Source organism: Kineococcus anabasis (assembly GCF_054590795.1).
On record NZ_BAAIHU010000015.1, the window covers coordinates 72702 to 120500 of the forward strand.

51 protein-coding genes, 1 tRNA gene and 3 pseudogenes are annotated in these 47799 nt (G+C 75.5%); 30 read left to right on the plus strand and 25 right to left on the minus strand.

Annotation, left to right across the window (positions count from 1 at the left end):
• Positions 1-126: 126 nt before the first annotated feature.
• Positions 127-324, minus strand: coding sequence for a hypothetical protein (locus tag ACYQBY_RS21550; protein ID WP_459645955.1), 198 nt, complete (start codon positions 322-324; stop codon positions 127-129).
• Positions 325-498: 174 nt separating this feature from the next.
• Here ACYQBY_RS21550 and moaA point away from each other — a divergent pair, with 174 nt between their 5' ends.
• Both moaA and ACYQBY_RS21560 read left to right on the plus strand, forming a co-directional pair.
• A complete protein-coding gene (moaA, locus tag ACYQBY_RS21555; protein WP_459646005.1) occupies positions 499-1581 on the plus strand; it encodes a GTP 3',8-cyclase MoaA in 1083 nt (360 codons plus the stop codon).
• Position 1582: 1 nt separating this feature from the next.
• Entirely contained in the window at positions 1583-1828 is a 246-nt protein-coding gene (locus ACYQBY_RS21560) for a MoaD/ThiS family protein (RefSeq protein WP_459645956.1), read from the plus strand.
• 25 nt (positions 1829-1853) lie between these two features.
• On the opposite strand, the gene ACYQBY_RS21565 is transcribed toward ACYQBY_RS21560, so the two are convergent.
• From ACYQBY_RS21565 to ACYQBY_RS21580, 4 genes are all read right to left on the minus strand, one after another.
• Positions 1854-2360 carry a molybdenum cofactor biosynthesis protein MoaE gene (locus ACYQBY_RS21565; protein WP_459645957.1) on the minus strand — a complete coding sequence of 169 codons (507 nt, stop codon included), beginning with the start codon at positions 2358-2360 and terminating at the stop codon, positions 1854-1856.
• Between the two features lie 142 nt (positions 2361-2502).
• Positions 2503-4131 (minus strand): chaperonin GroEL, encoded by a 1629-nt coding sequence (groL, locus tag ACYQBY_RS21570; RefSeq protein ID WP_459645958.1) that lies wholly within the window; start codon positions 4129-4131, stop codon positions 2503-2505.
• 281 nt (positions 4132-4412) lie between these two features.
• Entirely contained in the window at positions 4413-4616 is a 204-nt protein-coding gene (locus ACYQBY_RS21575) for a cold-shock protein (RefSeq protein WP_459645959.1), read from the minus strand.
• A 417-nt stretch (positions 4617-5033) separates the two neighbouring features.
• Positions 5034-5360, minus strand: coding sequence for a DUF3263 domain-containing protein (locus tag ACYQBY_RS21580; RefSeq protein WP_459645960.1), 327 nt, complete (start codon positions 5358-5360; stop codon positions 5034-5036).
• 243 nt (positions 5361-5603) lie between these two features.
• Between ACYQBY_RS21580 and ACYQBY_RS21585 the strand changes: the two genes are divergently transcribed.
• The 5 genes from ACYQBY_RS21585 to ACYQBY_RS21605 all read left to right on the plus strand — a co-directional run bounded on the left by ACYQBY_RS21585 (position 5604) and on the right by ACYQBY_RS21605 (position 10857).
• Positions 5604-6323 carry a uracil-DNA glycosylase gene (locus ACYQBY_RS21585; RefSeq protein WP_459645961.1) on the plus strand — a complete coding sequence of 240 codons (720 nt, stop codon included), beginning with the start codon at positions 5604-5606 and terminating at the stop codon, positions 6321-6323.
• A 104-nt stretch (positions 6324-6427) separates the two neighbouring features.
• A complete protein-coding gene (efeU, locus tag ACYQBY_RS21590) occupies positions 6428-7270 on the plus strand; it encodes an iron uptake transporter permease EfeU (RefSeq protein ID WP_459645962.1) in 843 nt (280 codons plus the stop codon).
• A gap of 43 nt (positions 7271-7313) precedes the next feature.
• Complete coding sequence (gene efeO / locus ACYQBY_RS21595; RefSeq protein WP_459645963.1) at positions 7314-8468, plus strand: iron uptake system protein EfeO; 1155 nt, start codon at positions 7314-7316, stop codon at positions 8466-8468.
• A 3-nt stretch (positions 8469-8471) separates the two neighbouring features.
• The gene (gene efeB / locus ACYQBY_RS21600; protein WP_459645964.1) at positions 8472-9686 is read left to right on the plus strand and encodes an iron uptake transporter deferrochelatase/peroxidase subunit; all 1215 of its coding nucleotides are present in this window, start codon (positions 8472-8474) and stop codon (positions 9684-9686) included.
• 49 nt (positions 9687-9735) lie between these two features.
• Positions 9736-10857 (plus strand): aldose epimerase family protein, encoded by a 1122-nt coding sequence (locus ACYQBY_RS21605; RefSeq protein ID WP_459645965.1) that lies wholly within the window; start codon positions 9736-9738, stop codon positions 10855-10857.
• 215 nt (positions 10858-11072) lie between these two features.
• Here ACYQBY_RS21605 and ACYQBY_RS21610 read toward each other — a convergent pair whose 3' ends face one another.
• Positions 11073-12044, minus strand: a complete 972-nt coding sequence (locus ACYQBY_RS21610; protein ID WP_459645966.1) for an asparaginase — start codon at positions 12042-12044, stop codon at positions 11073-11075.
• Positions 12045-12178: 134 nt separating this feature from the next.
• Here ACYQBY_RS21610 and ACYQBY_RS21615 point away from each other — a divergent pair, with 134 nt between their 5' ends.
• Positions 12179-12367, plus strand: coding sequence for a DUF1737 domain-containing protein (locus ACYQBY_RS21615; RefSeq protein ID WP_459645967.1), 189 nt, complete (start codon positions 12179-12181; stop codon positions 12365-12367).
• Between the two features lie 43 nt (positions 12368-12410).
• Here ACYQBY_RS21615 and ACYQBY_RS21620 read toward each other — a convergent pair whose 3' ends face one another.
• Positions 12411-13373, minus strand: coding sequence for a quinone oxidoreductase family protein (locus ACYQBY_RS21620; RefSeq protein ID WP_459645968.1), 963 nt, complete (start codon positions 13371-13373; stop codon positions 12411-12413).
• A gap of 46 nt (positions 13374-13419) precedes the next feature.
• Positions 13420-14433, minus strand: a complete 1014-nt coding sequence (locus tag ACYQBY_RS21625) for a LacI family DNA-binding transcriptional regulator (RefSeq protein WP_459645969.1) — start codon at positions 14431-14433, stop codon at positions 13420-13422.
• Positions 14434-14557: 124 nt separating this feature from the next.
• On the opposite strand from ACYQBY_RS21625, the gene ACYQBY_RS21630 reads away from it, so the two are divergent.
• From ACYQBY_RS21630 to ACYQBY_RS21670, 9 genes are all read left to right on the plus strand, one after another.
• Positions 14558-15865: an extracellular solute-binding protein gene (locus ACYQBY_RS21630; protein ID WP_459645970.1), complete on the plus strand. Its 1308-nt coding sequence runs from the start codon at positions 14558-14560 to the stop codon at positions 15863-15865.
• A gap of 11 nt (positions 15866-15876) precedes the next feature.
• Positions 15877-16845 (plus strand): carbohydrate ABC transporter permease, encoded by a 969-nt coding sequence (locus ACYQBY_RS21635; protein ID WP_459645971.1) that lies wholly within the window; start codon positions 15877-15879, stop codon positions 16843-16845.
• Positions 16842-17744 carry a carbohydrate ABC transporter permease gene (locus ACYQBY_RS21640; RefSeq protein WP_459645972.1) on the plus strand — a complete coding sequence of 301 codons (903 nt, stop codon included), beginning with the start codon at positions 16842-16844 and terminating at the stop codon, positions 17742-17744. The genes ACYQBY_RS21635 and ACYQBY_RS21640 overlap by 4 nt, the downstream gene beginning before the upstream one ends.
• A gap of 139 nt (positions 17745-17883) precedes the next feature.
• Entirely contained in the window at positions 17884-19410 is a 1527-nt protein-coding gene (gene arfA / locus ACYQBY_RS21645) for an arabinosylfuranosidase ArfA (protein ID WP_459645973.1), read from the plus strand.
• A gap of 10 nt (positions 19411-19420) precedes the next feature.
• On the plus strand, positions 19421-20365 hold the full coding sequence (locus ACYQBY_RS21650) for a glycosyl hydrolase (protein ID WP_459645974.1): 945 nt from the start codon (positions 19421-19423) through the stop codon (positions 20363-20365).
• Positions 20366-20518: 153 nt separating this feature from the next.
• Positions 20519-21037, plus strand: coding sequence for an HNH endonuclease (locus ACYQBY_RS21655; protein WP_459645975.1), 519 nt, complete (start codon positions 20519-20521; stop codon positions 21035-21037).
• Positions 21038-21184: 147 nt separating this feature from the next.
• A tRNA-OTHER gene (locus ACYQBY_RS21660) sits at positions 21185-21267 on the plus strand.
• Positions 21268-21296: 29 nt separating this feature from the next.
• Positions 21297-21542, plus strand: coding sequence for a hypothetical protein (locus tag ACYQBY_RS21665; RefSeq protein ID WP_459645976.1), 246 nt, complete (start codon positions 21297-21299; stop codon positions 21540-21542).
• Positions 21543-21625: 83 nt separating this feature from the next.
• Positions 21626-21982 (plus strand): YciI family protein, encoded by a 357-nt coding sequence (locus ACYQBY_RS21670; protein ID WP_459645977.1) that lies wholly within the window; start codon positions 21626-21628, stop codon positions 21980-21982.
• An 86-nt stretch (positions 21983-22068) separates the two neighbouring features.
• Here ACYQBY_RS21670 and ACYQBY_RS21675 read toward each other — a convergent pair whose 3' ends face one another.
• Positions 22069-22557: a YfbM family protein gene (locus ACYQBY_RS21675; protein ID WP_459646006.1), complete on the minus strand. Its 489-nt coding sequence runs from the start codon at positions 22555-22557 to the stop codon at positions 22069-22071.
• Positions 22558-22683: 126 nt separating this feature from the next.
• On the opposite strand from ACYQBY_RS21675, the gene ACYQBY_RS21680 reads away from it, so the two are divergent.
• Entirely contained in the window at positions 22684-23346 is a 663-nt protein-coding gene (locus ACYQBY_RS21680; RefSeq protein ID WP_459645978.1) for a pyridoxamine 5'-phosphate oxidase family protein, read from the plus strand.
• Here ACYQBY_RS21680 and pssA read toward each other — a convergent pair.
• From pssA to ACYQBY_RS21695, 3 genes are all read right to left on the minus strand, one after another.
• Positions 23343-23918 carry a CDP-diacylglycerol--serine O-phosphatidyltransferase gene (pssA, locus tag ACYQBY_RS21685; protein ID WP_459645979.1) on the minus strand — a complete coding sequence of 192 codons (576 nt, stop codon included), beginning with the start codon at positions 23916-23918 and terminating at the stop codon, positions 23343-23345. The genes ACYQBY_RS21680 and pssA overlap by 4 nt on opposite strands.
• Positions 23915-25162 (minus strand): phosphatidylserine decarboxylase, encoded by a 1248-nt coding sequence (locus tag ACYQBY_RS21690; RefSeq protein ID WP_459645980.1) that lies wholly within the window; start codon positions 25160-25162, stop codon positions 23915-23917. The genes pssA and ACYQBY_RS21690 overlap by 4 nt, the downstream gene beginning before the upstream one ends.
• 111 nt (positions 25163-25273) lie before the next feature.
• Complete coding sequence (locus ACYQBY_RS21695) at positions 25274-26179, minus strand: DNA/RNA non-specific endonuclease (protein ID WP_459645981.1); 906 nt, start codon at positions 26177-26179, stop codon at positions 25274-25276.
• A gap of 164 nt (positions 26180-26343) precedes the next feature.
• On the opposite strand from ACYQBY_RS21695, the gene ACYQBY_RS21700 reads away from it, so the two are divergent.
• Positions 26344-27165 carry an SGNH/GDSL hydrolase family protein gene (locus ACYQBY_RS21700; RefSeq protein WP_459645982.1) on the plus strand — a complete coding sequence of 274 codons (822 nt, stop codon included), beginning with the start codon at positions 26344-26346 and terminating at the stop codon, positions 27163-27165.
• A 50-nt stretch (positions 27166-27215) separates the two neighbouring features.
• Here the strand turns inward: ACYQBY_RS21700 and ACYQBY_RS21705 are convergent, their stop codons facing one another.
• A complete protein-coding gene (locus ACYQBY_RS21705; RefSeq protein WP_459645983.1) occupies positions 27216-28142 on the minus strand; it encodes a Rieske (2Fe-2S) protein in 927 nt (308 codons plus the stop codon).
• A gap of 269 nt (positions 28143-28411) precedes the next feature.
• On the opposite strand from ACYQBY_RS21705, the gene ACYQBY_RS21710 reads away from it, so the two are divergent.
• Entirely contained in the window at positions 28412-29137 is a 726-nt protein-coding gene (locus ACYQBY_RS21710) for a hypothetical protein (RefSeq protein ID WP_459645984.1), read from the plus strand.
• Positions 29138-29159: 22 nt separating this feature from the next.
• On the opposite strand, the gene ACYQBY_RS21715 is transcribed toward ACYQBY_RS21710, so the two are convergent.
• Entirely contained in the window at positions 29160-29951 is a 792-nt protein-coding gene (locus ACYQBY_RS21715) for a SigB/SigF/SigG family RNA polymerase sigma factor (RefSeq protein ID WP_459645985.1), read from the minus strand.
• A gap of 308 nt (positions 29952-30259) precedes the next feature.
• Between ACYQBY_RS21715 and ACYQBY_RS21720 the strand changes: the two genes are divergently transcribed.
• Positions 30260-31264, plus strand: coding sequence for an NAD-dependent epimerase/dehydratase family protein (locus ACYQBY_RS21720; RefSeq protein ID WP_459645986.1), 1005 nt, complete (start codon positions 30260-30262; stop codon positions 31262-31264).
• A gap of 97 nt (positions 31265-31361) precedes the next feature.
• On the opposite strand, the gene ACYQBY_RS21725 is transcribed toward ACYQBY_RS21720, so the two are convergent.
• From ACYQBY_RS21725 to ACYQBY_RS21765, 9 genes and pseudogenes are all read right to left on the minus strand, one after another.
• Entirely contained in the window at positions 31362-31499 is a 138-nt protein-coding gene (locus tag ACYQBY_RS21725) for a hypothetical protein (protein ID WP_459645987.1), read from the minus strand.
• A gap of 120 nt (positions 31500-31619) precedes the next feature.
• Positions 31620-31688, minus strand: a pseudogene (locus ACYQBY_RS21730) (hypothetical protein); the annotation flags it as partial.
• A 49-nt stretch (positions 31689-31737) separates the two neighbouring features.
• Positions 31738-32355 (minus strand): histidine phosphatase family protein, encoded by a 618-nt coding sequence (locus ACYQBY_RS21735; protein WP_459645988.1) that lies wholly within the window; start codon positions 32353-32355, stop codon positions 31738-31740.
• A gap of 46 nt (positions 32356-32401) precedes the next feature.
• On the minus strand, positions 32402-33475 hold the full coding sequence (locus ACYQBY_RS21740; RefSeq protein WP_459645989.1) for a YihY/virulence factor BrkB family protein: 1074 nt from the start codon (positions 33473-33475) through the stop codon (positions 32402-32404).
• Between the two features lie 189 nt (positions 33476-33664).
• The gene (locus ACYQBY_RS21745) at positions 33665-34609 is read right to left on the minus strand and encodes a DUF3618 domain-containing protein (RefSeq protein WP_459645990.1); all 945 of its coding nucleotides are present in this window, start codon (positions 34607-34609) and stop codon (positions 33665-33667) included.
• On the minus strand, positions 34585-35007 hold the full coding sequence (locus tag ACYQBY_RS21750; RefSeq protein ID WP_459645991.1) for a phage holin family protein: 423 nt from the start codon (positions 35005-35007) through the stop codon (positions 34585-34587). Before ACYQBY_RS21750 ends, ACYQBY_RS21745 begins: the two co-directional genes overlap by 25 nt.
• On the minus strand, positions 35004-36473 hold the full coding sequence (locus ACYQBY_RS21755; RefSeq protein WP_459645992.1) for a hypothetical protein: 1470 nt from the start codon (positions 36471-36473) through the stop codon (positions 35004-35006). Before ACYQBY_RS21755 ends, ACYQBY_RS21750 begins: the two co-directional genes overlap by 4 nt.
• Positions 36474-36554: 81 nt before the next feature.
• Complete coding sequence (locus ACYQBY_RS21760) at positions 36555-37004, minus strand: YsnF/AvaK domain-containing protein (RefSeq protein WP_459645993.1); 450 nt, start codon at positions 37002-37004, stop codon at positions 36555-36557.
• A 67-nt stretch (positions 37005-37071) separates the two neighbouring features.
• Positions 37072-37977, minus strand: a complete 906-nt coding sequence (locus ACYQBY_RS21765; protein ID WP_459645994.1) for a DUF2382 domain-containing protein — start codon at positions 37975-37977, stop codon at positions 37072-37074.
• Between the two features lie 472 nt (positions 37978-38449).
• Between ACYQBY_RS21765 and ACYQBY_RS21770 the strand changes: the two genes are divergently transcribed.
• The 4 genes from ACYQBY_RS21770 to glpK all read left to right on the plus strand — a co-directional run bounded on the left by ACYQBY_RS21770 (position 38450) and on the right by glpK (position 42034).
• Entirely contained in the window at positions 38450-39139 is a 690-nt protein-coding gene (locus ACYQBY_RS21770) for a TetR/AcrR family transcriptional regulator C-terminal domain-containing protein (protein WP_459646007.1), read from the plus strand.
• 75 nt (positions 39140-39214) lie between these two features.
• Entirely contained in the window at positions 39215-39748 is a 534-nt protein-coding gene (locus ACYQBY_RS21775) for a DUF6434 domain-containing protein (protein WP_459645995.1), read from the plus strand.
• Between the two features lie 10 nt (positions 39749-39758).
• Complete coding sequence (locus ACYQBY_RS21780) at positions 39759-40505, plus strand: IclR family transcriptional regulator (RefSeq protein WP_459645996.1); 747 nt, start codon at positions 39759-39761, stop codon at positions 40503-40505.
• A complete protein-coding gene (gene glpK / locus ACYQBY_RS21785; protein WP_459645997.1) occupies positions 40502-42034 on the plus strand; it encodes a glycerol kinase GlpK in 1533 nt (510 codons plus the stop codon). The genes ACYQBY_RS21780 and glpK overlap by 4 nt, the downstream gene beginning before the upstream one ends.
• A gap of 84 nt (positions 42035-42118) precedes the next feature.
• On the opposite strand, the gene ACYQBY_RS21790 is transcribed toward glpK, so the two are convergent.
• On the minus strand, positions 42119-42454 hold the full coding sequence (locus ACYQBY_RS21790; protein ID WP_459645998.1) for a winged helix-turn-helix transcriptional regulator: 336 nt from the start codon (positions 42452-42454) through the stop codon (positions 42119-42121).
• 153 nt (positions 42455-42607) lie between these two features.
• Here ACYQBY_RS21790 and ACYQBY_RS21795 point away from each other — a divergent pair.
• From ACYQBY_RS21795 to ACYQBY_RS21810, 4 genes and pseudogenes are all read left to right on the plus strand, one after another.
• A pseudogene (locus ACYQBY_RS21795) lies at positions 42608-42802 on the plus strand (NAD(P)-binding domain-containing protein); the annotation flags it as partial.
• A 34-nt stretch (positions 42803-42836) separates the two neighbouring features.
• Positions 42837-43580, plus strand: a pseudogene (locus ACYQBY_RS21800) (NAD(P)-dependent oxidoreductase).
• Between the two features lie 122 nt (positions 43581-43702).
• Positions 43703-45286, plus strand: coding sequence for a flavin monoamine oxidase family protein (locus ACYQBY_RS21805; protein WP_459645999.1), 1584 nt, complete (start codon positions 43703-43705; stop codon positions 45284-45286).
• A gap of 77 nt (positions 45287-45363) precedes the next feature.
• Positions 45364-46050, plus strand: a complete 687-nt coding sequence (locus ACYQBY_RS21810; RefSeq protein ID WP_459646000.1) for a Rid family hydrolase — start codon at positions 45364-45366, stop codon at positions 46048-46050.
• Between the two features lie 51 nt (positions 46051-46101).
• Here the strand turns inward: ACYQBY_RS21810 and ACYQBY_RS21815 are convergent, their stop codons facing one another.
• Complete coding sequence (locus tag ACYQBY_RS21815; RefSeq protein ID WP_459646001.1) at positions 46102-46746, minus strand: hypothetical protein; 645 nt, start codon at positions 46744-46746, stop codon at positions 46102-46104.
• 405 nt (positions 46747-47151) lie between these two features.
• Between ACYQBY_RS21815 and ACYQBY_RS21820 the strand changes: the two genes are divergently transcribed.
• The coding region (locus tag ACYQBY_RS21820) for a carbonic anhydrase (RefSeq protein ID WP_459646002.1) at positions 47152-47799 on the plus strand (648 nt) is incomplete at its 3' end.

Sequence of the window (47799 nt, forward strand, 5' to 3'; positions counted from 1 at the left end):
CACCCTCTGCCGCCTTCTCGCGGGAGGCCGCTGCCGGCCTCCCGCACCCGGGAGCATCACCCCCGGGCCGTGCGCTGTCCGGGCCGTCCCCTGCCGGGACGGCGTCTGGCCGGTGTTGCGTCCTGCTCAGGCTGCGTGGTGTGCCACGTGCCGCGCGGGCACGGTGGCCGCCGTGCGGGCGGGGACGGACCACTGCATGCTGAGGCGCCGCCGGCCGTCGGTCCCGACGGTCGGCACCCAGCGGGCGGTCGGCACCTCACGAGCGGAGCGGCGCACCACCGGGCTGGCACCCTCGAGGCCTGTGGTCATCGTGGTGTCGTTCATGATGCACCTCCTGTTCAACTTCTGTTCACCTTCACGGTACGCCGATTTCCCCGGGAGCGCCAGCGAGGTAGGTCACGGTCCGATACCACCGCGACCGGGTGCCGACCGTGGGTGCGATGACCCGGCGCCGCTTACGCTGGTGCGGTGCCACCCGTCGACCTGGGGATCCCCCTGCTGCGCAGCCGGCGTTCCCCCGAGGACGCCGCGCCGGGCGCGCCGGGGCACGGCCCCGCCCCGGCCGGTGGCGGGCTGGTCGACCGCTTCGGCCGCACGGCCGTGGACCTGCGGGTGTCGCTGACGGACCGGTGCAACCTGCGCTGCAGCTACTGCATGCCCCCCGAGGGGCTGCCGTGGGCGCCGCGGGAGACGCTCCTGTCGGACGCCGAGGTCGTGCGGCTCGTGGAGGTCGCCGTCCGCGAGCTCGGCGTGCACGAGGTGCGCTTCACCGGCGGCGAGCCCCTCCTGCGGCCGGGCCTCACCGACATCGTCGCCGCCACCGCCACCCTGCGGACCGCCGCCGGGGAGCCCGTGCGCACCTCGCTCACCACCAACGGCATCGGCCTGCAGCGGCGGGCCGGTGCCCTGGCGGCCGCCGGCCTCACCCGGGTCAACGTCTCCCTCGACACCCTGCGGCGCGACAGGTTCCTCACCATCACCCGGCGCGACCGGCTCGACGACGTCCTCGCCGGCCTGCGCGCGGCCTCGGCGGCGGGCCTGGCCCCCGTCAAGGTCAACACCGTGCTGCTGCGCGGCGTCAACGACGACGAGGCACCCGCGCTGCTGCGCTGGGCCCTGCGGGAGGGCTACGCGCTGCGCTTCATCGAGCAGATGCCCCTCGACCCGCAGGGCGCGTGGCGCCGCGACGAGATGGTCACCGCCGACGAGATCCTCGCCGCGCTCCTCCCCCGCTTCGGCATGGAGCCGGTCCCGGCGTCCGTGCGCGGCTCCGCGCCCGCGCAGACCTGGCTCGTCGACGACGGGGCCGGCCACACCGGCGACGTCGGGATCATCGCCTCGGTCACCCGGCCGTTCTGCGGGGACTGCGACCGCACCCGCCTCACCGCCGACGGTCAGGTCCGCACCTGCCTGTTCTCCACCTCCGAGACGGACCTGCGCCAGATGCTGCGCTCGGGCGCCGGGGACGCCGAGCTCGCCGCGACGTGGCGGCGGGCGATGTGGGACAAGAAGGCCGGGCACGACATCGACGACCCGTCCTTCCTGCACCCGGACCGGCCCATGTCCGCGATCGGCGGCTGACGTGCGGGCGCTCGTGCGGTACTACGCGGGTGCGGCCGAGGCCGCCGGGGTGGAGGAGGAGCACGTCGAGCTGCCCGGGCCGGTTCCGCTGTCCGGGCTGCTGGAGCAGCTCACGGCCCGGCGCGCGGACCTGGGCCGGGTCCTGCCGGCGTGCTCGTTCCTCCTCGACGCCACCCGCGCCGACGCCGGTGCGCTCGTCGGGGACGGGGCGGTCCTGGACGTGCTGCCACCCTTCGCCGGCGGCTGAGGAACCCACCGGCGGCACGCGCCCGTCAGGGGCAGGCGACCCACTCGCTCGTGCCGTCGGCGAAGTGCTGGTGCTTCCACACCGGCAGCCGGTCCTTGACCTCGTCGACGAGCAGGGCGGCGGCCTCGAACGCCTCCCGCCGGTGCGCGGCCGAGACGGCCACGGCCAGGGCGCACTCGCCCACCGCCAGGTGGCCGAGGCGGTGGCTGACGGCCACCGCGTCCACCGCGCAGCGCCCCGCCACGTCCGCCGCGACCTCGGCCAGGACGTCCTGCGCGGAGGGGTGCGCGACGTACTCCAGGCGGTGCACGGCCCGGCCGTGGTCGTGGTCGCGCACGACACCGGCGAACGTCACCACCGCACCGGCCGCCGCGTCCGAGACCAGCGCCGCGTGCTCCGCGACGTCGAAGGGGGCCTCGGTGACCTGGGAGCGCACCACCCGCCGGGCGGGCTCGGTGAGGCGGGAGGTGTCGTGCGGGCTCTCGTGCGGGGTGGCACCCGGGGACGCCCCGGGCGTGGGCGCGGTCGTCACACCCGCGACCCTAGCCCGCCCGCGGGCACGGGGGGGCACGGGAACAGCGGCCCGCACCCCGCCCCCGGCCCAGGCACGCCGCGAGGGCGGCCCCCCTGCCGGGGAACCGCCCTCGCGTCTGGTGCAGGTGGTGGGGCGGGACTCAGAAGTCCATGCCGCCCATGCCGCCGTCGCCACCGGGAGCGGCCGGGGCGGCCTTCTCCGGCTTGTCGGCGATGACGGCCTCGGTGGTGAGGAACAGACCGGCGATGGAGGCGGCGTTCTGCAGCGCGGAGCGCGTCACCTTCACCGGGTCGTTGATGCCCGCGGCGAGCATGTCGACGTACTCACCGGTGGCGGCGTTGAGGCCGTGGCCCACCGCGAGGTTGCGGACCTTCTCCGCCACGACGCCGCCCTCGAGGCCGGCGTTGATCGCGATCTGCTTGAGCGGGGCCTCGATGGCGACCTTGACGATGTTCGCGCCGGTCGCCTCGTCACCCTCGAGCTCGAGCTTCTCGAACGCCAGGGCGCCGGCCTGGATGAGGGCCACGCCACCACCGGCGACGATCCCCTCCTCCACGGCGGCCTTCGCGTTGCGCACCGCGTCCTCGATGCGGTGCTTGCGCTCCTTCAGCTCGACCTCGGTCGCCGCGCCGGCCTTGATGACGGCCACGCCGCCGGCCAGCTTGGCGAGACGCTCCTGGAGCTTCTCGCGGTCGTAGTCGGAGTCGCTGCGGTCGATCTCGGCGCGGATCTGCGCCACGCGGCCGGCGATGGCGTCGGCGTCGCCGGCACCCTCGACGATCGTGGTCTCGTCCTTGGTGACGACGACCTTGCGGGCGCGGCCGAGCAGGTCCAGGCCGACGGTGTCGAGCTTGAGGCCGACCTCCTCGGAGATGACCTGGCCACCGGCGAGGATGGCGATGTCGCCGAGCATGGCCTTGCGGCGGTCGCCGAAGCCCGGGGCCTTGACTGCCACGGAGCGGAAGGTGCCGCGGATCTTGTTGACCACCAGGGTCGCGAGGGCCTCGCCCTCGACGTCCTCGGCGATGATCGCCAGCGGCTTGCCCGACTGCATGACCTTCTCCAGCAGCGGGAGCAGGTCCTTGACGTTGGAGATCTTGGAGTTGAGGACCAGGAGGTAGGGGTCCTCCAGGACGGTCTCCATGCGCTCGGAGTCGGTGACGAAGTAGGGCGAGATGTAGCCCTTGTCGAAGCGCATGCCCTCGGTGAGCTCGAGCTCGAGGCCGAAGGTGTTGCTCTCCTCGACGGTGATGACACCTTCCTTGCCGACCTTGTCCATCGCCTCGGCGATGAGCTCGCCGATGGAGGGGTCCCCGGCGGAGATGCCCGCGGTGGCGGCGATCTGCTCCTTGGTCTCCACCTCCTTGGCGGCGGCGAGGAGCTGCTCGGTCACGGCCTCGACGGCCTTCTCGATGCCGCGCTTGAGCGCCATCGGGTTGGCGCCGGCGGCGACGTTGCGCAGGCCCTCGCGCACGAGCGCCTGGGCCAGGACGGTGGCGGTGGTGGTGCCGTCGCCCGCGACGTCGTCCGTCTTCTTGGCGACCTCCTTGACGAGCTCGGCCCCGATCTTCTCGTACGGGTCCTCGAGCTCGATCTCCTTGGCGATGCTCACACCGTCGTTGGTGATCGTGGGGGCGCCCCACTTCTTCTCCAGGACGACGTTGCGGCCGCGCGGGCCGAGCGTGACCTTGACAGCGTCAGCGAGCTGGTTCATGCCGCGCTCGAGGCCGCGACGGGCCTCCTCGTCGAAGGCGATGATCTTGCTCATGCCTGGTGTTCCTCCCCGGTGACGGGTCTGGGTGGCCGGTCCGGTGCCCGCGACGGACGACCCGCACCCGCGGGGTCACGTCCCCCGCGGTGACGGGCCTCACCGACCGGCCGGGAGCTGTGAGCTCCCGGGTCGAGGTGTGGCTCGTGCTGTCACTCTCGACTCGAGAGTGCCAACCGCAATGTTGGCACTCTCGCGGGTCGAGTGCAAACCCCCTCACGCAGGACGGCGCCGCCCCCGGGAGGGGACGGCGCCGTCGTGGACGCGCTCTCGGTGGGACCTCAGACAGCCTTGACGGCCTCCGCCTGAGGGCCCTTCTGGCCCTGGCCGACCTGGAACTCCACGCGCTGGCCCTCGTCGAGGGAGCGGTAGCCGTCCATGTCGATCGCGCTCCAGTGGACGAAGACGTCACTGCCGCCGTCGTCCTGGGTGATGAAGCCGAAGCCCTTCTCGGCGTTGAACCACTTGACGGTCCCCTGAGCCATTGCTTCTCCATGTGCAGCGGTGCGGGCGGCACCGCCGGACCGGCCGGCGGCGGGTCTGATCCGTCCGCACGGGCGAACGGTGGCGCCCGGCACGCGGCCTCCGCCGGGCGGCGAGGAACACCGCCCCGAGGGGACCGGGCACACCGGGCGGCGCGACCGGTTCCTGATTATGGAGAGCACCCCCGGCCACCACAAGGATGATCGCGACCGAACTTCTCACGATCCGATCACACGTGGTCGCTCAGCGCAGCAGCGCGAGCAGGGCCGCCAGCACGTCCCCGGCGAGCACCACGACCGCCGCCCCGACCCCCGCGAGGACCCCGGCGACGAGCAGCACGAGGAGGGCGACCTGCCCCGGTCCGCGCCGCGTGCGGTGCGCACCGCGCCGCACCCCGGGCGCGCCGCCGCTGTAGCGGGTCAGGACCCCGACCCGAGCCGGCGCGCCGAACGGGCCCGCTGGCGCGCCGAGCGCATCCGGCGCAGCCGCTTGACCAGCATCGGGTCGTGGGCCAGCGCCTCGGGCGTGTCGATGAGGGCGTTGAGCACCTGGTAGTAGCGGGTGGGGGTGAGGTCGAACATCTCCCCCACCGCCTGGTCCTTGGCGCCGGCGTACTTCCACCACTGCCGCTCGAAGGCCAGGATGCGCGCGTCGCGCTCGCTCAGGCCCGCGGCGGGGCCGGGTTCCCGCGCCCCGGGCGCACCGCCGTCCACCACCTGCGCCGCCGCACCGCTGCCGCCGTCCATGACCGTCCTCCCGGGTCCGGGGCGAGTTCCCCCGCCGACCTGCCCCCACTGTAGGCACGCGGTGCGACAGCGCCCGGCAGGCACGCGGTGCCGGGTGTGCGGTGCCGGGTGTGCGGTGCCGGGTGTGCGGTGCCGGGTGTGCGGTGCCGGGTGTGCGGTGCCGGGTGTGCGGTGCCGGGTGTGCGGTGCCGGGTGTGCGGCCTCCCCGCGCCGGGCGGCGCCCGCGCCGGTAGCGTCCGGGACGTGCCCCAGCCCGACGCCGCTCCCGCGCCCGGCCGGGCGGGCGACCCCGCGGGCCTGGGGCTCGACGACCTCGACCCCGGCTGGGCCGCCGCGCTGCGGCCCGTGCGGGCCGACCTGGAGCGGCTCTCCGCCGGCCTCGCCGCCGACACCGCCGCCTCCCGCCCGTGGCTGCCGGCCCCGGAGCGGGTGCTGCGCTCGTTCCGCCGGCCCTTCGGGGACGTGCGGGTGCTCGTCGTGGGCCAGGACCCCTACCCGACCCCGGGGCACGCGATGGGCCTGTCCTTCTCCGTCGAGCCGCACGTGCGCCCCCTGCCGCGCAGCCTGGCCAACGTCTACAGGGAGCTGGTCGCGGACACCGGCGTGCCGATGCCCTCCACCGGCGACCTGGCGCCCTGGACAGAGCGCGGCGTCCTGCTGCTCAACAGGGTCCTCACGGTCGGGGAGGGCGCCGCGGGCTCGCACCGCCGCCGCGGCTGGGAGGCGGTGACCGACGCCGCCGTGCGCGCCCTCGCCGCCCGCGGCACACCGCTCGTGGCGGTGCTGTGGGGCCGTGACGCGCAGGCCCTGAAGCCGCTGCTGGCCGGCGCCGACGTCGTCGAGAGCGCCCACCCCAGCCCGCTGTCGGCCTCGCGCGGCTTCTTCGGCTCCCGCCCCTTCAGCCGCGTCAACGGGCTGCTGCAGGCCCGGGGGCAGGAGCCGGTGGACTGGTCGCTGCCCTGAGCCCGGGCCCGCTCCCGTGCGGGCGCCGCGCACGCCGCAGAGTCGGTTAGCCTTCCCTCACCCGCCAGGCGCTGCGGAACGCCGGCACGTCCGAGGAGCACCCGGTGGTCGCCAACCTGCTGATCGGCCTGCGCGAGGGCCTGGAAGCCACGATCGTCGTCTCCATCCTCATCGCCTTCCTGGTGCGGACGGGGCGCCGCGACCGCCTGCCGGCCCTGTGGCTGGGCGTGGCGGCGGCGGTGGCGGTCTCCGTGGCCGTCGGCGCGGGACTGGCGCTGGCCGCCAAGCAGCTCACCTTCACCGCCCAGGAGCTCCTCGGCGGGATCCTGTCGATCGTCGCGGTGGGCTTCGTCACGTGGATGGTCTTCTGGATGAAGCGGGCGGGCCGCTCGCTGGCCGCCGACCTCACCGACCGGATGCGCTCGGCCGTCGAGCTCGGCGGCCCCGCCGTGGCCGTCACCGCCCTGCTCGCCGTCGGCCGCGAGGGCCTGGAGACCAGCGTGTTCGTCACCGCTGCGGTCCGCGCCACCGGGCGGACCTGGGAGCCGCTGACCGGGGTCGTGCTCGGTCTGGCCCTGGCGGTGGGGATCGGCTGGCTGCTGTACCGCCAGGCGGTCCGCATCGACCTGCGGCGCTTCTTCACCTGGACCGGTGCCGGTCTCGTGGTCGTCGCCGCGGGCGTCCTCGCCTACGGCGTCCACGACCTGCAGGAGGCCCGCGTCCTGCCCGGCCTGACGTCGCTGGCCTTCGACGTCAGCGAGCAGGTCCCGCCGAGCAGCTGGTACGGCACCCTGCTCAAGGGCGTCCTCAACTTCTCCCCCGCCACGACGTGGCTGGAGGCCGGCGCCTGGGTGGCCTACGTCGTGCCCGTCCTCTTCCTGTACCTGCGCCGCGCCCCCCGGCCGGTGCCCGCACCCGCGCGCGCCGCGGTGCACGGCGAGGCCTGAGGCCTCCCCCGTCCTGCCCGTCCCACCACCACCTGGAGAACCCGTGCGCGCCCGCCCGACGCGGTCCACCGCGACCGTCCTGCCCCTGCTCGCCGCCGCCGTCCTGGCCGGCTGCACCGACGCCCCGGGCACCACCGCCGCCCCGGGCGGCCAGGACGGCGCCGCGGACGGCACCGTCGCGGTGCGCGCCGCCGACGACGCCTGCGAGGTCTCCCGCACCGAGCTGACCAGCGGCATCACGACGTTCGCCATCACCAACGAGGGCAGCGACGTCACCGAGGTGTACGTCTACGCCCCCGGGGACCGGATCGTGACGGAGAAGGAGAACATCGGCCCCGGCACGAGCTACGAGCTGACGGTCGACCTCACCGAGGGCGGCTACCAGGTCGCGTGCAAGCCCGGCATGGTCGGCGACGGCATCCGGCAGGACGTCACGGTGGCCGGTGCCGCCGCGGCGGCGGACCCGCGGGCCGAGGCCGCCGTCGCCGCCTACCGCGCGTGGGTGCAGGAGCGGGCCGACGCCTCCGTGCCGCTGGTGGAGCGCTTCCGCGACGCGGTCGCCGCCGGGGACGTGGCGGGTGCCCGGGCGCAGTACGCCCCCTCCCGCGTGCCGTGGGAGTCGATCGAGCCGGTCGCGGAGAGCTTCGGCGACCTGGACCCGCGGATGGACGCCCGGGAGGCGGACCTCGCCGAGGGCGAGACGTTCAGCGGGTGGCACCGCCTGGAGAAGGCGCTGTGGACGGGCGAGGACCTCGCCCCCCTGGTGCCCGTGGCCGACCAGCTCCTCCTCGACGTGCGGGAGCTGGCCCAGCGGGTGCCGAACGCGGCGCTGACACCCACCTCCATCGGCAACGGCGCCAAGGAGCTCCTCGACGAGGTCGCCACCGGCAAGATCACCGGCGAGGAGGAGGCGTTCAGCCACACCGACCTCGTCGACTTCGAGGCCAACGTCACCGGCGCCGAGAAGGCCCTGGAGGCGCTGCGGCCCATCGTGCAGGAGTCCGACCCGGAGCTGGTGGCCACCCTGGACACCGAGTTCGCCGACGTGCGCGGGGCGCTGGCCCCCTACCGGACGCCCGACGGGTTCGTCTCCTACGACACCGTGACCGAGGAGCAGCGCCGCGAGCTGTCCCGCGCGGTGGAGGCCCTCTCGGAGCCCCTGTCGCGGCTGGGCGCCGCGGCGGCCGGGAAGGCCTGAGCCGTGGCGCCGCTGAGCCGGCGCGGCCTGCTGGCGGCCCTCGGGGTGGGGGCCGCCGGGGCGGGCGCCTCCGTGGCCGCCCTCGGCGGGCGCTCCGAGGCCGCCGCGGGCGACGTGGTGCCCTTCGAGGGCGAGCACCAGGCGGGCGTCGCCACGGACGTGCAGGCCCACCTGCACTTCGCGGCGTTCGACGTGCTGGCCGCCGATCGCGCCGAGCTCGCAGGGCTGCTGCGGGAGTGGACGGCGGCCGCGCGCAGCCTGTGCGCGGGCCGGCCCGCCGGCGAGGGCGGCGCGGTGGACGGCGACCCGCTGGCACCCCCCGCGGACACCGGGGAGGCCCTCGGCCTGCCCGCGGCGCGGCTGACGCTGACGGTGGGCTTCGGCCCGTCCTTGTTCGACGGGCGCTTCGGCCTGGCGGAGCGCCGGCCGGAGGCGCTGGTGGACCTGCCGGCCTTCCGCGGTGACGCGCTGGAGGAGGCCCGCTGCGGCGGGGACCTCGCGGTGCAGGCGTGCGCGGACGACCCGCAGGTCGCGGTGCACGCCGTCCGCACGCTGAGCCGGATCGCGGCGGGGCGCGCGGCGGTGCGCTGGGCGCAGCTCGGCTACGGCCGCGCCGCGACGGTGGACCCGGGCGCGCCCACGCCGCGCAACCTGTTCGGGTTCAAGGACGGCACGGCGAACGTCCCCGGCGCCGACACCGCGGAGCTCGCCGGGCACGTGTGGGTGGACGCCGCGGACGCCGCGACGCCGCAGCAGGCGTGGATGACGGGCGGCACGTACCTGGTGGCGCGGCGGATCGCGATGCACATCGAGACGTGGGACCGCACGTCCCTGGCCGAGCAGGAGCAGATCATCGGCCGCACCAAGGGCGAGGGCGCACCCCTGGGCGGCCGGCGCGAGCACGAGGAGTTCGACCCCGCGACGCTGCCCGCGGCGTCCCACGTGCGGCTGGCGCACCCCTCGCGCCACGGCGGCGCCCGGATGCTGCGGCGGGGGTTCAACTACACCGACGGCGCCACCGGTCTCGGGCGGCTGGACGCGGGGCTGTTCTTCCTGGCGTACCAGCGGGACGTGCGGCGGGCGTTCGTCCCCGTGCAGCGGGCGCTGGCGGACGCGGACGTGCTGAACGAGTACGTCCGGCACACCGGCTCAGGGGTGTGGGCGGTCCCGCCGGGTGTGCGCGCGGGCGGCTGGTGGGGGCGGGAGCTGCTGGGCTGAGGGCGCCCCACCGGCGCGGAGCACCCCCGCGGTGCGGGACGATGCACGCATGAGCTCCACCACCTCCGCGCCCCCTCCCGGCGGCACCGCCGGCACGCCCTCCCCCGGCCCCGCCGTCACCCGCGAGCCGTTCGGCCGCACCGCCTCCGGGCAGGAGGTGCAGCGCTGGGTGCTGCGCACCCCCGGCGGGGCGAGCGCCGCCGTGCTCTCCCTGGGCGGGGCGCTGCAGTCGTGGCGGGCCGACGGCGCGGAGCTCGTCGTGGGGCTCGCGGACGTCGCGGCCTACGAGGCCAGCACCGCCTTCTTCGGCGCGACCGTGGGCCGCTTCGCCAACCGCATCGCGAACGGCCGCTTCACCCTCGACGGCACGGAGCACACCATCCCCACGGGGGACGCGGAGCACGCCCTGCACGGCGGCGTCGACGGTTTCGACCGGCGCGTGTGGGACGTGGCGGAGGTGCCGGGCGCGGCGGCGGTGCGGCTGCGCCTGAGCAGCCCCGACGGCGACATGGGCTTCCCCGGCCGGCTCGAGGCGGAGGTGACGTACACCCTCGCGGACCTGCCCGGCGGCGGCGCCGAGGTGCGCCTGGACTACCTGGCCACCACCGACGCCCCCACCCCGGTGAGCCTGACGAACCACGCCTACCTCAACGTCGACGGCATCGGCTCCGGCACGGTGGAGGGGCAGGTGCTGCGCATCGCGGGCAGCCGCTACCTGCCGGTGGACGCCGGGCTCATCCCGACCGGTGAGCTGGCCCCGGTGGCGGGGACCCCGTTCGACTTCACGCAGCCGCGGCGCATCGGCGAGCACCTGCGCGACGCCGACGCGCAGCTGCTGGCCGCGCAGGGCTACGACCACTGCTGGGTCCTCGACGCCACCTCCGGTGCCGCCCCCGCGGAGCCGGAGCTGGTCGCGGAGGTCACCGGTGCGGGGGGCCGGGTGCTGCAGGTGCTCACGGACCGCCCGGGCCTGCAGTTCTACTCGGGCAACTTCCTCGACGCGGCCACGCCCGCGGCCGACGGGCAGCCGGTGCGGCAGACGGACGCGCTGTGCCTGGAGACGCAGGCGCTGCCCGACGCGGTGAACCAGCCGCACCTCGGCGACGTGGTGCTGCGCCCGGGCGAGCAGTGGCGCAGCACGACCCTGATGCGGGTGCTGCCCGCCCGCTGAGCGGGCCGCCTCCTGCCCGCCCATCTCCCTACCCGCCCATCTCCCTGCCCGCCCGCTCCCCCTGCCCGCGCATCTCCCTGCCCGCCCATCTCCGGGTTCCGGCGCCCACCGGGCCCGCCCAGCCCGCCGAAACCCGGAGAAGGGCGGGGAAGTGGTGGCGCTGCGCCGCCCAGACCTGGAGACGGGCGGGAGAGCGGGCGGGGGGGCGCTGCGCGTCAGGCGCCGAGCAGCGCGTCGGTGGGCGCGAGCCGCCCCAGCTCCCGCCCACCGGCCAGGACGGGTTCCGAGGCCATCTCCGCCGCGGCGCCGACGTCCACCCCCAGCCGCGCCAGGACCGCCAGCGCCACCATCGTCGTGGCCCGCGAGCCGCCGTCGGCGACCTTGACGGCGACGGCCTGCCCGGTGGGGGCGGCGACGACGAGCACGCCCTCGTACCCGCCCTTGGCGAGCAGCCCGGGGACGCGCTGCATGAGGACGGTGTTGGGCCGGCCCGGGCCGGCGACGGCCTCGGGGTGCGCGCGCATCGCGTCGGCCACGGCGCGGCCCGGCCCGTCCGGCGCCAGGACGAGGTCGCGCACGGCCCGGGCCAGGCCCACCACGGACGTGCCGAACAGGGGCGCGCCGCACCCGTCGACGGTGGCGGCGCGCACGGGCTCGCCGGTGAGCCGCTCGACCTCCTCGCGGACCCGCACCTGCAGGGGGTGGCCGGGGTCGAGGTAGCGGCCGGGCTCCCAGCCGGAGGCGGCGCAGGCGGCGAGCATCGCGGCGTGCTTGCCGGAGCAGTTGTGCCGCACGCGGCTCGGCCCCTGCCCGGTGGTGAGGAGGTGGGCGAGGGTGTGCGGGTCCCCGGGCAGGTCCGGGGGGCAGCCGAGGTCGTCCTCCCCGAACCCGGCGCCGGCGAGGACCTGCCGCACGGCGGCGACGTGGGTGTCGGTGCCGCTGTGGCTGGCGGCGGCCAGGGCCAGGGCGTACCCGCCGAGCGGCGCGCCGGCGCGCAGGGCGACGAGGGCCTGCACGGGCTTGAGCGCCGAGCGCGGCAGCAGGGTGGCGCCGGGGTCCCCGAGGGCGAGGGCGACCTGCCCGGCGGCGTCCAGCCCGACGGCCACCCCGCGGTGGACGCTCTCGCGGACGCCGTCCCGGACGAGGACGGCGAGCTCGGCGGTGGAGTCGGCGGCGGGTGCGGGCACGGGATCTCCTCGGCGTGGGGGTAGGACCGGCCCACTCTGCCCGACGCCGGTGGTCGCCCGCGGGCGGAGCCGGGACGGTCCGGGCGCGCGCCGGCGTTACAGTCGCGTCCCGTTCCAGCGGCGAGAGGATCCCCATGAGCGACGCGGCACCCCTGGCGTACCGCCTGCTGACCGGCCCGGACGACCGGTCGTTCTGCGAGCGGGTCAGCGAGGCCCTGGCCTCCGGCTACCGCCTGCACGGCGACCCGGCCATCACCTCCGTCGACGGCCGGGTGGTGGTGGCGCAGGCCGTGGTGCTGGTGGGCGGGCCGGGCGAGGCCTGAGGAGGGTGCGGGTGGGGGCGGCCCGGAGCCGCCCCCGCCCGCCTCACGGCAGCAGGAGCAGCTTGCCCGTGGTGCGCCGGCCCTGGAGGTCCTCGTGGGCCCGCGGGGCCTCGGCGAGCGGGTAGCGCCCTCCGACGCGCACGTCGAGGCGCCCGCCGGCCACCCAGGAGAACAGCTCCGCCGCGCGCTCGCGCAGCTCGGCGGGGTCGGCGGCGTGGTGCGCCAGCGTCGGGCGCGTCACGAACAGCGACCCGGCGGCGTTGAGGCGCTGCAGGTCGAACGGCGGGACCTGGCCGCTGGCGCCGCCGTAGAGGGCGAGCAGGCCGCGCGGGCGCAGGGCGTCCAGCCCGGCGTCGAACGTGGCGCGGCCCACCCCGTCGTAGACGACGTCGGCGCCGCGCCCACCGGTGAGCTCCTTCGCGCGGGCGGCGAAGTCCTCGTAGGAGGCGACCTCGTCGGCCCCGGCGGCGCGCGCCAGCTCCGCCTTCTGCGGGGTGGAGGTGGTGGCGAGGACGTGCCCGCCGCGCAGCTTCACGATCTGCGTCAGCAGCAGCCCCACCCCTCCGGCGCCGGCGTGGACGACGGCCCAGTCCCCCTCGGCCACCGGGTGGGTGGAGGTGGCGAGGTAGTGGGCGGTGAGGCCCTGCAGCAGCAGGGCCGCGGCGGTCTCGGCGTCCACGCCGCCGGGGACGGCGACGAGCTCGCGCGCGGGGACGGCGACCTGCTCGGCGTAGCTGCCGGGGGCGCCCTTCCAGGCGACGAGGTCGCCCTCGGCGAACCCCTCGACGCCGCTGCCCAGGGCGCGGACCCGTCCGGCGCCCTCCAGCCCGGGGCGGTACGGCAGCGGCACCGGGTAGGTGCCGTCGCGGTGGTAGGTGTCGATGTAGTTGACGCCGGCGGCCGCGACGTCGACGAGGACCTCCCCGGGGCCGGGCGAGGGCTCCTCCACGTCGGTGACGGTGAGGACCTCGGGGCCCCCGGTGCGCTCGAGAGTGATCGCCTTCATGGCCGCGGCAACCTCGTGCGGACGCCGCTTCTTCCTCCCGCCCCGCTCAGCCGCCGGTGCTCTCCCGCACGAGGAGGGCGTGGGGGGCGACGACGGTGCGCGGCGGGGACTCGTCGCCCCCGAGCCGGCGCAGCAGCAGGTCGAGCGCGGTCTCGGCGATGAAGGCGCGGTCGATGGCGACGGTGCTGAGGGTGGGGGCGGCGTAGGAGGCCTCGGCGATGTCGTCGACGCCGATGACGGCGACGTCGTCGGGCACGCGCCGCCCGTGCCGGCGCAGGGACCGCAGCGCCCCGAGGGCCATGACGTCGCTGGGGCAGAAGACCGCGTCGACGTCGGGGGCCCGCTCCAGGAGGAGGTCCACGGCCCGCTCGCCCTCCGGGCGGCTCCACTCGTCGGTGGCGGTGACCAGGCGGGGGTCGGGGCGGACCCCGGCCCGGCGCAGCGCCTCGCCGTAGCCGGTGAGGCGGTCGGTGGCGACGAGGTGGGGGTGCTCCCGCTTGGCGCCGATCATGGCGACGCGACGGCGACCGCGCTCCAGCAGGTGCGCGGTGGCCAGCCTGCCGATCTCGACGCTGTCGTTGGCGACGCGGTCGATGCCGGCGTCGCGGCCGTGCTCGCCGACGAGGACCGCCGGGGTGCGGTCGCGCCGGGCGGAGAGCTCGCTGTCGGGGAGGCCGAGCGGGCTGAAGATCAGCCCGTCGACCATGCGGACGGGGAAGCCGGCGGCCACCTCCTGCTCGCGCTCGACGTCGCCGCCGGTCTGCTCCACGAGGACGGTCAGGCCGCGGGAGCGGGCGGCGCTGACCAGGAGGGCGGCGAGCTCGGCGAAGTACGGGGAGTCCACGTAGGGCACGGCGAGGGCGAGCATGCCGGTGCGGCCGTGCCGCAGCTGCCGCCCGACGGCCTGGGGGCGGTAGTCGAGCCGGTCGATGACGGCGCACACGCGCTCGCGCATCTCCGGGCGCACGTGCGGGTGGTCGTTGACGACGTTGGAGACGGTCTTGATGGACACCCCGGCGGCCTCGGCGACGTCTCGCAGCGTGGTGGCACGGGGCGGCATGGGCCGGATTGTGGCACCACGCCCGGTGCGGACGGGAGATCCACGCCGGGACGGCGGAGGTGCTTGACCCGGGGACCGGTTGCGGGCATCCTCCGTTCCAACGTTGTAAACGAGGAGGTCGACGATGACCGCAACGTCCCGGCGCGCATTCCTGCGCGGCGCGGCGCTCGCCGGAGGTGCGGGAGCCGCAGGGCTGTCGCTCAGCTCGTGCGCGACACCCGTCACCGCTGCCGGCGGCGGCAGCAGCCTGCAGTACTGGAACTTCTTCGGCGGCGGCGACGGCGAGCGCATGATCGCGCTCGTCGACGCGTTCCGGCGCGAGCAGCCCCGGACCGACGTCACGGCCACCACCCTCGCCTGGGGCGCGCCGTACTACACCAAGCTCGCCATGGCCTCCGCCGGGGGACGCCCACCGGACATCGCCACCATCCACCTGTCCCGCCTGCCCACCTTCGCCGAGCACCTGCTCGACCCGTGGGACCTCGGCGAGCTGGGCCGCCTCGGCATCAGGCAGGAGGACTTCCCCGCCCCGCTGTGGGAGATGGCCAGCGCGGACGGGGACCTCTTCGCCGTGCCGCTGGACGCCCACCCGCTCGTGACGTTCGCGAACACCGACGTCTGCGCGAAGGCGGGGCTGCTCGACGCCGACGGCGGCCTGAAGCCGATCACCACCCCGCAGGCGCTCGTCGACGCGGCCAGGGCGTGCGCGGAGGTCACGGGCGGCGTCGGCGTGGCCTACCCCGCGGCCGACGGGTTCGTCACCTGGATGCTGTTCTGGACGCTGTACCGCCAGCTCGACGGCACGTTCGACCTGCCCCCCGGCGGCAGGGTCGGCGTGGACCGCGACAAGCTGCTGCAGGTCTTCGGGTTCCTGCGCGACTTCACCGACGGCGCGGCGGTCCCGAGGACGCTCGACGCGGCGAGCTCGATCGCGGTCTTCGGCGGCGGCGGGGCCGGGCTGTGCTTCACCGGCGACTGGGAGGTGACCACCTACCTGAACTCCGGCATCCCGTTCACGATGGTGCCCTTCCCCGCGGTGTTCGGTGCGGACCGCGTCCGCGCGGACGGCCACGCCCTCGTGCTGCCCCGGCAGATCAGCGTCGACGCCGGCCGCGAGAACGCCTACCTCTTCGTCGCCTCCGTGCTGAGGAACAGCCTCGGCTGGGCCGAGGGCGGGCACATCCCCGCCTACGGGCCCGTCGCCGACAGCCCGGAGTACCTGGCCCTGAAACCGCAGTCGAACATCAAGGACGTGGCCGACACGGTCGAGTTCGACCCGCTGGCCTACTTCTCCGGGTCGGGCTCGAACCTCATGACGCAGGCCGGGCAGATCCTCTTCTCGGTGCACTCCGGCACCGCGACCCCGGAGCAGGCGGCCGACCAGCTCGTCGCCTGGATGCAGAAGCAGCTCGACACCCCGAGCCCGGTCTGAGAGGAGCGACGATGGCCACCACCACGATCCAGTCGAACCTGCCCGCTCCGGTGACGACCGGCGGCCCCGCCGTGCGGCGCGGCCGGAGCCTGGCGACGAACCCGGGCGGCATCTGGTTCGTCCTGCCGTTCTTCGCCGTCTACGCCGTCTTCCTGCTCTGGCCGGTCGTCTACGGCTTCGGCATGAGCTTCTTCGACACCAGCCTCGCCCGGCCGGAGTCGGACTTCGTCGGCCTGGCCAACTACCGGGAGCTGTTCGCCGACCCGGTCGTGTGGCGCACCCTGGGCCACACCCTGCTGTTCACGGTGCTCAGCACCGTCCCGCTCGTGCTCGTGGCGCTGGTCATGGCGCTGCTCGTGCACAGCGGCGTGCGGGGCCAGTGGCTCTGGCGCTTCTCGTTCTTCGCGCCGTTCCTCATGCCCGTCGCCACGGTCGTGCTCATCTGGCAGTGGCTGTTCCAGAACGACTTCGGCTTCCTCAACGCCACCCTCGTCCAGCTCGGCCTGGAGCCGGTGGGGTGGCTCACCGAGGAGAGCACGGCCATCCTCTCGGTGGTGGTCCTCACGGTGTGGTGGACCGTCGGGTTCAACTTCCTGCTGTACCTGTCGGCGCTGCAGGCCATCCCGGAGACCGTCTACGAGGCCGCCGCGCTGGACGGTGCGGGCGGCTGGCGCCGGCTGGTGTCCATCACCCTGCCGCTGCTGAGCCGCACGACCGGCCTCGTCGTGGTGCTGCAGGTCCTGGCCTCGCTGAAGGTGTTCGACCAGATCTACATCCTGTGGCCGGGTGGCGGTGGCGGCCCGAACGCGGCGGCGGCGCCGATCCTGCAGTACGTCTACGACACCGGCTTCGTCAGCTACCGCCTGGGCTACGCCTCGGCCATCTCGTACATGTTCTTCGCCCTCATCATCGTGCTCTCGCTGGCGCAGCTGTGGATCAGCAACCGCCGCGGGGCGAGCCAGAAGGGAGGGGCGGCATGAGCACCCTCGCACCGCCCGCACCGCGGCGCGCGGCCGCCCGCGGCCAGGAGGACCGGCGCTCCGCCGCCCAGCGGCAGCCGCTGGCCGTGCGGATCGGGATCGCCACCGCCCTCGCCGTCGTGGCACTGCTGTGGCTGGCGCCGCTGCTGTGGGCGCTGGACACGTCCTTCAAGGCGGAGTCCGAGACGACCGCCGTCCCGCCCACCTGGATCCCCGAGAGCGGGTTCACCGCCGAGGCGTACCGCTCCGTCCTGGCCAGCGACGACCTCATCACCTGGTTCGTCAACTCCACGCTGGTCGCCGTGGCGGTGACGGTCCTGACGGTGCTGGTCTCGGCGCTGGCGGCCTACGGGTTCTCCCGCTGCGAGTTCCGCGGCCGTGGGGTGCTCCTGGCCCTGACGGTCGCCGGGATCATGGTGCCGCCGCAGATCCTCATCGTGCCCCTGTACCGGCAGATGATCGCGATGGGCCTGGTCGACACCTACTGGGGCGTGATCCTCCCCCAGCTCGTGGCGCCCGCGATGGTGTTCATCCTGAAGAAGTTCTTCGACGGCATCCCGCGGGAGCTGGAGGAGGCTGCCCGGGTGGACGGCGCCGGCTCGTTCCGGGTCTTCTGGCAGATCGTGCTGCCGCTGTCCCGCTCGATCCTCGCCGCCGTCGCGATCTTCGTCTTCATCGGCGCCTGGAACAACTTCCTGTGGCCGTTCATCGTCACGTCCAACCCGGACCTGATGACCCTGCCCGTCGGGCTGGTCACCGTGCAGAGCACCTTCGGCATCCGCTACGCCCAGGTCATGGCCGCGGCGATCCTGGCGGGCCTGCCCCTGATCATCGTGTTCATGCTCTTCCAGCGGCAGATCATCCGCGGCGTGGCCACCACCGGCCTGGGCGGCCGGTGACGCCGCGGCCGTGAGGACCGGCTCCGCCCCTTGACGTGGGCGGCTCGCGGCGGGGACCGTCCCGTCGGGAGCCGCCCACCACCACGTCCGGCCGGCCCGGCAGACTGCAGAAGTCCGAGATCCCTCCGGAAGGACCCCCGTGCGCAACGCCCGACTGACCCTGGACCCGGCCTTCACGGTCGGTCCCGTCCCGCACCGCCTCTTCGGCTCCTTCGTGGAGCACATGGGCCGCTGCGTCTACACCGGCATCTACGAGCCCGGCCACCCCGCCGCCGACGAGCGCGGCTTCCGCACCGACGTGCTGGAGATGGTCCGCGAGCTCGGGCCCACGGTCGTGCGCTACCCCGGCGGCAACTTCGTCTCCGGCCACGACTGGGAGGACTCCGTCGGCCCCCGCGAGAGCCGGCCCCGGCGCATCGACCGCGCGTGGCGCTCCGTGGAGACCAACCAGTTCGGCCTCGCCGAGTTCGACCAGTGGGCGCGCGCCGCCGGCACCGAGCCCATGATGGCCGTCAACCTCGGCACCCGCGGCCTGCAGGACGCCTGCAACCTGCTGGAGTACGCCAACCACCCGGGCGGGACGAAGTACTCCGACCTGCGCATCGCCCACGGCACCCCGGACCCCCTCGGGATCAAGCTGTGGTGCCTGGGCAACGAGATGGACGGCCCCTGGCAGGTCGGGCACAAGACGGCCCACGAGTACGGCCGCATCGCCGCCGAGACCGGCCGCGCGATGCGCCTCGTCGACCCGGACATCGAGCTGGTCGCCTGCGGCAGCTCCTCCCGGGCGATGTCCACGTTCGGCGCGTGGGAGAGCACGGTGCTGGAGGAGTGCTACGACACCGTCGACTACGTCTCCTGCCACGCCTACTACGAGGAGGACCAGGACGGCGACATCGGCAGCTTCCTCGCCAGCGCCGTGGACATGGACGCCTTCATCGACGAGGTCGTCGCCACGGCCGACGCGGTGCGCGCCCGGGGCAAGCACAAGAAGCGCATCAACATCTCCTTCGACGAGTGGAACGTCTGGTACATCTCCCGCCCGCACCACGCCCCCAGCGCCAAGCCGTGGGACGTGGCGCCGCGCGTCATCGAGGACGAGTACTCGATCACCGACGCCGTGGTCGTGGGCACGCTGCTGAACTCGCTGCTGCGCCACGGCGACCGCGTGACGGTCGCCTGCCAGGCGCAGCTCGTCAACGTCATCGGCCTGCTGCGCAGCGAGCCGGGCGGCCCGGCGTGGAAGCAGACCATCGCGCACCCCTTCGAGCAGGTCCGCCGCCTCGCCACCGGGGACATCCTCCAGGTGCAGACCTCGGGCGACAGGTACGAGTCCGCGAGGTACGGCGACGCGCCGGTCGTCGACGCCGCCGCCACGCACGACCCGGAGACCGGGACGGTGGCGCTGTTCCTGGCCAACCGCGACGTTGAGCAGCCCGCCCGCGTCGAGATCGGCCTGCGCGGCTTCGGCGTCCGGCGGGTGGTGTCCGCCACGACCCTGCACGCCGGCGAGGGCCAGGACCGGCACACCACCAACAACCAGGAGAACCCGCAGGCCGTCACGCCGCGGGCGCTGGAGGACGTGACGATCACCGACGGGAACGCGACGGTGGTGCTGCCGCCGCTGTCGTGGAGCGTCGTGCGGTTCGCCGGCACCCCGGCCTGAGGGGCGGACCGTGGTCGCCCCCCTCTTCCGCGACCCCGTCCACGACGGGGCGGCCGACCCGGTGCTGGTCTGGAACCGGGGGACGTCCGAGTGGTGGCTGGTCTACACCAACCGCCGCGCGGACGCCCCCGGCCCGGGCGTGGCCTGGGTGCACGGCACGGACCTCGGCTACGCCACCTCCCGCGACGGGCGGGAGTTCACCTACCGCGGCACGCTGCAGGGTCTGCGGTTCGAGCCGGGCCGCAACACGTACTGGGCGCCGGAGATCCTCCGGCGCGGCGACCGCTACCACATGTTCGTCAGCTACGTGCCGGGCGTGCCGGCGGCCTGGCCGGGCCACGAGCGCACGATCCACCACTGCACCTCCGCGGACCTGCTCACCTGGGAGCACCACGGCGAGCTGCCCCTGTCGTCGCGGTACTGCATCGACGCGTGCGTGGTGGAGCTGCCGGGCGGGGGTTTCCGGCTCTGGTACAAGGACGAGGCCGCGGGCAGCTCCACGTGGGCGGTGGACTCCGACGACCTGACGACGTGGCGGGACCCCCGGCCGGTGATCACCGGGGAGGGGCACGAGGGACCGAACGTGTTCCGGTTCCGGGGTTGGTGGTGGATGCTCGTGGACGAGTGGTGCGGGCAGGGCGTGTACCGCTCGGAGGACCTGGAGGCGTGGCGGCGCACCGGCCGCATCCTCGACACCCCCGGCTCCCGCCCCGACGACGGGCGCTTCGGGCTGCACGCCGACGTCGTGGTGCAGGGCGCCGGGGCGGACGAGCGGGCGTTCGTCGTGTACTTCACCCACCCCGAGCGCGACGAGTCCGGCGGGGTGGGGACGTTCGACGAGCAGGGGTACCGCCAGCGGCGCTCCTCGGTGCAGGTCGCCCCGCTGGACGTGGTGGACGGGGCGCTGGTGTGCGACCGGGACCGCGACGACGTGGTGCTGCTGCCGGGCGGCTGAGGCACACCGCCGGCACGCGCGGGCGGGAAACCCGTTGCGCCGCGGGGGTGCCGCTGGGCACCCTCGTGGCCGTCCCGCGGACCGCGCGGGGCCGGGGCCCGGGCACCGCCCGCCCCGCCGCGCGCTCCGCCGTCGACCGGGAGGTGACCCGCCGTGCGTCCCGTCCTCGTCCTCAACGCCTGCGGCACCGTCCTGCACGCGGTCGAGTGGCAGCGCGCCGTCACCCTGCTGCTCACCCTGGACGCGGCCGGCCGGCCGGTGGCGGTCGTCCACGAGGCGGAACCGGAGCGGCTGGTCCGCTCCCCCAGCACCTCCGTGCCGTGGCCGCGGGCGGTGCGCCTGACGCGCTGGGTCCACGTGCCCGCCACCCCGGCGCGCCGCTCCGCGCTCGCGAGCCGCCGGGCGGTCCTGGAGCGGGACCGGCACACCTGCGTCTACTGCGGCGCCCGCGCCCGCACCGTCGACCACCTGCTGCCCCGCAGCCGCGGCGGGCCCGACACGTGGGAGAACCTCGCCGCCTGCTGCGAGGCGTGCAACACCGCCAAGGCGGACCGCACGCCGCAGGAGGCGGGCATGCGGCCGCGGTGGACGCCGTGGCGGCCCGACGCCACCGTGGCGGTGCAGCGGCAGGTGTGGCGCCGCCTCGGCGGCGCCGCGGCGCTCCCGGGCTGAGCGCGCCGCCCTCCCGACCCGCGAGCCGAGCCGGACGAGCCGCTCCCCACGCCAGGGAGCCCCCGGCGCGCTACCGGCGGCCCGGCCCCACCGTCCTCGCGCAACGGGGCTGCCAGCCGCCCGGCCCGGACCCGGGCCGGGCGGTGACGTGGTGTGCAGGAACTGGCGGCGGCACGGGGACGAACGGGCCCTGTGCCGCCGGTAGGCGGGTTCGACTCCCGCCACCACGACGTGTCCGGGCACCGGGCAGGATGGGCCCGTGGCCGTCACCGCCCGGAACTCCCTGCCCGTCGCCGTCCTCGGGGTGCTGCTCGTCCTCGCCGGTGCGGTGTTCCACAGCGCCGCCGCGTACCGCGCGGCGAACCGCGACCAGACCGCGTCGTGGCCGGAGTTCCTGGAGTGGGGCGCGATCCGGTGGGCCGCGTGGGCCGCGCTCGCCGGCGGTGCGTGGCTGGTCGTCCTCGCGCGCGGCGCGCGGCGGGGCACGGGCACCGGGGAGGCCTGAGGGGTGCCGCGGGCGCGCCGGCCCGCTGTCGGTGCCGCACGGTAGGACCGTTCCGGACGAGCCGGTCCCAGGAGGGAGCCACCGTGGCCCAGTACGCCGTTCTCATCTACGCCGACGACTCCGCCCACGCACCCCGGGCCCCGGCCGCCGACACCGCGTCGTGCGACGCGCACGCCGGCGAGCTGGAGCAGGCCGGCTCGATGCTCGTGGCGTACGCGCTGACGCCCCGCGACACGGCGGTGTCGCTGCGCGCGGGCTCCACCACCGAGGGGCCGTTCACCGGCCCGGGGCCGGTCGTCGCCGGTTTCTACGTCCTCGAGGCGCCCGACCTCGACGCGGCGCTGGCCGTCGCCGGCACCAACCCCGTGCTCCGCGAGGGCGGCGGCGTGGAGGTGCGACCGGTCCACAGCGGTGGCGTGGTGGCACCCGCGGGCGGCTGACCGATGACGGGTCGGACTGGAGGCCTCAGTTCTTCCGATGGGGAACGCCGTACCGTGCCGCGCCCGGTCGCCGGTGCGGGCCACCGTCAGGTGAGCGGGAGCAGCACCGCCCGGCCGTCGGCGGCCGCGGCGAGGGAGAAGCGCCGCAGCGCGTCGTGGTGCGGCGCGAGGTACTCGTCGAAGACCTCGGGGCCCTCGTCCCAGATCTCCGGGTACACCTCGGCCGCCGCCATCGCGCCGGGGTCGAACCGGGCGCGCAGCATCTCGGCGTCGAGCGGTTCCAGCCCGGCGGCGACCGCGTGCACGGCCTCCGCGGTGAGCAGCCTGGCCGGGCCGTACCCGTTGTCCCCGCCGACGTCCTCGCCGCCGAGGACCGCGGCGGCGGCGCCCTCGCCGACCTCCCACGCGGAACCGGCGAGCAGGAAGTGGATGCCGTGCCAGGCCAGGTCCAGGTCCAGCTCGGGGTCGTCCCCGTCGTCCCCGTCGCCCCCGAAGAGCAGCGAGGCGGCCACGTCCGGGTCGTCCCCCAGCCTCTGCAGTTCCTCCGGCGACAGCGTGCGCCCGACGAGCACCATGCCCACGAGACGGCTCCTCCCGGCCAGCGCGCCGGACGGGGACCGGGCGCTGCGGGACAGTCGACCAGCACCGTCCCGGCCGGAAACCGGCTGCGGCCGCGGGGTGCCCGCTGGCAGGGTGCCGCCGTGGAAACCCTGCCCCTGGACGAGCGCACCCGCATCCGCCGCAAGGCCGAGCGGCAGGTGCTGGACATCGCGGCGCTGCACGCGGTGCTGGACGGGGCGCTCGTCGCCTCCGTGGGTCTCGTGCGCGACGGCGAGCCGCTGGTGCTGCCGATGGCCGTGGCCCGCGATGGCGGGACCCTGCTGCTGCACGGGTCCAGCGGCGCGGGGCTGTTCCGCGACGCCGCCACCGCGCAGGGCCTGCCCGTGTCGGTGTGCGTGACGCACCTGGACGGGTTGGTGTTCGCGCGCTCGGCGTTCGCCACGTCGATGAACTACCGCAGCGCCGTGGTGTCCGGCCTCGCCCGGGTGGTGCCGCCCGGGGAGCGCGAGGCGGCCCTGCGGGTGCTCAGCGAGCACGCCGTACCGGGCCGGTGGGACGAGGTGCGCCCACCGACGCACCGGGAACTGGCGGCCACGGAGGTGCTGCGCGTGCCGCTGGACCGGGCGTCCGTGAAGGTCCGCGCGCACGGCCCCTCGGAGGACCCCGGTGACGGTGAGGACCACGCGGTGTGGGCGGGCGTCCTGCCCCTGGCGGTGACCGCGGGGGTTCCGCGGCCGTCGCCGCTCACCCCGCCCGGCACCCCGGTGCCCGCCTCGGTGCTGCGCTCCCCCGCCGCGCCCTAGCGGCGCGGCGGGAGCCTGCGCGCCACGGCCGGCAGGACCCCGGTGGCCCAGCGCAGGCTCACCACCGCCCGCGGGAACGGCACCGTGCTGATCATGAGGACGCTCGCGGCGAGCGCCATCGTCAGGGCCAGGGCCACGTCAGGCCCGCCGAGCACCGCGAACATCACCGTGACCCCCGCGACGGGGATCGGGACGCCCACGAAGTGCCCGCGGTCCTTGACGAGCGGGAAGCGGGCCAGCCGCCACGCCCCCGCGAGCAGGAACGCCAGGCAGGCCGCCAGGCCCACGCCGGGCAGGGCGTGCAGGGACGTCAGGTACAGCGACATCGCGGGGACGACGCCGAAGGAGACGAGGTCGGCGAGGGAGTCGAGGGTCGCCCCGAACCCGTGGTCCTCCCCGCCGCGGCGCGCGAGGGGGCCGTCGAGGACGTCGAAGACGGCCCCGGCCGTCACGAGCACGGCCGCCGTGACGGCGTTGCCGTCCAGGACCGCCAGCAGCGCCAGGAAACCGGCCGCCAGGTTCGCGCTCGTGAGGGCGTTGGCGGGCGTCACGAGGTCGCGCGAGGGCGTCATCCGTGGTCGCGGTAGCGGGCGAGCGGGGTGATCCCGGCGCGCACCCGGTCACCGGCCCGCACGAGCACGTCCGCGCGGTCCACCGGCAGCAGCACGTCGGTGCGCGAGCCGAGGTGGATGACCCCGAGGCGCTGCCCGGCCTCCAGCCGGTCCCCCGGCGCGGCCCACGTGGTGATCCGGCGCGCGATCATCCCCGCGATCTGCACGACGACGACCCGGCCGGCCGGCCCGTCGAGGGCGGTGCGGGTGCGGGTGTTCAGGTCCGAGCCGGTGGCCAGCGCCGGGGCGAAACGGCCCCGCACCGCCTCGACCTCGGCGACCTCGCCGGCGACGGGGCTGCGCTGGACGTGCACGTTGTGCAGGTTGAGGAAGGTGGAGATGCGCGTCGCACGCCCCGCGGGCATCCAGGGGTCCGCCACGGACTCCTCCACGTGGGTCACCACACCGTCGGCCGCGGCGTAGACGACGCGCGGGTCGGGCGTCAGGGGGCGCTCGGGGTCGCGGAAGAACAGGCCCAGCAGGCCGCCCGCGCCGAGGGCCGCCCACCCCGCGCGCCGGCGCGCCAGGAGCAGCCCGGCGCCCACGGCACCCGCGGGGACGACGTAGCGCCGTGCCTCGGACCAGGTGCGGGAGGTGAGGGCGAACTGCGAGCCCCACGCGGGCCGCCCGGCCGCGCCGGCCGCCTCCGGGGTGCAGGTGAACAGGAACGCCGGGGGCACGTTGAGCAGCGACACGCGCCGCTGCACGTCGCCGAAGATCTGCCGCAGGTCCGCCAGGACCAGCGGGGAGTACTGCAGGACGAGGGCGACGCCCCGCGGCCCGAGCGCCTTGGGGATGCCCTCCAGGATGCGCCGGCGCAGCTCCGGCTCCAGCGACGTGAAGGGCAGCCCGGACACCACCACGTCGGCCTCCGCACCGTCGAGGTGGTTCTGCAGGTTCTCCGCGGAGTCGTTCACGACCTCCAGGCGGGGGTCGTCGAACCGCTCGGCCAGCAGCCGCGCGAGGTGCGGGTCGATCTCGACGGCCAGCAGCCGCGCGCCGGGGCGCAGCCGCGCGAGGATCTCGCCGGTGTAGACGCCCGTGCCCGGGCCGAGCTCGACGACGAGGTCGGCACCGGCGACGTCGGCCATGTCCAGCATGTCCCGCACGGCGTGCTGGGAGGTCGGCAGCACGGCCCCCACCCGCCGGGGGTGGGTGACGAAGGCCCGCAGGAAGCGCAGCCGATCCTCCAGGTGCCGTCTCATGCGTTCCCTCCCGAGCGTGCCGCGGCGTCCGTGCCCGGCGTCGGCAAGCACCATGGCACAGGTGGCGGCCCCGGCGAAGCGCGCCACGGCGCGCTCAGCTGGGAACGCTCCTCACCAGGAGATGTCGGCGGGCGTCGCCACCGGGCGCCACCCGGAGCCGGCGGCGGCGGGGACCACCTGCCGGTCCGCGCCCGCCAAGGGCCCGAGGTCCAGCCCGCTCAGCGCCGCCACGTCCCGCACCGGCACCTGGAAGGTCCGGAAGGGCGGCAGGTCCGGCACCCGCCGGGCCCGCACGAGCCCGGCCACGAGCGGGCTCTGGTCCAGGACGAACGCCGCGGCGGCGAGCTCCCCCTCCCGCCCGGCGCGCAGGTGGGCGACCACCTTGAAGAAGCGGCGCGGCAGCAGCACCCCGCGGTACTCCGGGTCGTCGTCGGCCAGGACGGGCCCGGTCACGACCACCAGGCGCCGGTCGTACGTGGCGGCGTGGTCCAGGACGTGGTCCTCCAGCCCGAGCCAGAGCTCCCCGGACTGGTTGAAACCGGCGTGCTGCGGGGCCGCGTTGGTGTAGCAGAAGGTGTCGGCGTTGGCCCGCGCCGCCTCCGCGGCCTCCCCCCACACCGGGTCGCGGCGCCGCACCAGGTGGCCGCGGTCGAGGTCGTTGCGGGCGTACACCTCCGGGCCGGTCTGCTGCCCCGCCGGCACCCGCGGGTCGAGCCACCAGCGGGACCCGGACCGCTCCACGTCCCGCAGCCGCGCCCCGTCGACCGCGGCGACGGTGGCCGCCGCCAGGCGCCGGTCCGGGCGCAGCACGACGGTGAAGTGCGTGTACGGCAGCACCACGACCTCCGGCGCCGAGGGGCCGGGCACGGGCAGCGGGAGCGGCAGCGGCGGGCCGGGCGCGAGGAAGGCGGGGTCGAAGCCGGTGCGCCCGCGCAGCTCGGCCTCCCCGGGCGGCTCCTGCGGCCGGGGCGCGCGGAGCGGGGCGCCGGGCGGCTGTGCGGTCGTCTCCTCGGTCACGGCCCCACTGTGGTCCCCGCCCCCGACAGCGCGCGCGGGCGCCACGGCGGGGACCCGGCGAAGGCACGGCGAACTCCGCGCGACGGCGAGGACCCGGTGAGCTCCGGGCGACGGGGGGCCACCCCGGGCGGCTCCAGGCGCCGGGTGGGCGGCACGATGGGCCCGTGGACGCCGAGCGGACGCCCGGACCGCGCGGTGCGGGCCCGCAGCCCCCGCGCCGCTACGTGGCCGTGGGCGACTCCTTCACCGAGGGCTTCGTCGACGTGGACGCCGCCACCGGTGGCTGGCGCGGCTGGGCGGACCGGCTGGCCGAGCACCTCGACGGCGCCGGCGCGCGGCCGCTGGAGTACGCCAACCTCGCCGTGCGCGGTCGGTTGCTGCCCGAGATCGTCGCCGAGCAGGTCCCCGCCGCCCTCGCGCTGCGCCCCGACCTCGTCAGCCTCGTGGGCGGCGGCAACGACCTGCTGCGCCCCGGTGCGGACCCGGACGCCCTGGCGGCGCTGCTGGAGGACGCGGTGGGCAGGTTCCGCGCGGGCGGCGCGCAGGTCCTGCTCGCCACGGGCGTGGACACCCGGATCGCCCCGCTGCTGCGGCGCAACCGCGGCCTGACGGCGGTGTACAGCGCCCACGTCTGGTCCGTCGCCCGCAGGCACGGCTGCGCGGTGCTGGACCTGTGGGGCCTGCGCGCCCTGCACGACCGCCGCTCGTGGGCGCCGGACCGCATCCACCTCACCTCCGCGGGGCACGAGCGGGTGGCGCTCGCGGCTCTGGAGGCGCTGGGGCACCCGCTGCCCGCGCGGGCGGTGGACTGGCGGGAGCCGCTGCCGCCCGCACCGGCGCCCGCGCGGCTGGCGTCGCTGTCCGAGGACGCCGCCTGGGTCCGGGAGTACGTCGTGCCCTGGGTGCGGCGCCGGCTGCGGCGGCGCTCCTCCGGCACCGGCCGGACCGGCAAGCGCCCCGAGGCGGCCCCGCTGCGGCGCACCTGACACGGCGCACCCGACGCGGCGCACCCGACGCGGGGGCCGCCCAGGGCGGCTCAGGCGTCGGGGACGGTGACGACCCGCGCCTGGACGACCCCGTCGACGATCCGGGTGTCGAACCGGGGCTGGTGGGAGACGGACGGGCCCCGCACCACCGAGCCGGCCTCCAGCTCGAACGCGCTGCCGTGCCAGGGGCAGACGAGGCAGTCGCGGCCGCGGACCTGCTCGACCTTCCCCTCGTGCAGCGGGCCGCCGAGGTGCGCGCACCTGTCGGCCAGGACGGTGACGTCCTGCGGGCCGCGGCGGACGAGCACCACGTCCACGTCCCCGCAGCGCCCGCGCACCGGCTGCCCGTCCACCAGCTCCGCCACCGGCATCAGGCGCTGCCAGTCGTGCGGGCCGCGGTGCGGCACCTCCTCGGCGTGGTTGGCGCCGACCGCCCAGCGGGTGGCCAGGTGCCCGCCGATGACGGCACCCAGGCTGGAGACGAGCGTGCCCGCGAGCCGCCAGCGCCGCCCGCTCGCGCCCCGGCCCCGCAGGTGCTTCACGACCCCCACGGTCACCAGCACCAGCGCCACCTCGTTCGTGGCGGCGTGCACCAGCCCCATGCGCTGCTGGTCGGAGTGCAGGTCGGCCCAGTCGGCCAGGCCGGCCGCGGCGGTGGGCAGCACGGCGACGGCCCCCACCCCGGCCAGCAGCGCGGAGGCGGAGCGGCGCGCCGGCGAGGGCGCCACGACGTCGACGACGTCGAGCACGGCGGAGCTGAGCCACGCCCCGACCGGCAGCATCGCCAGCGCCGGGTGCGCGGGATGGCCGAGGGGGACGCCGTGCAGGACGTCCCGGGCGGGGGCGGGGACCTTGTGGACGATGCCGGTCAGGCGCTCGGCCAGCGGGTCCAGGACGGTGAGCTCGGTGAGGCGGTCCAGCCAGTCACCGATCGGGGAGGCGCTGCCGGGGCGCGCGGTGCTCGTCTCAGTGGTCACCCTCCCCCAGTGACCCGGCCGCGCCCGGCGAAACGCAAGGCACACCTCACCACCGGTACCGCCACCGGGGGCGGACCAGGACACGGCCACCGGGACAGCCACCAGGACGGCACCGGGCGGGTTCGGCTACGTTCGTCGGGACGGTGGGTGGTGAGACCCGCCGGACAGCAGCCACCGGACGCCGCCGTCGTGCTCGGCCGGTTCCGGTGCCGGCCGCGGGGAGCGCCACCCATGAGCGCTGGGCAGGTCCACGACGACGGTGCGGGACGGTGAGCGCGCCGGAGGTCCGCGGCGCCCTCGTCGTCCTGGTCGTGCGGGCCGGGGACGAGGACCGCGAGGAGGATCTCGACGACTGCCTCACGCGGCTCGTGGCCGCCGCTGACGACGCCGCCGCCAGCGGGATCGCCGTCGTCCTGGTCGCCGCGCTGCCGGTCCCGCACGCCGCCTGCGCGGCGCTCGTGGAGCGGTGGCGGGAACTGGCGGCCACGCTGGAGTCGGTGACGGTCCGGGCCGTCCACGGGCCGGGGCGCGAGGCCGCCGCGGCGGGTCTGGCGGACCCGGCGCTGAGCGGCCTGGGGGGCGAGCGGGTGCTGGTGCTCAGCACCGACACGGGCAGCACGGTCGGCCGGGACTGGATCCTCGGCCACGCCGCCCACGTCACGGGCGGGGTGCTGGCCAGCACCGCCGCGGTGGTGCCCGCCGTGCGCGCCGGGGACCCGGCCTCGGCGGCCGCGCACGCCGTCGGCTCGAACCTGGCGGTGCGCGCGGACGCCTACCTCGCGGCGGGGGGTTTTCCGGGAACCCCCACCACGGGCACCTCCACCAACGGAACCTCCACCACGGGAACCGGTACGACGGGCACCGGCACGGTGGGCGGGGAGACGGAGGCGGAACTGCTGTGGCGTGCGGTGCGGCAGCTCGGCGGTCCCGTGTGCCACGCCCTCACGCCGCTGGTGACGTGCCGCGCCTACGGGTCCTCCGGCGCGCGACGGTGAACCGTGCCGGGCGGCGTGGGGGTCAGGCGGCCTCGGCGTCGAGCTGGCGCCGCAGCTTGGCGAGGACCTGCGTCAGCAGCCGCGACACCTGCATCTGCGTGACCCCGACGTCCTGGGCGATCTGCGACTGCGTCCAGCCCTGGTCGAACCGCAGGGACAGGATCCGCTTGTCCCGGGGGGAGAGCTGCCGCAGCAGCGGCCGCAGGCTCACGGAGTCCACGACGTGCTCCAGCTGCGGGTCCGGCGCGCCGAGCGTCTCCGCCAGCGAGAGCTCACCGGCGCTGTCGACCTGCTGGTCCACGGACCGCACGTGGTACAGCTCCACGCTCGCGAGGCACTCGGTGACCTCCTCGATGTCCACCTCCAGGTAGCGCGCCACCTCCGACACCGTGGGCGAGCGGTCCAGCCGCTGCACCAGGACCTCCTGCGCCGCCTCGACGCCGGCGCGCAGTTCCTGGATGCGCCGGGGCGGGCGGATGTCCCAGCCGCGGTCGCGGAAGTGCCGCTTGACCTCACCGGAGATGGTGGGGACCGCGTACGCCAGGAAATCCCTGCCGCGGCCGGGGTCGAAACCGTCCACGGCCTTCACCAGTCCGAGCAGCGCGACCTGCACCAGGTCGTCGACGCTCTCCCCCCGGCCGCGGTACCGCATCGCGATGCTCGTGGCGACGGGCATGTTCAGCCGGATCACCTCGTCCCGCAGGGGACGGCGTTCCTCGCACGAGGCGACTTGCGCCATCTCGGCGAGGAGACGCGCCGTCGCCTCCCGCCGCACGTCGGTATCCGACGTCGCCTGCACGTCCACCTCTGCCACCGGACCGCCCTCGCCGTGAGTCTGATCGCCGTCTCTCGACGGCCCCACGGCACCACGGGGCAGGGGGTCCCGCAACCCGAAACGGGCGCACGCCGGGCACACCGCGGCGGCACGCCGGCGGTGTCTGCGGTCGCCGCCCGGCGGATGGTGCGGGAGGCTTCTCCCGGCGGCCCTGCAGACCGGTCGATACCCCTCCGGGAGGGGTTCACACCCCGTCGCGGGCAGGATCGGCGACCCCTCGCGGGCTCGGCGGGGGCACCCCTCCCGGCCGCCTGGGTGAGCACGGGCGACCAGGGAGGACGTGCGTCATGCGGGTGGCCGTGGTGGGGGCGGGTGGCAACGTCGGCTCGGCGCTGCTGCGCCGCCTGTCGCAGGACCCCGGCGTCAGCGGGATCACGGGCCTCGCCCGGCACGTACCGGATTCCTCCGCGCCCGGCGTGCGGTGGGTCGCGGTGGACGTGGCGTCACCGGGTTCCGAACCGCGCCTGCGCCAGGCGCTCGACGGGGCGGACGCCGTGGTGGCCCTGGCATGGGGCATCCAGCCGGCACGCGACGAGGCGGCCCTGTGGCGCACGAACGTGGACGGCACGCTGCGGGTCCTGCGGGCCGCGCGCGACGCCGGCGCACGCCACGGCGTGTACGTCTCCTCGATCGGCGCCTACGCCCCCCGTCCCCCCGGCGACCCGGTGGCGAACGCCGTGGCGGAGGACCACCCCGTCACGGGCGTGCCGTCCTCGCAGTACAGCCGGCACAAGGCGTGGGTCGAGCAGGCGCTGCCCGGGTTGCGGAACGCGGGCGGGGTTCCGCTGGCGGTGCTGCGGCCGGGCCTGGTGTTCCAGCGGGGCGCGGGCGAGGAGGTGGCGCGCTACTTCCTCGGGAACCTGGTGCCGCGCGTGCTGCTGCGGCGCAGGGCGGTGCCGGTGCTACCGCTGCCGACGGACCTCGTCGTGCAGGCGGTGCACGCCGAGGACCTGGCGGAGGCGATCCACCTGGCCCTGCGCTCCCGCGCGGAGGGGGCGTTCAACATCGCCGCCGAACCGGTGCTGGGGCCGGCGGAACTGGCGCAGGCCCTGGGTGCGCGGCACGTCCCGGTGCCGCCGCGGGTGCTGCGGGCGCTGGCCGCCGCCACGTTCGGCGCGCACCTGCAGCCGACGGAGCCGGGCTGGGTGGACCTGGCGTTCCTCTCACCGGTGATGCGCACCGACCGCGCCCGCACGGAGCTCGGCTGGAACCCGCGGCGCAGCGCGACGGACGCGCTCGCGGAACTGCTCGACGGGATGCACCGCCGGAACCCGGACCGCCCGCCGCTGTGAGGCCCGGACCGGGACGGCGCGGCGCCCTGCCCCTGCCCGCGTGGGCCAGGGAGGGCGCCGGGGCGCGTCGGTCCGGCGCTGCCGGGCCCCAGGGAGCTCAGGCGTTGTCGTCGGCCTCCTCGGCCTCCGTGGCGAAGCCGGTGTCGTTCCCGTAGCCGTCCGCGGTGGGCGCCTCGGCGGCCCCGGCGGAACCGGCCTGGTGGTCACGTGCGGCGTCCTCGGGCTGGGTGCTCACGGGTTCCCCTCCTGCTCGTCCGGCGGGGCCGGAACTCCGGCACCCCGCGCCGCCGCAGGCGGCACCCCGATCGTGGTGCACGCCCGCGGCCCGCGCACCTCGGCACCGCGCACCCCGGCACCGCGCACCCCGGCACCGTGCACCCCGGCACCGTGCACCCCGGCACCATGCACCCCGGCACCGTGCACCCCGGCACCGTGCACCCCGGCACCGTGCAGCGGTCGTGGCCGGTGCGGGCTCATCCCGGGGCGGGCACGCTCCAGCGGCTCAGGACGGGCCGGCCGTGCTCACGGCCCAGTTCGGCCCAGCTCCCCGCGGCGAGCGCCAGGAGCCTGCCCGCGGCGGGTTCCAGGCCGAGCCAGCAGGCGGTGAGGACCCGCAGGGCGTGGCCGTGGCCGACGAGCGCGACGTGGCGGCCGGTGCGCTGCTCCTCGGCGACGGCGCGCTCCAGGACGCGGCGGCTGCGGCCGGCGAGCGCGTCGAGGCGCTCCCCGGGCGTGTCACCGGGGACCACGCCGTCCGTCCACACCGACCACTCCCGGCCGAGCCCCGCGGAGATCTCGGCGGTGGTACGGCCCTCGTAGCCGCCGTAGTCCCACTCCGCGAGGTCCTCCTCCACGCGGACCTCCACGGGCTCGCCGGCGCGGGCGGCGGTGAGCCCGGCGAGCTCAGCGGTGCGGCGGGCGCGGCGACGGGGGCTGGTGAGGACGACCCCGACGTCGAACGCGGCGAGGACCGGGGCCAGTGCTCTGGCCCGGTCCTCGCCGCGTCCGGTGAGGGGGAGGTCGGTGGTTCCGGTGTGCTGGCCGCTGAGGCTCCAGGCGGTCTCGCCGTGGCGGAGCAGGAAGATCGACACGGCCGGAACGCTAAGGCGCGTGCCGGCGCCGCGCGCGCCGGGCCCGTCAAGACTGCGAGCGCGCCTGCTTTCCCCGCAGGTCGGCGGTGCGGGAGCGCGGGCCGTTCTCCTGCGCCTCGTCCTCGTGGTCGCGCAGGTCGATGCTGCCGTCGGCCTTGACGTAGGAGTCGGCGGCCACCGCGTCGCGCTCGCCGAGGTCCTCGGGGTTGCCCTTGGTGGTGTCCTTCATGGTCTGGCGCTCGGCCTCGGCGTTGACCTCGGCGCCGAGCAGGATCGCGTAGCTGCAGATCCAGAGCCACACCAGCAGGATGACCACGCCGGCGGCGGAGCCGTAGTTCTTGGTGTAGGAGCTCTCACCGGCGATGGACATGTAGAGCGTGAAACCGATGGAGGCGACGACCGTCAGCACGGTGGCGACGATCGCGCCGGTGCTCGTCCACTTGAACTGCGGGGCGTCGCGGTCCGGAGCCATCCGGTACAGCACGCCGAGGGCGACGATCAGGACGCCGACGAGGAGGGCCCAGCGGACCGCGGCGACGAGGAGTCCGAGCCCGGTGCCGGAGAGACCCACGGCGTCGAGCACGGGCGGCAGGACGGCGACGAGACCGATCGCGAGGAGGAACACGACGATCGCACCGACGGTCAGCAGGAGGGCGGTGCCCTTCTTCTTGATGAACCCGCGGGTCTCGTCCTCGTCGTAGGCGGCGTTGATGGCGTCCATCATGTTCTGCACGCCGCTGGAGGCGCTCCACAGCGCCAGGGCGATGGCGATGACGGCGCTGAGGCCGGCGGCGGACTTGTTGTTCGCGATCGCCTCGGACTGGTTGAGGACGATCTCCTGCAGCGACGACGGGATCGCCGCGCCCAGACCGCTGATCTGGCGCTCGATGGCGGCGGGGTCGCTGAACAGCCCCCACAGCAGGAAGGAGGCGGTCAGGGCGGGGAAGAGCGCCAGGAAGGCCTTGAAGGCGACGCCGGCCCCGAGGAGCGGGACCATGTCGGACTTCGCCTCGGCCCAGGCGCGCTTGGTGATCTGCAGCCACCCCTTGGCGGGGATCTGCGTCGGCTTGCTCGCGTCGTGACCGGGGGCTGCCCCGGTGGTCTCCGGACTCCTGCTCATGCTCTTCGTCTACCCCGTAGACGCCCAACCCATGCCCCCGGCGGCCACATCGACCGGATGATCACCCGGACGCGCGAACACGCCCGCAGAACCGGGTTGCGGCCCGGGTGCGGACGTGGGAGAGCGCATGCGGGGTGGGAAGCCCACCCCGCACGCGCTGGACCGGATCCGGGGACCGGTCCGTGGTGCTCAGTACTGCGTGGTGCCGCGGACCTCGCCGGCCGCCTCCTGGCCGTGCTGCTGCACGGTGGACGCGGCGCCCTGTGCGTCGCTGCGCACGGTGGACGCGGCCTCCTGGCCGTGCTGCTGCACGGTGGACGCAGCCTCCTGGGCGTCGCTGCGGACCGTGGACACCGCGCCCTGCGCGTCCTCGCGGACGGTGGAGACGGCGCCCTGGGCGTCGCTGCGGACCGTCTCGGCGGCCCCCTGCGCGTCCTGCTTGACGGTCTGCGCGGCTTCCTGGGCGGTCTGCGCCACGGACTGCGCAGCCTCCTTGGCCTGCTCGCCGAGGCTGCTGCCGATCTCCTGGGCGACGGACTTCGCCTGCTCGGCGATGCCCTGGCCGTGCTCCTTGGCGGCGTCGACCGCCTTGGCGGCGACCTTTGCCTCGGTCTTCGTCGCCGGCAGCAGCGAGGAGACCAGCCAGCCGGCGCCGAAGGCGATGAGGCCGGCGGCGAGGGGGTTGCCCTGGGTCCGCTGACGGGCGGCCGCGGTGGCCTCCCCGGCGGAGGGGGCGTTCTCCCGGGCGGACGAGACGCGCTCGCCCACCGCGGAGAGCCGGTCCCCCACGGACCCGGTGACGGAGGAGGCGGCGCCCCCGGCGGAGGATCCCGCCCCGGAGAGCTTGTCCCCCACGGCGGAACCGGTGCCGGAGAGCTTGTCCCCCACGGCGGAACCGGCGCCCGTGACCTTGTCCTGCACGACGGAGAGCTTGTCGGAGGCCGAGGAGGCGACGTCGTGGGCGGTGCCCATGATGCGGTCCTTGACGCTGGTGACCGCACCCACCGCCTTCTCCTTCTGGCGCTGCGCGATGTTGCTGGGGCTCAGTCGCTGGGTGAGCTCGTCGAGGTCGGCCGTCAGCGAGCTGCGGGTCTCCTCGATGTCGCGCTTCAGCTCGTCGGGTGCTTCGCCCACTGCACGTCCTCCTTCAGGGTGATGGTGGTCTTCTCCAGCGGCGGCGGGACCTTCTTGAACTCCGCCTTGCCGCGCAGGGCCAGCACCGCGGCGACGACGGCCCACAGGACGGTCACGATGAGCGCCGACCAGCCGTAGCCGATCTGGCTGCCGATGGCGATGATGAGCAGCGCGGAGAGGCACATCAGGAACAGCAGGCCGGCGACACCGGCCCCTGCGAACATCCCCGCGCCCTTGCCGGCGTTCTTGGCGTCCTCGCGCAGCTCCGTCTTGGCGAGCTCCACCTCCTTGCGGACCAGCGTGGAGAACTCGTTGGTGATGCTGGCGACGATCTCACCGAGGGAGCGCTCGCCGTTCTGCTGCGTGCGCGGCTCCTCGACGGGGTGGGACCCGCTCACAGCTGCCCCCTGTTCGCCCCGCTGCTCGGGCCCTCGTGGGAGATCGACGGGACGTCGGACTGGATGTGGTGGGGAACGAGGTCCTCGTTCGGGTTGTCACCGGTGCTCGGCGGCAGGGTGGACCCGGCCGACGGGCTCTGCCAGCCACCGGTCGCGCCCGTGGTGGCCGACGGGTAGGTGCTGCCCGCGTAGGTCGAGGACACCGGCTCGGCCGCGGTGAGGTCCACCGTCTCGGCCCGCCCGGTCGAGGCCAGCCCCGGGGTCTGCCCACGCTGCCCGAGCGGTGCGTCGGGGACGCGGTCGGAGTTTGCGGTGGCGCTGCGGGTGGCGCGGCCGGCGAGGATGCCGGCGGCGACGGCGCCGAGGAGGAACGCCCCGGGGCGGCGGCGCGCGAAGGCACGGGTCTGCTCCAGCAGGTCCGCGGCCCCGTAACCGTCGAGGTGGGTGCTCCACGTCTGCACGCGGCCGCCGACCTGGCGGGCGATCTGCGCGGCGTAGCCGGAACGGCTGCTGGCGCCGGCCATCTCCTCCAGCTCCTCGGCGACCTCCTTCAGGAGGGTCGCGAGGCGGTCGCGCTGGCTCTCGCCCTGCTCGCTGATCTGGCGGCGCAGGTCCCCGAGGAGGTCGGTGGCGTGGGTGCGGACCTCGGCGACGACCTCGCCCGCCTGCTCCTTGGCGGTCTGGGCGACGGAGGCGGCCTGCTCCTTCGCGGTCCCGGCGACGGCGCTCGCCTGCTCCTTCGCGGTCCCGGCGACGGCGCTCGCCTGCTCCTTCGCGGTCCCGGCGACGGCGCCGGCCTGCTCCTTCGCGGTCCCCGCGACGGCGCTCGCCTGCTCCTTGGCCGTTCCTGCGACGGCGCCGGCCTGTTCCTTGGCCGTTCCGGCGGTCTGCGTCAAGCCGCTGCTCCCCTGTCCCGTGGTCTCCTGCTCGCCGGAGGCGTAACCCCCGCCGTAGGCGCGCTCGTATCCCGCCGCGCCGCTGGTGGTGCCGTACGTGGTCTCGGTGCCGTACGTGGGCTCGCCGTACGTGGTCCCGGGCGAGGCCGTCCCGGCGCCGCCGGTGGTCTCGCTGCCGTAGGTCGCGCCGGTGCCGTACTGGGTCGCGCCGTACTCGGTACCACCGGAGCTGGAACCGGCGGAGGCCGCCGTCCCGTACTCGGTGCCGCCGTACGTCGTGGTCCCGGAGTCGGTCCCGGTGCCGTAGGTGGTGGTGGCCCCGAACTCGGTCCGCACGCCGTACCCCGGGGCGGCGTCCTGCGCGCCCTCGGTGTCCTCGTCGGTGCGGGACTCGGCGACCGTGGCCTCGTGGGCGCCGGCCTCCGGCTCGGTGCCCTCGGGCTCCGGCTCACCGGAGCCGTAGCTCCCCGAGCTGTACCGGCCGGTCCCGTAGCCACCCGACTCGCCGGCCCCGTAACCACCGGTGCCGTAGCGGCCGGCTCCCGGATCTCCACTGGAGCTCGTCGACATGCTGTCCTCCTCGTCCTGCGTCGTCTCGTTCCCGTGCGTTCCGTCGTCCGCGCCCGTCTCCGGAGCGGTCCCGGTGTGCCCTCAGGGGCGCACCGGCGGGTTTCCCGGTGCGACACCGGGAAACCCAGCGCCCGCGGTTCCGTGCGGCAGCTCCTCGACCGTCACGTCGACCTCCTCGTGGCGCACCACGTCGGAGACGACCTGCGTACCGGTCACCTGCCGCACGCGGACCCGGACCTGCTCGGTGGGCCGGACCCGCAGGGAGACCTCGGGGACCTCCTCGTGCAGCACCAGGACCAGTTCCTCCGGCGGCTCCGCGGTCGCGGTCGCGTCGGCGTGCCCGGTGAGCGCCTCGTGCCGGACGACCAGCTGCTCGACGCGGACCGGGACCTCGAGGGTGCGGACCTCCGTGGTGATGCGCTTGGAGATCCGCACCCTTTCGCGAGGGATGCGGACGACGCTGTGCTGCAACCTCTCGGCCGACAGCACGATCTCGTGCTCGTTGCGGTCGGGGGTGTGCGGCGTGGTCATCCCGTCCTCCTCGCTGGGTCGGTCCCGGTCCCTGGTGGGGGCCCGGTGGGTGGTGCGGCGTCCTCGGTCAGAGGCGGTCGCGGTCGTCCCCGCGCACGCCGGCGCGGGTCTCGACGTCGGTGTCGACGTCGATGACCTCCTTGCGGACCTCGTCGGTCACCGTCTGCTGCTCGGTGAACTCCTGGGTCCCGAGGCGCACGCGCTCGACCGGCACGGTCTCCTTGCGGGTGACGGCCTCCTCCTCGTGGAGGATGACCTCGTGCTCCTCCTCGGTGAGGTCACCGCCGCGGAGGGCCTGGCCGACGTTCGCCTCGGTGATGGGCTCGCGCTCGACGACGACCTCCTCGCGGGAGACCGGCACCGTCTCGGAGACGCGCTCGCTGACGATGTGCTTGCGCAGGCGGGCGCGGCCGGCCTCGCGGCGCACGGTGCCGACGTGGATGCGCTCCTCGGAGCGGGTCATCGCGTCGTCGGTGTTCGGGCCGGAGGTGTCGTGGCCGGCGCCGTGCACGCCCGTGGTGCCGGTGTGCACCTCGTCGCGGTCGCGGATGCCGTCGTGGTCGCGGTCGCCGCTCACGGCGTCGCGGACCTTGTCGGTGACGCTCTCGTGGCCGGTCGTGGTGCCGGTCGTGGTGCCGTAGGTGCCCGCGCCGCTGCCGAGGCCGTAGTACTCGTAGAGCCGCTCCTCCTCCTGGGGGGTCAGCTCCGCGTCGGTCTCCATGCGGGGGGCGTCCTTGATCTGCGCCTTGGAGTAGGGCACGCGGATCTCGGTGCCGGAGATCCGGGCCGCGTCGAGCGGCACGAAGCTCTCGGAGGTGCCGAACAGGCCGGTCTTCACGGTCACCCAGCTGGGCTGGCCGGTGGCGTCGTCGAGGTAGACGGTGCCCACGCGGCCGATCTTGTCGCCGTCGGTCTCGTAGACGGTGCCCTCGTACAGGGCTGCGACGTCGGTACGGGAGGTGTTCTCGGTCATTGCTGCTCCTGTCGTCGGTGGTGGCTTCCGGCGGGGCTGGTGCACGGTGCCCGCGTCGTCGCCACGTCGTGCTGACGGGTGCGTTCCGAGGCACCCACACCGCCCCCGTCGGGAGCGGCTGCACGCCATGTCTACTCCGTAGACACCGAGGCGGCCATCCGAACCGCTCTCGGGCTCTTGGTTCCCACTGATCGCGGATGTATGCGCGCCTCCCGCGATCTCCACCTCCGCCGCTGCCGGGCCCCTCATCCCGCCCCGGTGGGCGGGAGAACGTGTCCACGGCGCACCAGCGGGTAGGGGGAGGACGAGCGGGCGTCCGGGCAGGACCACGTCCGGAGAGGAGGTCGAGACGGTGGACAACGGGCTGACAGGTGCTCCCGATCCCGGGACGCGGGTCCAGGAGCAGGACCTGCGGGTGGAGGGGACGGACCTGCGGGTCGAGCAGACCGACGGGCAGGGCTCGCGCACGGGGCTGGCCGTCTCCCCCCGGCAGCTCTCCGCCGAGCGCGTCGTGCAGGCCGCGGTGGAGTTCGTCGACAAGCACGGGCTGCGGGAGCTGACGATGCGCCGGCTGGGCGCCTACCTCGGGGTGGACCCGATGGCGCTGTACCGGCACGTCGCGGGCCGCGACGCGCTCCTCGACGCCGTCGTCGGGGTCGTGGTGGACGACGTGCTGGAGGTGATGCGCGCCGAGGAGCGCGGCGGCACCTCGTGGCAGGAGTACCTGCACCGCCTGGCGTTCGCGGTGCGCGGCGCCGCGCTGGCGCACCCGGAGGTCTTCCCGCTGGTGGCGACCAGGCCGCCGGCCGCGCCGTGGCTGCGCCCTCCCCTGCGCAGCGTGCGGTGGGTGGAGCTGTTCCTCTCCACGCTGCGGCGCGCGGGGTTCTCCGGCCGCCAGGCGGTGGCCGCCTACCGCGCCTTCACCAGCTTCCTCCTCGGGCACCTCCTGCTGGAGGTCTCGGCACTCGGCGTCGACACCGGGCCCGTGGCCGAACCCGACCCCGAGCGGGCACCGGTGGCCGACCTGGAGCAGTTCCCCACCGTGGCGGGTCTGCAGGCGGAGCTGACGGAGGACCACTCCGCCGCCGAGTTCCAGCACGCCCTGGACGACCTGCTGGACCGGGTCGCCGCGATGCGCGCCGAACCGGACCCGGTGCGCTGAGGCACCCGCTCCCCGGCACCCGGGGACGTGCGCGCGGGCGCCGGCGCCGTCGGGGGCGGCGGGCACACTGCCGCCGTGACCGAGCAGCGCCCCGCCCTCTCGCCCGCCCTCAGCGGCGCCGAACTCCTGCGCTGGTACTGGCTGGGGGAGGAGCTGCAGGCGCTGGCGCGGCAGGTGGGCGTCCCCGGCCGCGGGGGCAAGCAGGAGCTCACGGCCAGGCTGGCCGCCGCCCTCGACGGCCGCCCCGTGCCGCCCGCGCCGCCGGTGCCGGCGCGCTCTGCCGCACTGCCCGAGCCCCTCGGCCCGGACACCGTCCTGCCCCCGGGGCAGCGCTGCACACAGCAGTTGCGGGCGTGGTTCCGCGCGCAGGTGGGGCCTTCCTTCACGTTCGACGCGCCGCTGCGCGAGGTGATCGCGTCGGGCTGCACCCTGGGCGAGGCGCTCGCGCACCGGCACGCCACCCGGGACGCGGAGCCGGCCGAGATCGCCCCCCAGTTCGAGCTGAACCGGTTCCTGCGCGCGTGGCGGGGGGAGAACCCGGGGCGCCCGCACGCCGAGGCGCTCGCCGCGTGGGCCGAGCACCGCTCCAGGCCCCGGGACAGCACGTAGCCTTCGGCGCGTGCCGGGTCCCATCCAGTCCGTCGAGCGGGCCGCCGCGCTGCTGCGGCTGCTCGCCGCGGCGCCGGGCGGGGTGGGGGTGGTCGACGCCGCGCACTCCCTGGGCCTGGCCAAGGGCACGGTCCACGGCCTGCTGCGCACCCTCGTGGGGGTCGGTTTCGTCGAGCAGGACCGCTCCGGCCGCTACCGCAACAGCCCGGCGCTGGCACGGCTGGCCTCCGGTGGCCTCGACGCCAACGACCTGCGCTCCCACGCGGTGAACTGGGCGGACTCCCTCGCCTCGCGCACCGGGGAGGCCGTGCGCCTGGCCGTGCTGAGCGAGGGGCGGGCCCTGGTGGTGCACCACGTCTTCCGCCCCGACGACAGCCAGCAGGAGCTGGAGGTCGGCGCGCAGCTGCCCGCCCACGCCTGTGCGCTCGGCAAGGTGCTGCTCGCCTACACCGGTTTCCGGCCGGCGGCGCTCCCCCGCTGCACCCCCCGCACCCTGACGCAGCCGGCGCAGCTGCGCCGCGCCCTGGCGGAGGTGCGGGAGCAGGGCTGGGCGCTGGACGTGGAGGAGCAGCAGCCGGGGATCGCGTCGATCGCGGCACCGGTGCGCGACCGCGGGGGCCTGGTCGTCGGCGCCCTCGGCGTGCACGGCGCGGTGGAGGACGTGGTCGACCCCTCCGGCCGGCCGCGCGCCGGGCTGGTGCCCGCGGTGCGGCAGGCCGCGCGGGCCGTCTCCCGGGACCTGGGGTCCCCGGCGTGAGTTCCCAGCGCGCCACCGCCGCCCCGGGCCGGGAGGGGTTCGTCGTCGCGATCGACCAGGGCACCACCTCCACGCGCTGCATCCTGTTCGACCACGACGGCCGGCTCGTCGCGGTGGCGCAGCGCGAGCACCGCCAGCACTACCCCCGTCCGGGCTGGGTGGAGCACGACGCGATGGAGATCTGGCGCAACGTCGAGCGCCTCGTGCCGGCCGCGATGGCGCAGGCCGGGGCCGAGCCGCGGGACGTCGTGGCGATCGGCATCGCCAACCAGCGGGAGACGACCGTGCTGTGGGACCGGCGCACGGGCCTGCCGGTGGGCCGGGCGGTCGTGTGGCAGGACACCCGCACCTCCGACCTCGTGGAGGAGCTGGCCGCGGACGGCGGGACGGACCGGTTCGCCGAGCGGTGCGGCCTGCCGCTGGCGACGTACTTCGCCGGCCCCCGCCTGCGCTGGCTCCTCGACGCCACCCCGGGCCTGCGCGCGCGGGCCGGGCGCGGGGAGGTGCTGTTCGGGACGGTGGAGTCGTGGCTGGTGTGGAAGCTGACCGGCGGCCCGGACGGCGGCGTCCACGTCACCGACGTCACCAACGCCAGCCGCACGATGCTCATGGACCTGCGCACGCTGGACTGGGACCCGGAACTGCTCGCGGCGATGGACGTGCCGGCCGCGGTGCTGCCGCGGATCGTGTCCTCCGCCGAGGTCTACGGGACCGCCCGCACCGTGGTGCCCGGTGCCCGCATCGCCGCGGCGCTCGGGGACCAGCAGGCGGCGCTGTTCGGGCAGACGTGCTTCTCCCCCGGCGAGGCCAAGTGCACGTACGGCACCGGCGGGTTCCTGCTCATGAACACCGGGCAGGAGATCACGCGGTCCTCGCACGGGCTCCTGACGACGGTGGCGCACCGCATCGGGGAGGAACCGGCGAGCTACGCGCTGGAGGGTTCCATCGCGGTGACGGGCTCCCTGGTGCAGTGGCTGCGGGACAACCTCGGCCTCATCTCCTCCGCCCCGGAGGTGGAGACGCTGGCGCGCACGGTGGAGGACAACGGCGGCTGCTACTTCGTGCCGGCGTTCTCCGGCCTGTTCGCCCCGCACTGGCGTCCCGACGCCCGTGGCGCCATCGTCGGCCTCACGTCGTACATCACGAAGGGGCACCTGGCGCGGGCGGTGCTGGAGGCGACGGCGTGGCAGACCCGCGAGGTGGTGGAGGCGATGGACGCCGACTCCGGCCTGCGCCTGGCGTCGCTGCGGGTGGACGGCGGCATGACGTCGAACAACCTGCTGATGCAGACGGTCGCCGACGTCCTGGACGCGCCGGTGGTGCGCCCCATGGTGTCCGAGACGGTGTCGCTGGGCGCGGCGTACGCGGCGGGGCTGGCCGTGGGTTTCTGGCCGGACCTGGACTCCCTGCGCAGCCGCTGGCACCGGGCGGCGCAGTGGCACCCGCACATGGCGCAGGAGCACCGGCGGGTGGAGTGGGAGAACTGGCAGGAGGCGGTCCGCCGCACGTTCGGGTGGATCAGGCACTGAGGGCGGCGCCCGGGATCAGGCACTGAGGGCGGCGCCCGGGATCAGGCACCGGGGGCGGCGCCCGGATCGGGCACCGGCGGCGGCTCACGCGCGGCGCGCGGCGATGATCCGTCCCCGGTGCTCGTCGCCCCACTCCCCCAGCGGCCGCAGCGCCAGCTCCAGGGCGGCCCCCGCCTCGGTGAGGGAGTAGACGACGCGGGGCGGCACCTCGGCGTGGACGGTGCGCCGCACCGTCCCGTCGCGCTCCAGCTCGCGCAGCTGCTGGACGAGGACCTTCTCGCTGATGCCCTCCAGCTCCCGGCGCAGCTCACCCGTCCGGCGCGGTCCCTCGCTGAGCACCCAGAGGATGGACGGCTTCCACCTGCCGCCGACGACGTCGACCGCGGCGTTGACCCCGCAGGAGAAATCCCGCTCGCGCATCCTCCGCCTCCTCCGGCCCGTGCTGACCCCGAGGTCGGCAACGCACGAAATAGTGCGTACTTCCCGCCCCCGCCGGGCCGCCGGAAACTGGCGGCGCCGCCGGAGGACGGGTGGAGGGCCCACCCGCAGCGCCCCGCGCCGAGGAGACGGACGATGACGCAGCTCCAGGCACACCCCGCCGCGGCGGCCTCGACAGCGGCCTCGACAGCGGCCTCGACGGCGGCCACGACGGCGGGACGGGTGGCGGTGCTGGGCGCCGGGCCGATGGGGGCGGCGCTGGCGCGGGCGCTGCTGCGCGCGGGGGTGCCGACCACCGTGTGGAACCGCTCCCCCGGCCGCGCCGCGGTCCTGGGCGAGGAGGGTGCCTCCGTGGCCGGGGGACGTGGCCGGGGCGGTCGCGGCGGCGGAGGTGGTCCTCGTCTGCGTGCGCGACCACGACGCGACCCGGGAGGTGCTCGCAGAGGTGGACCCGGCGCTGCTCGCCGGGCACGCCGTGGTGAACCTGTCGTCGGCGACCCCGGAGGAGGCGCGGGCCAGCGCGTCGTGGGCGGCCGGGCGCGGCCTGCCGTACCTCGACGGGGCCGTCATGGTCTCGACCCCCCTGGTCGGGGCACCGGACGCCCTCGTGCTCTACAGCGGGGACCGGGCGGTGTTCGAGCGCAGCCTCCCGGTGCTGCGGGTCCTCGGGGGCCGCGCCGAGCACCTCGGTGACGACCCGGGCCGTGCCGCCCTGTTCGACGTGGCGGTGCTGGAGGTGTTCTTCGCCGGCATGACGTCGTTCCTGCACGCCGCCGCGATGGTCACCGCGCAGGGGGTGAGCGCCGCGGAGTTCCTGCCGTACGCCCGGTAGATCACCTCGCTGCTGCTGCCGGTCTCCGAGGGGCTCGCCCGCGACGTGGACGCCGGCAGCCACCCGGGCACCGAGGACAGGCTCGCCATGGAGCTCGCCGCGCTGGAGCACATCGCCGCCACCAGCGCGGCGCTGGGCCTGGACAGCAGGTTCCCGCGGCAGCTGCGCGACCTCGCCACCGAGGCGGTCGCCGCGGGCGGCGGCGACGACGGCTTCTCCCGGCTCGTCGACGTGCTCCGCGGGCCGGCGCGGCCGGCCGGCCCCGCACACGCCTGACACCACTCGCGCCGCGGACGGTTGCCCGGGGAAACTCGTCCACGGCGGTTACCGGGTACTTACAGCGCTGTAACACCGCTCGGGTTGGTTGAGCACACCAGCAACCCCGAGGAGCACACCGCATGCCCGTGACCCGACGTTCCTTCCTCACCGGGATCGGCGCCACCGGCGGCGCCGGCGCCCTGTACGGCGCGATGGGCGCCCTGGGCCTCGCCCCCAGCGCCGCCGCCGCGACCCCGGCCTTCACACCCCCGAAGGCGTCCGACTTCACCCTGACGGGACGCTCGCGGCGCACCGTTCTCGTCCTGGGAGCGGGCATCGCGGGCATGACCACCGCCTACGAGCTGGGCAAGGCCGGCTACCGCGTCACCCTGCTGGAAGCGCGCCAGCGCCCGGGCGGGCGGAACTGGACGGTGCGCGAGGGCACCTCGGAGACCGACCTGGACGGCCGGACGCAGCGGGCGCGGTTCTCCCCCGGCCAGTACATGAACGCCGGCCCCGCCCGCATCCCCCAGCACCACGTGACCCTGGACTACTGCCGCGAGCTGGGCGTGGCGATCGAGCCGTTCGTCAACCAGAACGCCGACGCCCTGCTGTACTACACGGGGAACACCGCCCTGTCGAACACCCCCGTCCGCCACCGCACCGCCAAGGCCGACACCTACGGCTACATCTCCGAGCTGCTGTCCAAGGCCACCTCGCGCGGCGCGCTCGACGACGTGCTGAGCACCCAGGACAAGGCGGCGCTGACGGAGTTCCTCTCCGACTTCGGCGACCTGGGCGCCGACGGCTCCTACACCGGGGGCAGCGGGCGCCGCGGCTACGAGGTCGAGCCCGCCGCCGGGCTGACCGCCGGGACGGTCCCCGCCCCGCCCGCCCTGCACGACGTCATCGCCAGCGGCATCGGCAGGGAGTTCACGTTCGAGTTCGGCTGGGACCAGGCCATGATGATGTTCCAGCCCGTCGGGGGCATGGACCGCATCGCCTACGCCTTCGAGAAAGCCATCGGCCCGCAGCGCTTCCGCTACGGGGCGCAGGTGCAGGCGCTGCGCAACACCGCCACCGGGGTCGAGGTCGACTACACCGGGCCGGACGGCACGACGCGCACGGCGACCGCCGACTTCGCCGTGAACACGCTGCCCCCGCACATCGCCGCGCGCATCCCGGGCAACCTTCCCGCCGACGTGACGGCGGCGCTCGCCGCGGCCGTGCCCGGCGCCACCGGGAAGATCGGCCTGGAGTACGGGCGGCGCTGGTGGGAGGAGGACCGGCGGATCTACGGGGGCATCACGAACACCGACCTGGACGTGTCCCACATCTGGTACCCCTCCAGCGGGTTCCACGGCGAGCGCGGCGTCGTCATCGGCTACTACAACTACGGGGCGGACGCCCGCGCGTACGCCGCCCTGACCCACGCCGAGCGCCGCGCCCGGGCCGTCGAGCGGGGCGTGCAGGTCCACGGCGACGTCTACGGCCGCGACATCGCCTCCTCCTTCTCGGTGTCGTGGTCCCGCACCGCGCACTCCGAGGCCGGCTGGGTCAGCTGGGCCGACCAGGACGGGCCCGAGTACCGCCGCCTGCTGGAGCCGGCGGGCAACGTCTGGTTCGCCGGGGACCACCTGTCCCACGCCATCGCCTGGCAGCACGGCGCGATCACCTCCGCCCGTGCCGTCGTCACCGCCCTGCACGCCCGCGTGATGGCCTGAGCCGCGCGCACCGGCGCACCACCACCCCGCGACACACCCCGAACCACACCCCGAACCAGGACCCGGACGGAGAGCTCGTGAGAAACCCCCGCACCCCCCGCCGCACGCTGTCGGTGACCGCCGCGGTCGCCGCCCTCGCCCTCGCCGCCGCCGGCGGGGCCGTCGCGGCGGACCGGCTCGGCGCCCCCGCACCGGGCACCGTGGAGCCGAACCTGCCCGTCGGCAGCACCCGGCCGCTCATCGCCAACGGCGTCGCCATCGGCTCGGACGTCGCGGTGTACAAGTCCAGCGGCCTCGGCCCGTCGGCCCTGAACACCGCCGCCACCGCCGGCACCCCGGAGTCCTACGTCGACCCCGCGCAGTTCCCCGGCGGCGCCCTGCCCGCCGGGGTGACGATCACCGAGGCGCAGGGCATCAACGTGCTGCGCCAGATCGGGGCGAACCTCGCCTCGGTCGGGCTGTCCTACGACGACGTCATCACCATGCGCGTCTTCCTCGACAACGCCCCCGGCACCGCGAGGGCCGACTTCGCCGGCTGGAACCGCGCCTACCGGCAGTTCTTCGCGAACACCGACCTGGAGACCGGCGAGGTGCTCGACGTCCCGCTGGGCACGGCGGCACCCACCGCCCCGCTCGTGGAGAACGCGGTGCGGCCCTCCCGGTTCGCCCTGGAGGTCGCCAGCCTGCCCGTGGACGGCTGGCTCGTCGAGGTCGAGGTCGACGCCGTGTTCCCCGAGCCGGCGAAGAAGCCCGGGAAGAAGTAGTCCGGGTGCGGGCCGCGGGAACGCCCCGCGGCCCGCACCACCGGAACGACCTCAGCCGGGCAGCGGGACGGCGTGGGCCCCCGCCCGCCGCCACGTGCGGTCCGGAGCGCCGTTGGTGCCGTCGAGGGAGAGGACCAGCGAGTCGAGCCGCGCGGAGACGACGACGGTCCGCTCCGGGCAGATGCTGTAGTCCCGCGGGTTCGGGAACGAACCGCCGACGCTCAGCCTCGCGGTGTCGCTGTCGACGAAGGAGGCGAAGTTCACCGCCGACCGGTAGTCGTTCCACATCGGTCCGATGTGGACGGTCGTGCGGGCGCGGTGGGTCTTCCCCGAGGTGCCGCAGCGGTAGTGCTGGGTCAGGCGCATCGAGGAGGGGGTGCCGACGGCACCGAACTGGGAGTACCAGTCCTGCTCGTAGGCGACGGGACAGCCCTCGTCCCACGGGGCGCACCCCACGATCCCGCCGTAGGCGTCGAACCCCGTGACCGTGGCGTCGACGGTGACGTACCCGCAGTCGCTCCACGGCGGGTGGACGGCCATGCAGAAACTGCTGACCGGCGCGGTGCCCGGCCCGTGCGGTGTCACCGAGACGGCGGTGAGCCGCAGCCCGGACGGCGGTGCCGCCTGGGCCGCGGCCGCCGGGCCCCCGGCGACGAGCAGTGCCGCGACCGCCACGGCGAAGATCTTCCGGAACACGAGTTCCTCCCCCGGTGGAAACCCCCGAAGCCGCGCGATGCGGCACGCTCCGAGTGTTCTCCTCACGCAGCGTGACCACAAGCGATTCGGGGGAATCCACCCGCGGCGGGACCGGCCCGCCGCGGGGGGCTCCTCACACCACCGGCACGATCTCCGGCGCCTGCAACCGGATCGCGTCGGCGGAGGCGCGGAGGCGGCGCAGCCCCCGGTCCCTGAACCGCCGCTCCCCGAACCCCCGAACCCGCTCCCCGAACAGGTCGCGAAGCCCGCGCGAGGACGGCTCCCGGCCTGCCGGAAAAAACCTGGGCGGCCCGGAACTGCGCCGGTAGCGTTCGAGCCGCACGTTCCGGGGGGATCGTGCACACCGCGCGGCAGGGGCCGCGCGGTCTCACCGGGGGGAAGTCCATGAGAACAACCGGATCCACGCTGCCCGCGCACAGCCGCGCCACCACGACGGCACCGGCACCGGCACCGGCACCGGACGGGGCGGGCAGCACGAGGCGCGGCCTGCTCCGCTGGGGGGCGGTCCTGGGCGGGGGCGCGCTGCTGACCGCCTGCGGGCGCGGCGGTCCGGAGGTGCTGCCGGGTGCTCCGCACGCGCGGCCCGAGGAGATCACCGATCCGGACGAGGCCCTGGAGCTGCTGCTGCAGGGCAACGCCCGGTTCGCCGCCGCCCACTCGCAGCACAGGACCCACACCGCCAAGCGCCGCCTGCAGGTCGCCGAGGGGCAGCACCCGTTCGCGACGGTGCTGTCCTGCTCGGACTCCCGCGTGCCGCCGGAGCTGGTGTTCGACCAGGGACTCGGAGACCTGTTCACGGTGCGCACCGCCGGGCACGTCCTCGCACCGCCCGTCCTCGGCACCGTCCAGTACGGCGTCGAGCACCTGCACGTCCCGCTGCTGGTGGTCCTCGGGCACGAGAGGTGCGGCGCGGTGAGCGCCACGCTGGAGGCGGTCCAGAAGGGTTCCGCCCCCACCGGCACCGCCGTCGACTCCCTGGTCGACGCGATCCGCCCGGCCGCGGAGCAGGCGCTGACCACCACGGGCGAGGGG

Bases quoted from the DNA above. Each gene is read 5' to 3' on its own strand.
- ACYQBY_RS21580 (WP_459645960.1), bottom strand. From the start codon at position 5,360: ATGGACGGCGGCAGCGGTGCGGCGGCGCAGGTGGTGGACGGCGGTGCG.
- ACYQBY_RS21690 (WP_459645980.1), bottom strand. From the start codon at position 25,162: ATGAGACGGCACCTGGAGGATCGGCTGCGCTTCCTGCGGGCCTTCGTC.
- ACYQBY_RS21620 (WP_459645968.1), bottom strand. From the start codon at position 13,373: ATGAAGGCGATCACTCTCGAGCGCACCGGGGGCCCCGAGGTCCTCACC.
- ACYQBY_RS21740 (WP_459645989.1), bottom strand. From the start codon at position 33,475: ATGAGCAGGAGTCCGGAGACCACCGGGGCAGCCCCCGGTCACGACGCG.
- ACYQBY_RS21615 (WP_459645967.1), top strand. From the start codon at position 12,179: ATGAGCGACGCGGCACCCCTGGCGTACCGCCTGCTGACCGGCCCGGAC.
- ACYQBY_RS21575 (WP_459645959.1), bottom strand. From the start codon at position 4,616: ATGGCTCAGGGGACCGTCAAGTGGTTCAACGCCGAGAAGGGCTTCGGC.
- ACYQBY_RS21640 (WP_459645972.1), top strand. From the start codon at position 16,842: ATGAGCACCCTCGCACCGCCCGCACCGCGGCGCGCGGCCGCCCGCGGC.
- ACYQBY_RS21790 (WP_459645998.1), bottom strand. From the start codon at position 42,454: ATGCGCGAGCGGGATTTCTCCTGCGGGGTCAACGCCGCGGTCGACGTC.
- ACYQBY_RS21720 (WP_459645986.1), top strand. From the start codon at position 30,260: ATGCGGGTGGCCGTGGTGGGGGCGGGTGGCAACGTCGGCTCGGCGCTG.
- ACYQBY_RS21675 (WP_459646006.1), bottom strand. From the start codon at position 22,557: ATGGTGCTCGTCGGGCGCACGCTGTCGCCGGAGGAACTGCAGAGGCTG.
- ACYQBY_RS21625 (WP_459645969.1), bottom strand. From the start codon at position 14,433: ATGCCGCCCCGTGCCACCACGCTGCGAGACGTCGCCGAGGCCGCCGGG.
- ACYQBY_RS21805 (WP_459645999.1), top strand. From the start codon at position 43,703: ATGCCCGTGACCCGACGTTCCTTCCTCACCGGGATCGGCGCCACCGGC.
- ACYQBY_RS21605 (WP_459645965.1), top strand. From the start codon at position 9,736: ATGAGCTCCACCACCTCCGCGCCCCCTCCCGGCGGCACCGCCGGCACG.
- ACYQBY_RS21630 (WP_459645970.1), top strand. From the start codon at position 14,558: ATGACCGCAACGTCCCGGCGCGCATTCCTGCGCGGCGCGGCGCTCGCC.
- groL (WP_459645958.1), bottom strand. From the start codon at position 4,131: ATGAGCAAGATCATCGCCTTCGACGAGGAGGCCCGTCGCGGCCTCGAG.
- ACYQBY_RS21635 (WP_459645971.1), top strand. From the start codon at position 15,877: ATGGCCACCACCACGATCCAGTCGAACCTGCCCGCTCCGGTGACGACC.
- pssA (WP_459645979.1), bottom strand. From the start codon at position 23,918: ATGACGCCCTCGCGCGACCTCGTGACGCCCGCCAACGCCCTCACGAGC.
- ACYQBY_RS21755 (WP_459645992.1), bottom strand. From the start codon at position 36,473: ATGTCGACGAGCTCCAGTGGAGATCCGGGAGCCGGCCGCTACGGCACC.
- ACYQBY_RS21765 (WP_459645994.1), bottom strand. From the start codon at position 37,977: ATGACCGAGAACACCTCCCGTACCGACGTCGCAGCCCTGTACGAGGGC.
- ACYQBY_RS21550 (WP_459645955.1), bottom strand. From the start codon at position 324: ATGAACGACACCACGATGACCACAGGCCTCGAGGGTGCCAGCCCGGTG.
- ACYQBY_RS21760 (WP_459645993.1), bottom strand. From the start codon at position 37,004: ATGACCACGCCGCACACCCCCGACCGCAACGAGCACGAGATCGTGCTG.